The sequence below is a fragment of the Acinetobacter sp. AG1 genome (assembly GCF_001005525.1).
Classification (GTDB): domain Bacteria; phylum Pseudomonadota; class Gammaproteobacteria; order Pseudomonadales; family Moraxellaceae; genus Acinetobacter; species Acinetobacter modestus.
Map to the genome: position 1 here is coordinate 57,672 of NZ_LBMZ01000116.1, position 46,043 is coordinate 103,714.

The 46,043-nt window shown below is 38.7% G+C and carries 50 protein-coding genes and 2 tRNA genes (1 of these 52 only partly in view); 25 read left to right on the forward strand and 27 right to left on the reverse strand.

Annotated elements, in window-relative coordinates; all coding sequences use genetic code 11:
• On the reverse strand, window positions 1-380 hold the 5' portion of the coding sequence (gene ruvA / locus AAV96_RS11900) for a Holliday junction branch migration protein RuvA (protein ID WP_046739448.1). Its footprint begins 223 nt before the window's first position; only the first 380 of its 603 coding nucleotides appear in the window; its start codon is at window positions 378-380; its stop codon lies off the left edge, out of view.
• A gap of 56 nt (window positions 381-436) precedes the next feature.
• Window positions 437-1,777 carry a deoxyguanosinetriphosphate triphosphohydrolase gene (locus AAV96_RS11905; RefSeq protein ID WP_046739449.1) on the reverse strand — a complete coding sequence of 447 codons (1,341 nt, stop codon included), beginning with the start codon at window positions 1,775-1,777 and terminating at the stop codon, window positions 437-439.
• 377 nt (window positions 1,778-2,154) lie between these two features.
• On the opposite strand from AAV96_RS11905, the gene purL reads away from it, so the two are divergent.
• The 3 genes from purL to AAV96_RS11920 all read left to right on the forward strand — a co-directional run bounded on the left by purL (window position 2,155) and on the right by AAV96_RS11920 (window position 8,052).
• Entirely contained in the window at window positions 2,155-5,985 is a 3,831-nt protein-coding gene (purL, locus tag AAV96_RS11910; RefSeq protein WP_046739450.1) for a phosphoribosylformylglycinamidine synthase, read from the forward strand.
• A gap of 192 nt (window positions 5,986-6,177) precedes the next feature.
• Complete coding sequence (locus tag AAV96_RS11915) at window positions 6,178-6,651, forward strand: CC0125/CC1285 family lipoprotein (RefSeq protein WP_046739451.1); 474 nt, start codon at window positions 6,178-6,180, stop codon at window positions 6,649-6,651.
• Between the two features lie 186 nt (window positions 6,652-6,837).
• Complete coding sequence (locus tag AAV96_RS11920) at window positions 6,838-8,052, forward strand: multidrug effflux MFS transporter (RefSeq protein ID WP_046739452.1); 1,215 nt, start codon at window positions 6,838-6,840, stop codon at window positions 8,050-8,052.
• A gap of 103 nt (window positions 8,053-8,155) precedes the next feature.
• On the opposite strand, the gene AAV96_RS11925 is transcribed toward AAV96_RS11920, so the two are convergent.
• On the reverse strand, window positions 8,156-8,824 hold the full coding sequence (locus AAV96_RS11925) for a 2OG-Fe(II) oxygenase (protein ID WP_046739453.1): 669 nt from the start codon (window positions 8,822-8,824) through the stop codon (window positions 8,156-8,158).
• Window positions 8,825-8,938: 114 nt separating this feature from the next.
• On the opposite strand from AAV96_RS11925, the gene AAV96_RS18515 reads away from it, so the two are divergent.
• Together AAV96_RS18515 and AAV96_RS11930 are read left to right on the forward strand one after the other, a co-directional pair.
• On the forward strand, window positions 8,939-9,070 hold the full coding sequence (locus tag AAV96_RS18515; RefSeq protein WP_264673820.1) for a KGW motif small protein: 132 nt from the start codon (window positions 8,939-8,941) through the stop codon (window positions 9,068-9,070).
• 64 nt (window positions 9,071-9,134) lie between these two features.
• Entirely contained in the window at window positions 9,135-9,449 is a 315-nt protein-coding gene (locus AAV96_RS11930; protein ID WP_046739454.1) for an NGG1p interacting factor 3 protein, NIF3, read from the forward strand.
• Here the strand turns inward: AAV96_RS11930 and AAV96_RS11935 are convergent, their stop codons facing one another.
• Together AAV96_RS11935 and AAV96_RS11940 are read right to left on the reverse strand one after the other, a co-directional pair.
• Window positions 9,450-10,211: a nitroreductase family protein gene (locus AAV96_RS11935; protein ID WP_046739455.1), complete on the reverse strand. Its 762-nt coding sequence runs from the start codon at window positions 10,209-10,211 to the stop codon at window positions 9,450-9,452. It lies immediately after the preceding gene.
• Between the two features lie 103 nt (window positions 10,212-10,314).
• Window positions 10,315-11,115: an enoyl-CoA hydratase-related protein gene (locus AAV96_RS11940; RefSeq protein WP_005215245.1), complete on the reverse strand. Its 801-nt coding sequence runs from the start codon at window positions 11,113-11,115 to the stop codon at window positions 10,315-10,317.
• A gap of 109 nt (window positions 11,116-11,224) precedes the next feature.
• Between AAV96_RS11940 and AAV96_RS11945 the strand changes: the two genes are divergently transcribed.
• On the forward strand, window positions 11,225-11,800 hold the full coding sequence (locus AAV96_RS11945) for a nicotinate-nicotinamide nucleotide adenylyltransferase (RefSeq protein ID WP_171249147.1): 576 nt from the start codon (window positions 11,225-11,227) through the stop codon (window positions 11,798-11,800).
• On the opposite strand, the gene AAV96_RS11950 is transcribed toward AAV96_RS11945, so the two are convergent.
• Window positions 11,797-12,708, reverse strand: coding sequence for a LysR family transcriptional regulator (locus AAV96_RS11950; protein ID WP_046739457.1), 912 nt, complete (start codon window positions 12,706-12,708; stop codon window positions 11,797-11,799). The two genes, AAV96_RS11945 and AAV96_RS11950, sit on opposite strands and share 4 nt — an antisense overlap.
• A gap of 98 nt (window positions 12,709-12,806) precedes the next feature.
• On the opposite strand from AAV96_RS11950, the gene gstA reads away from it, so the two are divergent.
• The 3 genes from gstA to AAV96_RS11965 are packed head-to-tail and all read left to right on the forward strand — an operon-like array spanning window position 12,807 to window position 14,042.
• The gene (gene gstA / locus AAV96_RS11955; RefSeq protein WP_046739458.1) at window positions 12,807-13,409 is read left to right on the forward strand and encodes a glutathione transferase GstA; all 603 of its coding nucleotides are present in this window, start codon (window positions 12,807-12,809) and stop codon (window positions 13,407-13,409) included.
• Between the two features lie 38 nt (window positions 13,410-13,447).
• The gene (locus AAV96_RS11960; RefSeq protein WP_046739459.1) at window positions 13,448-13,660 is read left to right on the forward strand and encodes a tautomerase family protein; all 213 of its coding nucleotides are present in this window, start codon (window positions 13,448-13,450) and stop codon (window positions 13,658-13,660) included.
• 1 nt (window position 13,661) lies between these two features.
• Window positions 13,662-14,042, forward strand: coding sequence for a nuclear transport factor 2 family protein (locus tag AAV96_RS11965; protein WP_046739460.1), 381 nt, complete (start codon window positions 13,662-13,664; stop codon window positions 14,040-14,042).
• Here AAV96_RS11965 and AAV96_RS11970 read toward each other — a convergent pair whose 3' ends face one another.
• From AAV96_RS11970 to dapD, 8 genes are all read right to left on the reverse strand, one after another.
• Window positions 14,043-14,405, reverse strand: a complete 363-nt coding sequence (locus AAV96_RS11970) for a glyoxalase superfamily protein (RefSeq protein ID WP_046739461.1) — start codon at window positions 14,403-14,405, stop codon at window positions 14,043-14,045.
• A 12-nt stretch (window positions 14,406-14,417) separates the two neighbouring features.
• Window positions 14,418-14,993 (reverse strand): CAP domain-containing protein, encoded by a 576-nt coding sequence (locus AAV96_RS11975; RefSeq protein ID WP_046739462.1) that lies wholly within the window; start codon window positions 14,991-14,993, stop codon window positions 14,418-14,420.
• 113 nt (window positions 14,994-15,106) lie between these two features.
• Complete coding sequence (locus AAV96_RS11980; protein WP_046739463.1) at window positions 15,107-15,571, reverse strand: peroxiredoxin; 465 nt, start codon at window positions 15,569-15,571, stop codon at window positions 15,107-15,109.
• A 19-nt stretch (window positions 15,572-15,590) separates the two neighbouring features.
• On the reverse strand, window positions 15,591-16,277 hold the full coding sequence (locus tag AAV96_RS11985) for a diphthine--ammonia ligase (RefSeq protein WP_046739487.1): 687 nt from the start codon (window positions 16,275-16,277) through the stop codon (window positions 15,591-15,593).
• A 91-nt stretch (window positions 16,278-16,368) separates the two neighbouring features.
• Window positions 16,369-16,785: a hypothetical protein gene (locus tag AAV96_RS11990; protein WP_046739464.1), complete on the reverse strand. Its 417-nt coding sequence runs from the start codon at window positions 16,783-16,785 to the stop codon at window positions 16,369-16,371.
• A gap of 30 nt (window positions 16,786-16,815) precedes the next feature.
• Entirely contained in the window at window positions 16,816-17,484 is a 669-nt protein-coding gene (gene queC, locus AAV96_RS11995) for a 7-cyano-7-deazaguanine synthase QueC (RefSeq protein WP_201775130.1), read from the reverse strand.
• 77 nt (window positions 17,485-17,561) lie between these two features.
• Window positions 17,562-18,272, reverse strand: coding sequence for a 7-carboxy-7-deazaguanine synthase QueE (queE, locus tag AAV96_RS12000; protein WP_046739465.1), 711 nt, complete (start codon window positions 18,270-18,272; stop codon window positions 17,562-17,564).
• Window positions 18,273-18,388: 116 nt separating this feature from the next.
• Window positions 18,389-19,210 (reverse strand): 2,3,4,5-tetrahydropyridine-2,6-dicarboxylate N-succinyltransferase, encoded by an 822-nt coding sequence (gene dapD / locus AAV96_RS12005; protein WP_004661218.1) that lies wholly within the window; start codon window positions 19,208-19,210, stop codon window positions 18,389-18,391.
• A gap of 288 nt (window positions 19,211-19,498) precedes the next feature.
• Here dapD and carO point away from each other — a divergent pair, with 288 nt between their 5' ends.
• Window positions 19,499-20,251: an ornithine uptake porin CarO gene (gene carO / locus AAV96_RS12010; protein WP_046739466.1), complete on the forward strand. Its 753-nt coding sequence runs from the start codon at window positions 19,499-19,501 to the stop codon at window positions 20,249-20,251.
• Between the two features lie 105 nt (window positions 20,252-20,356).
• Here carO and AAV96_RS12015 read toward each other — a convergent pair whose 3' ends face one another.
• From AAV96_RS12015 to AAV96_RS12040, 6 genes are all read right to left on the reverse strand, one after another.
• Window positions 20,357-21,280 (reverse strand): CysB family HTH-type transcriptional regulator, encoded by a 924-nt coding sequence (locus tag AAV96_RS12015; RefSeq protein ID WP_004661220.1) that lies wholly within the window; start codon window positions 21,278-21,280, stop codon window positions 20,357-20,359.
• Window positions 21,281-21,345: 65 nt separating this feature from the next.
• The gene (locus tag AAV96_RS12020; protein ID WP_005215270.1) at window positions 21,346-22,416 is read right to left on the reverse strand and encodes a sulfate/molybdate ABC transporter ATP-binding protein; all 1,071 of its coding nucleotides are present in this window, start codon (window positions 22,414-22,416) and stop codon (window positions 21,346-21,348) included.
• A gap of 11 nt (window positions 22,417-22,427) precedes the next feature.
• Window positions 22,428-23,312 carry a sulfate ABC transporter permease subunit CysW gene (gene cysW, locus AAV96_RS12025; protein WP_046739467.1) on the reverse strand — a complete coding sequence of 295 codons (885 nt, stop codon included), beginning with the start codon at window positions 23,310-23,312 and terminating at the stop codon, window positions 22,428-22,430.
• Window positions 23,309-24,142: a sulfate ABC transporter permease subunit CysT gene (gene cysT / locus AAV96_RS12030; RefSeq protein WP_005215272.1), complete on the reverse strand. Its 834-nt coding sequence runs from the start codon at window positions 24,140-24,142 to the stop codon at window positions 23,309-23,311. The genes cysW and cysT overlap by 4 nt, the downstream gene beginning before the upstream one ends.
• 78 nt (window positions 24,143-24,220) lie before the next feature.
• Entirely contained in the window at window positions 24,221-24,823 is a 603-nt protein-coding gene (locus AAV96_RS12035; protein WP_046739468.1) for an RBBP9/YdeN family alpha/beta hydrolase, read from the reverse strand.
• A 31-nt stretch (window positions 24,824-24,854) separates the two neighbouring features.
• Window positions 24,855-25,862 (reverse strand): sulfate ABC transporter substrate-binding protein, encoded by a 1,008-nt coding sequence (locus tag AAV96_RS12040; protein ID WP_005215275.1) that lies wholly within the window; start codon window positions 25,860-25,862, stop codon window positions 24,855-24,857.
• A gap of 404 nt (window positions 25,863-26,266) precedes the next feature.
• On the opposite strand from AAV96_RS12040, the gene pabC reads away from it, so the two are divergent.
• The 3 genes from pabC to tmk are packed head-to-tail and all read left to right on the forward strand — an operon-like array spanning window position 26,267 to window position 28,756.
• The gene (gene pabC, locus AAV96_RS12045) at window positions 26,267-27,079 is read left to right on the forward strand and encodes an aminodeoxychorismate lyase (RefSeq protein WP_046739469.1); all 813 of its coding nucleotides are present in this window, start codon (window positions 26,267-26,269) and stop codon (window positions 27,077-27,079) included.
• A gap of 1 nt (window position 27,080) precedes the next feature.
• Window positions 27,081-28,151: an endolytic transglycosylase MltG gene (mltG, locus tag AAV96_RS12050; protein ID WP_046739470.1), complete on the forward strand. Its 1,071-nt coding sequence runs from the start codon at window positions 27,081-27,083 to the stop codon at window positions 28,149-28,151.
• Between the two features lie 8 nt (window positions 28,152-28,159).
• The gene (gene tmk, locus AAV96_RS12055; RefSeq protein ID WP_046739471.1) at window positions 28,160-28,756 is read left to right on the forward strand and encodes a dTMP kinase; all 597 of its coding nucleotides are present in this window, start codon (window positions 28,160-28,162) and stop codon (window positions 28,754-28,756) included.
• A gap of 485 nt (window positions 28,757-29,241) precedes the next feature.
• On the opposite strand, the gene nadB is transcribed toward tmk, so the two are convergent.
• Window positions 29,242-30,882, reverse strand: coding sequence for an L-aspartate oxidase (nadB, locus tag AAV96_RS12065; protein WP_171249148.1), 1,641 nt, complete (start codon window positions 30,880-30,882; stop codon window positions 29,242-29,244).
• A 372-nt stretch (window positions 30,883-31,254) separates the two neighbouring features.
• Here nadB and AAV96_RS12070 point away from each other — a divergent pair, with 372 nt between their 5' ends.
• The 11 genes from AAV96_RS12070 to AAV96_RS12120 all read left to right on the forward strand — a co-directional run bounded on the left by AAV96_RS12070 (window position 31,255) and on the right by AAV96_RS12120 (window position 40,591).
• Window positions 31,255-32,631: a Do family serine endopeptidase gene (locus tag AAV96_RS12070; protein ID WP_046739473.1), complete on the forward strand. Its 1,377-nt coding sequence runs from the start codon at window positions 31,255-31,257 to the stop codon at window positions 32,629-32,631.
• 116 nt (window positions 32,632-32,747) lie between these two features.
• Window positions 32,748-33,197 carry an acyl-CoA thioesterase gene (locus AAV96_RS12075; protein ID WP_046739474.1) on the forward strand — a complete coding sequence of 150 codons (450 nt, stop codon included), beginning with the start codon at window positions 32,748-32,750 and terminating at the stop codon, window positions 33,195-33,197.
• Window positions 33,198-33,354: 157 nt separating this feature from the next.
• On the forward strand, window positions 33,355-35,172 hold the full coding sequence (lepA, locus tag AAV96_RS12080; RefSeq protein ID WP_005215284.1) for a translation elongation factor 4: 1,818 nt from the start codon (window positions 33,355-33,357) through the stop codon (window positions 35,170-35,172).
• 73 nt (window positions 35,173-35,245) lie between these two features.
• A complete protein-coding gene (lepB, locus tag AAV96_RS12085; protein WP_004661246.1) occupies window positions 35,246-36,109 on the forward strand; it encodes a signal peptidase I in 864 nt (287 codons plus the stop codon).
• Between the two features lie 24 nt (window positions 36,110-36,133).
• A complete protein-coding gene (locus AAV96_RS12090; protein ID WP_046739475.1) occupies window positions 36,134-36,511 on the forward strand; it encodes a DUF4845 domain-containing protein in 378 nt (125 codons plus the stop codon).
• Window positions 36,480-37,175, forward strand: a complete 696-nt coding sequence (rnc, locus tag AAV96_RS12095) for a ribonuclease III (protein ID WP_046739476.1) — start codon at window positions 36,480-36,482, stop codon at window positions 37,173-37,175. The genes AAV96_RS12090 and rnc overlap by 32 nt, the downstream gene beginning before the upstream one ends.
• A 4-nt stretch (window positions 37,176-37,179) precedes the next feature.
• Window positions 37,180-38,205 (forward strand): GTPase Era, encoded by a 1,026-nt coding sequence (gene era / locus AAV96_RS12100; protein ID WP_046739477.1) that lies wholly within the window; start codon window positions 37,180-37,182, stop codon window positions 38,203-38,205.
• Window positions 38,206-38,231: 26 nt separating this feature from the next.
• The gene (locus AAV96_RS12105) at window positions 38,232-38,429 is read left to right on the forward strand and encodes an NF038104 family lipoprotein (protein WP_005292893.1); all 198 of its coding nucleotides are present in this window, start codon (window positions 38,232-38,234) and stop codon (window positions 38,427-38,429) included.
• A 9-nt stretch (window positions 38,430-38,438) separates the two neighbouring features.
• Window positions 38,439-39,146: a DNA repair protein RecO gene (gene recO, locus AAV96_RS12110; RefSeq protein ID WP_046739478.1), complete on the forward strand. Its 708-nt coding sequence runs from the start codon at window positions 38,439-38,441 to the stop codon at window positions 39,144-39,146.
• A 55-nt stretch (window positions 39,147-39,201) separates the two neighbouring features.
• Complete coding sequence (pdxJ, locus tag AAV96_RS12115) at window positions 39,202-39,930, forward strand: pyridoxine 5'-phosphate synthase (protein ID WP_046739479.1); 729 nt, start codon at window positions 39,202-39,204, stop codon at window positions 39,928-39,930.
• 4 nt (window positions 39,931-39,934) lie between these two features.
• Window positions 39,935-40,591, forward strand: a complete 657-nt coding sequence (locus AAV96_RS12120) for a tRNA-(ms[2]io[6]A)-hydroxylase (RefSeq protein ID WP_046739480.1) — start codon at window positions 39,935-39,937, stop codon at window positions 40,589-40,591.
• A 110-nt stretch (window positions 40,592-40,701) separates the two neighbouring features.
• On the opposite strand, the gene AAV96_RS12125 is transcribed toward AAV96_RS12120, so the two are convergent.
• From AAV96_RS12125 to AAV96_RS12140, 4 genes are all read right to left on the reverse strand, one after another.
• Window positions 40,702-40,777: transfer RNA gene (locus AAV96_RS12125), tRNA-Asn, on the reverse strand.
• Window positions 40,778-40,786: 9 nt separating this feature from the next.
• Window positions 40,787-40,862: transfer RNA gene (locus tag AAV96_RS12130), tRNA-Asn, on the reverse strand.
• A gap of 146 nt (window positions 40,863-41,008) precedes the next feature.
• Window positions 41,009-41,635, reverse strand: coding sequence for a superoxide dismutase (locus AAV96_RS12135; RefSeq protein WP_004670542.1), 627 nt, complete (start codon window positions 41,633-41,635; stop codon window positions 41,009-41,011).
• Window positions 41,636-41,779: 144 nt separating this feature from the next.
• Window positions 41,780-42,538: a Nif3-like dinuclear metal center hexameric protein gene (locus AAV96_RS12140; RefSeq protein WP_046739481.1), complete on the reverse strand. Its 759-nt coding sequence runs from the start codon at window positions 42,536-42,538 to the stop codon at window positions 41,780-41,782.
• Window positions 42,539-42,733: 195 nt separating this feature from the next.
• Between AAV96_RS12140 and AAV96_RS12145 the strand changes: the two genes are divergently transcribed.
• On the forward strand, window positions 42,734-43,918 hold the full coding sequence (locus tag AAV96_RS12145) for a trypsin-like peptidase domain-containing protein (RefSeq protein ID WP_046739482.1): 1,185 nt from the start codon (window positions 42,734-42,736) through the stop codon (window positions 43,916-43,918).
• A 196-nt stretch (window positions 43,919-44,114) separates the two neighbouring features.
• Here AAV96_RS12145 and AAV96_RS12150 read toward each other — a convergent pair whose 3' ends face one another.
• The gene (locus AAV96_RS12150; RefSeq protein ID WP_046739483.1) at window positions 44,115-45,329 is read right to left on the reverse strand and encodes an alginate export family protein; all 1,215 of its coding nucleotides are present in this window, start codon (window positions 45,327-45,329) and stop codon (window positions 44,115-44,117) included.
• 90 nt (window positions 45,330-45,419) lie between these two features.
• On the reverse strand, window positions 45,420-46,043 hold a 624-nt coding region (locus tag AAV96_RS12155; protein WP_046739484.1), incomplete at its 5' end, for an MFS transporter.

Consider the following 46,043-nt stretch of genomic DNA (forward strand, 5'->3'; position numbering starts at 1 on the left):
AGTTCAATCATTAAGCGTTCAGCTGTTTTCGTACCAACTCCCGGGACTTTGACCAGTGTTTTTACATCACCATGTTCAACAGTATGGATGAGCATGTCTACGCTCAAGGTTGAAAGAATACCGAGCGCCATTTTAGGGCCGACACCATTGACCTTGAGTAAAGTACGAAAAATAATTTTCTCTTGAGCATCACTAAAACCATACAGTTGCTGTGCATCTTCACGAACCACCAAATGAGTCCATAAAGTGACTTTCTGTCCTTTTTGTAATTGGCAAAATGTTGAAAGCGGCGTATCTATTTCATAGCCGACACCATTTACATTAAGCAATACGGTTGGGGCTTCTAAGGCAAACACCTCGCCAATTAAACATCCGATCATAAAACTCGTTTCACTGTTGTTTTGAAAATTCAAATTAAAAGATAAAGTTCTCTGTTTTAAAAGAACCCAACTTTATTTCCTTGTAACTCTTGCGCCAAGCTATAGGCTTGGTGATCTGAGAACTTACTAATAATATCTAGAACTTGCATAATATTATTATAGTGGTTGTTTTGCAGATTTACGCCTGAATGTTGCAAAATTGACATCAAACGTTGCTCTTTAAAGCTTAAGGTCTTATGTGGCATGGTTAATGGGATAAATGCATCCAAAATCGTTTGTAGGCTCTGATGCGCAATAATTTCTAAACCAGATTTTTGAGGATGTTCAAAAATTCGATCTCTGGCAAGATTCTTCGCTGTTTGAATGCCTATTTCAATATCGGGTGAGCAATATTGTAAAAGACTGCCTTTAAGCTGACCCGTTAAAATTTCATAATGATATTTAGCAAAAGCAGTAGTGACTTCATCGACAAGACGTTTCATTACACGCCCACGCAAAGCTGCGATTTTTTGTTGCCATGTGGTATGGGGTAGGTGTAATTCTTCTGGTAGACCAAAATCGGCAATTAAATTGAGAAAGATTGGCTCAACTTCTTCATAACTTAGCATATTGAGTATGATGCCATCTTCCAAATCAATGAGTGCATAACACATATCATCTGCAGCTTCTAATAAATAGGTCAGTGGATGACGACAATAATGATAGTCACCGAGCTGAATAAGACCGAGTTGCTCTGCTAACTGTTTTAAAATTTCTTTTTCAGATTGATAGCAACCAAACTTCGCTCTTTGGTGTGAGGGTGTATCACTTTGTTCTTCAATGGTTTTAGATAACCATGGATATTTTAAATAAGCTCCGAGTGTGGCGCAGGTCAAACGCATACCACCATCATCAGGGTGATAGTCAATCCGACTAAGCAAGCGAAGTCCTTGTGCATTGCCTTCGAATTGACGTACATCGGCGGCTTCTTCTGGCGTTAATTGGCTGAGAAAGTCACGATGTGACGCATCATCAAACCATTCTCGAATCGCATATTCACCTGCATGTCCAAAGGGAGGATTACCAATATCGTGAGCTAAACATGCCGCTTGAATAATCGCACCGACATCAGCAGGTGAAATCCACATGGGTAATTCATCTTTGATCTTTTCTGCGGCGAGCATACCAAGCGAGCGACCAATACAAGATACTTCGAGTGAATGAGTCAATCGAGTATGAATACCATCGTGCTGAGTCAATGGGTGAACTTGAGTTTTTCTATTCAGTTGTCGAAAACTTTGGGAAAATATAATTCTATCGTAATCTTTATGAAACGGACTTCTAGCCAATTCTGTGCTACTTTTTTTACTACCTAAGCGAATTGCAGAGAGCAATTCCAACCAACGCATTTGTTCCATTTATCATTATTCAAACTGACTTTAATTCATCATGCCAAAAAAAAGATTAAAGCACTAGAGTAGTGCGACATAAGTTGTCTTGTAAGTGTAAAGCACTCTGATTTTTCTATTGATAGCATTGGTTTTTATACTATAGTAATAAAGAGGGAGTGAAAATGATGGATTGGAAATGTGTACATCTGAACAAACTAAATGAATTGTTACGAATAAAGTAAAATCGATAAAGCTACAAGAAATTAAGTGATTTGAGATAGAAAACTCTGATTTTTAAGATGGATATGGCTAGCTGAAAGAAGGCTTTCACAGTAGAATATGCGCTCTCTCATAAGTCACATTGCGGTAGGTTTGTTAGACCCACCCGTGGAGCCAAAGTCAACATGTTTATCGTGGCCGGTGCATCAGCACATTCTTCTTTTAAGAAAGCTCAACTCTTAAACCGTTTAGCGTCAATGAGTTCTGTTCAATCTTTTGACAGCCAGTGGGTTTATTTGTTTGATCAAGCGCTCAACGAGCAGCAACATCAATCGGCATTACAACTTTTAAACGATGGTCAATCTTTCGAACTTCGCCAAGCTGCAAGTGATGAAATCCAGATTTTAGTGACACCGCGTGTGGGGACAATTTCTCCGTGGTCATCTAAAGCAACGGATATTTTCCAAAACTGTAATACACCCATTCACCGTTTAGAACGTGGTCTGCTATTTACACTGAAAGGTGTGAAAGAGATTTCGAATGAAGTGAAATTGGCCTTACATGACCGTATGACAGAGAGTGTTTTTGCTCAGATTGATGATGCAAAAGCTTTATTCTCAGAAACAGCGCCGAAGCCATTGAACTCAATTGATATCTTGGGTCAAGGAAAACAAGCATTAGTCAAAGCCAACAATGAGTTTGGTTTTGCTTTATCTGAGCAAGAAATTGATTACTTAACCGAAGCATTTACTAAGCTTGGCCGTAATCCAAACGACATCGAATTGATGATGTTTGCACAAGCAAACTCTGAACACTGTCGTCATAAAATCTTTGGTTCTGAATGGACAATTGATGGTGAAAAACAACCATTGTCTTTGTTCCAAATGATTAAAAATACCTATAAAGAATCTCCAACAGATGTGTTATCAGCATATAAAGATAACGCGTCTGTGATCGTGGGTTATGACACGATGCGTTTTTATCCGAAAGCGGATGAAAATGGTCATTTCGTTTATAAATATAAGAGCCAAGCCGCTCATATTTTAATGAAGGTGGAAACGCATAATCATCCAACTGCAATTGCTCCCTTTGCAGGTGCTGCAACAGGTTCGGGCGGTGAAATCCGTGATGAAGGTGCAACAGGCCGTGGCGGTAAACCAAAAGCAGGTTTAACTGGTTTTACTGTTTCAAACTTAAATATCCCTGGTTTTGAACAACCTTGGGAAGATAACTACGGTAAACCTTCACGTATGGCATCGCCATTACAAATCATGATCGAAGGTCCATTGGGTGGTGCTGCGTTTAACAACGAATTTGGTCGCCCAGCTTTAAATGGTTATTTCCGTACTTTTGAACAGAATGTAAATGGTGACGTGAAAGGCTTCCATAAGCCAATCATGATTGCTGGTGGTTACGGTAACATTCGTCCTGACCATGTTGAAAAAGATGCGATCCAACCGGGTGACTTGCTCATTGTATTGGGTGGCCCTGCAATGTTGATTGGTCTTGGCGGTGGTGCTGCGTCTTCTGTAGACAGCGGTACTATGGGCGAGAGCTTGGACTTTGCTTCGGTACAACGTGAAAACCCAGAAATGGAACGCCGTTGCCAAGAAGTTATCGATACCTGCTGGCGCTTAGAAGACTTTAACCCAATCGTGTCTGTACATGATGTGGGTGCGGGTGGTGTGTCAAATGCGATGCCAGAACTTGTGAATGATCACGAGTTAGGTGCAGTGCTTAACCTGCGTAAAATTCCATCATTAGAGCCAGGTATGAGCCCGATGGAAATCTGGTCAAATGAAGCGCAAGAACGTTATGTACTTGCCATTCGTCCAGAGTCTTTAGAACAATTTGAAGAAATTTGTGCACGTGAACGTTGTCCGTTTGCAGTACTTGGTGAAGCGACTGAAGCGCGCCACTTAACTGTTGAAGATACTTTGTTTGAGAACAAGCCTGTTGATATCCCAATGCAGGTGATCTTAGGCGGTACACCGCGTATGCAACGTTCATATGAAACGATTGAGCGTACAGGTAACGACTTTGATGCTGCAAAAGTTGATTTAAAAGATGCGATTTTCCGTGTATTGAAAAATCCGACAGTGGCATCTAAATCATTCTTGATCACCATTGGTGACCGTTCGATTACGGGTATGGTTGCACGTGACCAGATGGTGGGTCGCTGGCAGGTTCCTGTTGCAGATGCAGCAGTAACCACCACAAGTTTGCAAGGTTTCACTGGCGAAGCAATGGCAATGGGCGAACGTCCACCTGTTGCATTGTTAAATCCAGCTGCATCTGCGCGTTTAGCGGTTGCTGAAGCAATTACCAATATTGCTTGTGCGAACATCGAACAAATTAGCGATATCAAGCTTTCTGCAAACTGGATGGCTGCTGCTGGTCAAAAAGGTGAAGACCAAGCCTTGTTTGAAGGTGTGAAAGCGATTGGTATGGAAATGTGTCCTGCTTTGGGTATCGCTATTCCTGTTGGTAAAGATTCACTTTCAATGCGCACCACTTGGAATGATGGTGAAGACAAAGCTGTTACTTCGCCAATGACAGGCGTGATCACTGCATTTGCACCTGTTTTAGATGTACGTAAGACATTAACACCTGAACTTAAGAACTTAGCAGACTCAGTACTGGTACGTATTGATTTGTCTAAAGGTCAATTCCGTTTAGGCGGTTCGATCCTTGCGCAAGTGTATAAAGCTATTGGTTCAGTGACACCTGATGTGGATAGTTTTGATGACTTCAAAGCATTCTTTGCCTTGATTCAAGACTGGAACAATCGTGGTGTGATTAAGGCTTACCATGACATCGGTGACGGCGGTTTATTGGCGACTGTTGCTGAAATGATGTTTGCTTCACGATTAGGTGTGGCATTAGAAAATCAAACCACTGAAAGTTTATTCGCTGAAGAAATTGGTGCTGTGCTGCAAATCACAGCGGCTGATTGGGCACAATTAGAAGTTGAAGTTGCAGCATCAAGTCTGAAAGATACAATTACAGTTGTGGGCCGTGTCAATACAACTGATCAATTAGCTGTGAATGGTTTAACTTTAGAACGTGCTGAATTACAACAAGCATGGGCAGAAGTTTCACATCAAATCCAGCGTTTACGTGACAACGTCGAAACGGCTGATCAAGAATTTGCTTTAATTGCCGATAAAAACCATAAAGGTTTAATTGCTCAAGCAACTTATGATTTAAATGAGCCAGTTGAAGCTCCGTTTATCAATACACGTCGTCCAAACATGGCAATCTTGCGTGAGCAAGGTGTGAACGGTCATGTTGAAATGGCAGCTGCTTTTGACAAAGTGGGCTTTAATACCATCGACGTACACATGAGTGACTTACTTGCAGGTCGTGTTAGCTTGAGCGACTTCGAAGGCTTAGTGGCGTGTGGTGGTTTCTCATACGGCGACGTGATGGGTGCTGGCGGTGGCTGGGCGAAATCAGTATTGTTCAATGCAAAATTACGTGATCAGTTTGAGCAGTTCTTCCATCGTCAAAATACATTCAGCTTAGGCGTATGTAATGGCTGTCAAATGATGTCGCAACTTGCACCACTGATTCCAGGTGCAGAGCATTGGGGCCGTTTCCACCGCAATACATCAGAAGTATTTGAAGCGCGTGCTGTTAACGTTCGCGTAGAAAAATCAGTTTCTGTATTGCTTGAAGATATGCAAGGCTCGATTTTACCAATCGCGGTTGCACATGGTGAAGGTCGCTTGGTTGCAACTACGCAGCAAATTGCTGCTTTAAATGCTGAAAACCAAGTGATATTGCGTTATGTGGATAGCTTGGGTAATCCAACTCAGCACTATCCATTAAACCCGAACGGTTCACCTGAAGCGATTACAGGTCAAACTTCTAAAGATGGCCGTGCAACAGTGATGATGCCGCACCCAGAGCGTAACTTCCGTGCTTTACAGCACTCTTGGAAGCCAGAAGACTGGGCTGAAGATGGTGCTTGGTTACGTATGTTCCGTAATGCACGTAAATTTATTGGTTAATTAAGCATCAATTGTTGAAAATGCCACTTTTTTAGTGGCATTTTTTTTGACAAGTTATAGATTTTATAGAGAAATAAATTATACAAATCAATTAAATTTAAGTTATTGATAATAAATATTTTTTATTAATAAGTTGTTTTAATGGGGTTTGGATGTGATATTCTTACTCTATTCGTGAGGGGGAATAAAACAATGAAAAAAATACTGATTTTATCTATTCTATTAACAGGGTGTTCAACAGCTTATCAGCCTCATGCTTTGTTAGGGCAACAGGGTTTTGCCGAAACTCAATTATCCCAAAATCATTTCAGAGTGACATTTAAAGGAAACGAAAAAACATCGCAAGAACGTGCAAGTGATTTTGCATTGTTGAGAGCTTCTGAGCTAATGATTGCGGGAGGATGCACAAATTTTAAAGTGTTAAATTCTGCGAATGAAAATATAGGGAGTCTCGCATTTCCTCAGTCACATAAAGTGAATGCGTTTTCAAGTTCAATAGAAAATCGTATCCTTGGAAATAGTGATGGTTCATCTAAGCTATATTCTCCAAAATCTACAATCGAAGTTGGATGTGCTACAGAAGGTACTAGTGCAGAAAGTAAAATATATGCTTCAGCTTCTGTTAATCAATCAATTAAGCATAAGTATCAAATTGGAATAAAATAAATAGATCTAAATTATTCATAATTACTTTTAGAAAGTGCTTTTTTAAAGATTAAATAAAGTGTATTTGAAGATCGTAGGATAGATCTTTGTGTCATTTGATATGAATGAATTGAATAAGCCACCGAAAGGTGGTTTATTTGCTTGGATGATCCAAAAATCACTTTATGAAGTTGAACGAGAATAACAATGAAATCAAAAATCCATTTTCACGAGTTCGCCTTATTAATGGCATTGTTGATGTCAATTGTTTCTTTTTCGATTGATGCGGTGTTACCTGCTTTGGGTGAAATTGGAAGAATTTTTACACTGCAAAATAGCAATCAGGCACAGTGGGTCATTATTAGTATTTTTTCAGGTATGACGATTGGGCAATTGATTGCAGGCCCATTGTCGGATGCGATTGGACGCAAACGGATTTTATTTACAGGGATTGTCATTTACTTTCTAGGAAGCTTGTTGTGTTATTCCACACAAAGTTTTGAATGGTTTTTAGTTGGGCGATTTATTCAAGGAATAGGGGTGTCTGGCCCTTATGTAGCTTCTATTTCCATTGTGCGAGATAAATATAGCGGTACGCAAATGGCACGCATCATGTCTTTGATCATGATGGTATTTATGGTTGCTCCAGCTGTTGCACCAAGTTTAGGGCAATTGATTATTCATTTCTTTGGATGGAGAGATATTTTTATCCTATATATGGTTTACGCAACCATCGTTGGATTATGGGTTGCTTTACGTTTAGAAGAAACCTTAGTTCCAGAAAATCGATTACCTATGCGTATACAAGCATTTAAAGATGGCTTTAAGGAAGTGGTGAGTAATAAAACCACGATGAGTTATCTGTTGTGTGCTGGCTTTTGTTTTGGTGGGTTTATTGGTTATTTAGGAACTTCACAACAAATTTTTATGCAGCAGTTTGGTAAAACAGGTGCAGAGTTTAGTGCTTATTTTGCTGTGTTAGCAGGTGTGATGGGGATTGCATCTTTTACCAATTCTAAAATTGTGATGAAGTTTGGTATGCGTCCAATCTGTATTTATGGTTTTTTGGGTTTGTGCTTAATTTCCTTGCTATTTCTTATCATTCAGCTTACTGGCATATCCGTTTCATTTTGGATGTTTATGTTGTATGCCTGCATTTTGTTTCTATTGTTTGGAACCTTGTTTGGTAATTTAAATGCGATTGCAATGGAACCCATGGGTCATGTGGCAGGAATGGCTTCGGCGATCATTGGGGCATCATCATCTGTACTGTCTTTGATTCTCGCTTCAATCATTGGACAACTTTATGATGGTACATTGATTCCAATGACCTGCGGTTTTGTCATTTTATGTGGTTTGGCTTTTGCAATGACGATATATGAGAAGCAATATTTAAAAACTAAAAAAGGTATTGGCACGTAATAAAAAATAAGCTGGTTTGTAGGAAACAATAAATATAGATATTTTGATTATGTGAAATAAAAGCCATTATGAAATGACTTTTATCTATATCAGCTTATTGGATTTAATAATCCTGATGTTTTAAGAGCATCGGATGTTTATACATCACATCGGTACGCAGTACATATTTCTGACCTAAAAGCACAGGTGCTCCCTCATGTAATTGCTGATGCTCAAATACCAATATCTGCCCAAGTTTGGGTTGAACACTTACGATTTGAGTTTCCTTACAAGGTTTCAGCATGCCACTATCACGGTAAAACACTGTTTCTCCACCTGTAAAATCTTCGTTGAGGTAGATCAATAAAGTCAGTTGGCTACTGTGCCAATCGTTCACTTCATAAATCCCATCCCAATGTGGTCTAAATGTTTCGCCATTTTCATAACGATAAAAACGAAAACGTTCATTTAAGCCACTTAATGTCCAACCATTCAATTGCTCAGGCAAGAGATATTTGAGTTTGGAAAATAGTGTTTCGGCAAGCTGAATATCATTATAAATGACTCGTTTATTATTTCTTAGATTGGTAAGAACTTGACGAGCTGAGTTTACGAATATATCTGCTGTTTCATAATGATATTGATTGCTAAGTTCGATGAATGAGAGACATTCTTGATTTGAAAAGACATCATCTACAGTAAAAATTAAAGGTGAGTTTTGATGTGTTTGTCGTTTTTCTTGTTGTAGAAAAAGAGTTTGAGTGGAAGTTATCCCATTTTGATGACCTATCATATTGAGTTGGAAAGTGGTTATTTTAGCACCACGATGATTTTTATTTCTATACTTTTAAGTGGTGTATTTTTTGCTTTATTAAATCTGTAGAAAACTAAAAATTTGGAGCACTCCATGATGAAAAGTGAAAACTATCTAAGAACACTACATACAAAAGAGAAAGGTTGGTTTTGGTTTGGTTTAACTGTAGCAATCCAAATAATATTGATTGCTGTGGGGTATATAGTGATGAATATTTTACTTTGATTTTTATGCTTTTTTAGCGCTATGATTTCTGATCTGATCATCTAGTGTTTGAGTCATTTCAATAATGCTAAAACTTATTTATTACGTTCCAGACTCTCATCTAGAGTCAACTAAACTTGCTGTTTTTGAAGCAGGAGCAGGTGGTATTGGTAATTATGAACATTGTGCTTGGCAAGTGAAAGGAATAGGGCAATTTAAGCCAGTTAAAGGTGCAAATCCATTTTTAGGACAATTAGACGAACTAGAGCAACTTGAAGAGTGGCGTGTAGAAACCATTGTGCCTGAAGATAAAGCTAGTGTTGTGGCAAAGGTATTAAAGGCAAGCCATCCTTATGAAGAGCCTGCCTTTGAGTTTATTCAAATATTAGATATTGAATAATTATACTTTTTGAATAAATAAATCACGATCAAAACGATACTGCGGGAAGAACACACCATCTGTAGCACGTTCACCTGCACCAATCACCATGACAGGATACTGTTGATCATTTAATTTTAAAATTTTACGAACCAAAGGCTCATCAAAGCCTTCCATCATACAACTGTCAAAACCATAGGCACGTAAAGCCAATACCAAATTTTCACATGCTAAAGCAGTGGTTTTAGTTGCCCAAAGTTGAGTATCAGCAGGGTTAAAAGCGGTTACAGGTAATTGTTTATCTAAGGTACGCACCACTTTAAATGCAACTTTTTTAAAGTTACCTAATGCATTAAAGTAACCAGTTTTATAGTTATATGGAATAAAACGATAATATTTTTGTACCATTGCTGGAGCTTCGGGAAATGGAAATTCGCTAATATTTCGTTTTGCCATTTCATCAATACGATCTGTACGTGCTACACATACAATTAATTCAGCAGCGGTTTTAGCCGCAAGTTGCCCTAGGCAAGCTTTAACCAGTTGCTTTTTCTTGCTTGGATTTTGCACCACATAAAAAGTCCAAGGTTGTAAGTTTGATGAGTTGGGCGCAAGTAATGCCAGATCTAAACAATCATCTAGAACTTCAGCTGGAATCTTTTTATCAGTAAATTTGCGAACAGAACGGCGACTTTCAACGACTTTTTTGAAGTTTGCCACATCAATATCTTGAGGGGCTGGTTCGTAGTAGCGTTTCTTTTCAGTTGTTGTTTGATTTGACATGAGATCAATCTTTCCCTAAGTGTTTATATGCATATTGGGACGACAAATAAAAAAACCACTGAGTTTTTTAAACTAAGTGGCTTTTCATCATTTCTCAGTTTAATTAGTTAAATTGAGAAAAATCTGGTTTACGCTTTTGCATGAATGCTTGTACCGCTTCCATCATTTCAGGCGAGCGTACACGTTGCATAAAGATCTCAGCTTCATGATCTACACACTCGATGATTTCGGCTAAATCTTGTTTCATCAATGCTTTACTTTGTTTTAATGATGCCAATGGTAACGCCGCTAGATGTTGAGCTGTTTGTTGAGCTGTTGCATAAACATCTTCAACTACATCATTTACGAGATTTGCTTTCACAGCTGTTGCAGCATCAAATTTCTTCGCTGTGAATAATAATTCAGCCGCTTTTTGATAACCTGCTTGCTTCACCAATAAACGACTCGCAGCACCTTCTGGAGAAAGGCCTAGGCTTACGAATGGAATTTGGAATAGGGCAGTATTGTCTGCAAATACGATATCAGCATGTAATAAGATCGTTACACCGATCCCGATTGCTACGCCTTTCACTCCAATAATCAGTGGTTTAGAAAAACGAGCCGCAGCTTTTAATAACACAAATGGAGGTTGATCACCCGCTTTGCCTTCATATGGCTTTTGCATAAAGCCCATGAAGTCTTTCATGTCATTACCCGCAGTAAAATCTTGTTCTGCACCACGGAAAATAACAACACGAACATCTTTATTTGTATCAGCTTCATCTAATGCTTTTGCAATCCATAGATAAAGTTCGCCGTAAAGTGCATTCTTTGCTTCTGAACGGTTAATGGCTAAGGTGAGTACGCCATCTTCTAAATTTGCTTGCAAATGTTGATGAGGTTGTTGAATACAGCTAAGTGTCATCGTACTATCCTTGCTTTAATCCAGATTGATTTTTTAAGTGCTCTCATTATGTCGCATATTTGCGTTACATGGTGCAACTGATGAGTTCACAAAAAGTGAAATTACGCCTATGTACACATTTGACTATCTTATTTTTATTGGACGCTTTCAGCCTTTTCATTTAGCGCATCTACAAACGATTGAAATTGCGTTACAACAAAGTCAGAACGTGATATTGGCATTGGGTTCAGCACAATCAGAACGGAATATCAAAAATCCATTTTTAGCCCATGAACGTGAGCAAATGATTCTGTCTAATTTTTCAGAAGATGATCAGAAACGGATTTATTTCGTGCATGTGGTTGATGTATATAATGATGAAAAATGGGTCAAACAAGTCAAAACATTGGTCAATCAAGTGGTTCAGCCAAATGCAAAAGTAGGTTTGATTGGTCACTTCAAAGATGAATCTTCGTATTATTTAGCTTTATTTCCAGAATGGGAAATGGTTGAGTTGGATAGTTTAAAGGATTCTATTTCAGCTACGCCTATGCGAGAAGCATATTATCGAGGTGAGATTCAAACTGAATTTTTCCCTAAAGGCACGATTGAATTTCTGACTGAATTTAAAAATACAGAACTTTATGCAGAGTTGCAGCGTAAATATCTTGCAGGTGATAAAAGTAATTTGGATGAATGTTTTTAAGATTTTAGTTCTTTAAGCAGAAAATCGATGAAAACACGGATATGGAAAGATTCGTGTTTTTTTGATGGATAAAGTAAAGAAAATGGGCGTGAAGTGCCTGAAAATTCACTAAGCACCTCAATCAAATCTCCATTTTTAAGCTCTTTTTCTACAATGAAACGATAGGTTTGTAATAAACCAGCGCTATGTTTTGCCAGTGTTGCCGTACCTAAAATATCATCTAAGCAACGAATATTTCCTGCACTTTGATATTCAATTATTTGTTGATTCGAGTTAAATAGCCAAGGAACATTTTTCCCCGTGCTAGGGAGAACAAATTGAATGCATTGATGATGCTGTAAATCTTCAAGGCTTTGCGGTGTTCCGAATTGTTTTAAATACTCTTGGGATGCCACTACAATCAGTTCAGCTTGTTCAAGTTGTCGTGCAATTAAATTTGAATCAGCAAATTGTCGTCCACGAATCGCCAAATCGTAGCCTTCTGCTATAAAGTCCACATTTTTATTGGTCAATTGCACATCAATATTAATGGCTGGATATTGCTGTGAAAATTTTGCCAATAAAGGCAGGATGCGATAGTGTCCATAAGGTGTTGGAACACTGATACGAATTAAACCAGAGGGTTGCTGTGTTTGATTTTTGAGTAATTGCTCCGCTTCTAAAATTTGATTCAGTGCTTGCTTACATTCATCAAAATAGATTTTCCCTTGGGTAGTTAAACGGACTTGTCGTGTCGTTCTTACAAACAGCGGTGTCGCTAAATGCTTCTCTAATCGAGCAATGGAGCGACTGACTGCTGCTGGACTCACACCCGCATGCAATGCTGCTTTGGAAAAGCTTTCATATTCTGCAACTAAGCAAAACAATTCGACGCTACTAAACATCATCCGTTTTAGGGGGTGATTCATTCATTACACCATGTAAAAAATGATTTGAGTTATAAGCTATTTAAGCACATAAAAGTAAACAATAAGATGATTCCCATATCTTGTGTGGAGTTATTTTTATGAAATTGTTCTATTCACCAAATGCTTGTTCTTTAGCCCCTCATATTGTTTTAAGAGAGCTTGGACTTCCATTTGATTTAATCAAAGTCGATTTGCAGCAGCATTTAACTGAACTGGGTGAGGACTTTTATCGGCTTAATAAGAAGGGACAAGTACCTGTATTGCAGCTTGATGATGATTCTTTTTTAACGGAAGGTGCTGTGATTAGTCAGTTTCTTGTTGATCAATTCGAACGTAAGGATTTGTTAGCTGAAATAAACAACGTAGAGCGTTATCAGACTCTTTCATGGATGAATTTTATTGCTTCAGAAATTCATAAAGCATATTCACCATTTTTCCATGAGTCTTATGGCGAAGAATCTAAAACTGTCTTTAGTACAATTTTAAATAAACACTATGCATGGGTTGATCAACAATTAGAGGGGCAAAACTATTTAACTGGAAATAACTTCACCATTGCTGATATTTATCTGTTCGTGGTGACACGCTGGGCTGACTTTATTGGTCTTGATCTTGGGCATTTTATTCATTTAACAGCTTTTATGCAGCGAATTGCTCATCGTCAAACGGTTCAAGACGCAATAGCTGCCGAAGCATCTTAGTATTCTTGCCATCTATAAAATTATAAAAGGAGATCCACATGCCTTATATTTTAATTCAAATCACTAAGGAAAATGTCTCTACAGAACAGAAACAACAGTTGATTCAGGAAGCTACGGATTTAGTGGTTCGGGTGCTTGATAAAGACCCAGCAACCACATTTGTGGTGATTGATGAAATTGAAACTGATAATTGGGGCGTTGCCGGCGAATCTGTTTCGACTATATGCAATAGACAAAGAATAGGTACATAAGATGCAAAATAATTCGATAACTGAGATTCAACAGCAACTCGAAAAGTACTTTGATGGCCTGTACTTTTGTGATGTAGATAAGTTGAAGAATGTATTTCATTCCGATGCAACTTATATCAACGCAACGGATGAGCCTATGCTTAAGTTAGATATGGATACTTATTTCTCTATTGTGGAAAAGCGTATTTCACCCGCATCTCAAAACCAATTAAGACAAGATAAGGTTATTGCGATCAATTTGATTCATGATCAGTTAGCGATAGTACATGTTGAATGTGTGATTGAACCTAAATATTTTTATGATGCACTGACATTGGTACAAAAGCAGGGTGAGTGGAAAATTATTTCTAAAGTCTTTCATTATCAACTTTTAGCGGACTAATTAAGCATCTTCCCAAAAGATAATTCGATTGGAAAAGGGATCAGTTACACTTAATTCTAAAGTTTCCCAATCTGTTTTTTCAACTTGAGGTTTAGCGAACTTATAATCCTTAACCTCAAGTTCATTCTTTAACAAACTCAGATTTTCCCAGTAAATACGAATTGCGCTATGCGGACTCGCATCACCAAAATGTTCAGATAAATGAAGAATACAATTATCTTTGGAAATTTGTATATAAACAGGGAAGTTATCCCCAAATGTGTGTTGCCAGTCGATTTGAAAGCCTAAGTAGTCAAGATAAAATGATTGTGCGAGTTCAATATCAAAGATACGAAAAATAGGGATGATTGAACCATTTTGCATGTTTATTCCTTATTAACGAACACCAAACTGTTGAGTCCAGTAACTCTTTTGTTTGGCGGTATGATCTAATGTACAAGCCACTGCGTAATCTGTAAATTTTGGGTGCATTAAATTACTACAATGCACAGGGCTGGCAAGCCATACTGCCATGACTTCATTTAAGCTTTTTTGCCCTCGTGCGACATTCTCACCACCACCACGACCTTTAAAGCCATATTGTTTTAAACGTGCTTTTAAATCTAATCCTGTTGTGCTGATATGCCCGAGAAAGGCATGATTTGCCATATCTTCAGCGTGAGCAAAAGCACTGTGATATAGGTGTTGATTCCATTTTAATGGCGCAGCAGCGGGGTAATGTTGTTGACCACATTGGCGCGAATGTTGTCGAATCTCATTAATCGCATTCATGATCATTTGTTGATAAGCAGGATTTTGTATATCTTTGCAATGGATTTCTGTTGTTGCAATTTGAATCTGTGGTACAGAGACTAAGTTTTCTTCAGTCGTTGCGGTTTGTGGCGCATTAGCATTACAAGCAGAGAGTATAAAAAATAAAGGAAACAAATAAAGTGGGCTGCGATAATTCATTGTAAATATCTTTAATTATTTTAATCTTTTTATCATACGCTAAGGTGTAAGCAGCGGGCAATTTACCCAGAACAAAAAAGCGAGTACACGACTCGCTTTTTTGTTACTCAACATTATGAAGTGCCTTGCAATGCTTTTAGATCTTCCAATACTTGTTCAGCATGACCAGCAGCTTTAACTTTGCGATAGCTTTTCACTAATTGTTTGTTGTGAAAAATAAAAGTTGAACGCTCAATGCCCATGACTTGTTTGCCATACATATTTTTTTCTTTGATGACATCAAAATGTTTGCATAACACTTCTTCTTTATCACTAATTAAATCAATTGTGAGCGCTTGTTTTTCAGTAAAGTTTTGATGTGCTTTAACTGAATCTCTTGATACTCCAATAATTTGACAATTTAAGGCATCAAACTGATCTTTTAAGCAAGAAAATCCAACAGCTTGAGTCGTACAACCAGGGGTTGAATCTTTAGGATAGAAATAAATGACAAGCCATTCGCTGCCTAACTCAGCAAGATTGACTTCACCTTGTGTAGTTGGAAAAGTATGATTCGGTAATTCAATATTCTCGGACATTTTTATTCCTTCCATAAAGCTAAGCGTGATCTAGTTCAAGTGGTAAAAAAGCATATTCTTCATGATAAACAATATCTCTTTGTCTTACAGGAATTGCTTTGTTAAAAATTGGCCCATCTATAACAGTAGTATGAAATTCACCACCTTCTCCACATGGGTCTATCCCGCGATTTTCTAATTCTTGAATATAGTCGAGAGTGAGAATTTTACCTAGATCTTCTGTTTTCATGCCTAGTTTAAGATTAACTGTCACGACGATACTGCGAAATCCTAAACGAATAAACTCCTCAACTACTTCACGGTGAGGACGTAACCAAAGGGGCATACCCAATTTAAGCCCAACATGTTGAGTTACACGATCATGCCAACATCCATGTTGTGGCATATCTAAATCACCTGTGACTAGCACTTCAGCACCTTGCTGTTTTGCTTGTTGTAAAAGCTCAATAAATTTACTTTCGTAATCAGCCCAACTTGAAGAAGTCATAAATACAGGTAAACCAATCGCATCTGCTTGTGCTTGAATAATATCGAGTGGCATTGCGTGTGAACGAGAGCGTTGACCTTGTTCTTCTAGCATTACAATTAGTCCAATCACGCTGCCAGATTGCATAGCATGGTATAAAGCGAGGGAGCTGTCTTTGCCACCGCTAAAAGAGACAATCGAGTGCCTTTGATTGGCATTAATTTTCCATTGGTCTTGCATAATATAATTCAATCGATTCAAAATAAAAGAAATTTTAGCAGAACTCATAAAAAAGCCTGCATCAATGCAGGCTTTTGGGCTTGGCTCAAAGTTAAGACTTTGGTGCTTGTTGTTGAGCTGCTTTCATTGCTTCTTCAGTTAACTTTTCAAGCTTAGACACCAGTGGTGCACCTAAGCAAGCTTGTAATTCTTTATTTTGTTGCTGTACAAATGCTAAAGAACTTGGGCTTTTCTTCGCATTGATCGCGCTTTGAATTTCCCATTTTTGAGCTTCAGTTACTTTCCCTTGAGCATCAATTTGGCAACCACAAAATTTACTCACTTCCGCAGCTGATAACTTGCCACCTTTAGTGGTTTGTTCCTTACAGACGTTAATCAATGCAGATTTTACATTGGTACTTTTATATGCTGCTTGTAATGGATTATCAGCTGCGTGAGTTGCCATTGAAAATAAAGCAGTCGCTGACATCATTGTAGAAAGAATAAGATTTGATTTTAAAAACTTCATATATTGTACCTAATGATTGCCCTATATCATCTATTCGGTATAGCGTGTAGGGTCCGCAATACCTGCTTCAATAAAACCTTGTTGGCGTAAACGGCAACTGTCGCATTTGCCACACGCACGTCCTTGAGCATCTGCCTGATAGCAGGATACTGTTTGGCTATAGTCTACGCCATGTTCGATGCCTAAGCGTATAATATTCGCTTTGGATAAATGTAACAAAGGTGTTTCAATTTTAAGGGGTTTTCCTTCCACGCCTGCCTTTGTTGCCAAACGCGCAAGATTGGCAAAAGCGTCAATAAATTCTGGGCGGCAATCTGGATATCCTGAATAATCAACAGCATTGACACCAATGACAATGGCTTGAGCGTCAAAAACTTCTGCTGCTGCTAGGGCATATGAAAGGAAAATGGTGTTACGCGCTGGAACATAAGTTACAGGAATCCCTTCTTGTAATTGTTCAGGTACATCAATGTTATGATCTGTAAGCGCAGAGCCGCCTAAATTGCCTAAATCAATATTAATCACACGATGTTCTACACCTGCACGTTGTGCAAGTGCTTTGGCTGCATCAAGCTCGGTCGTTGAGCGTTGCCCATACATAAAGCTTAATGCAATACAATCATAATTTGCTTGTGCCCAAGCAAGACACGTTGTTGAGTCTAAGCCGCCAGACAATAATACGATGGCACGAGAACGCATATTATTTTCCATGATTCAACCTAAAAATAAATTTGATAAAAGTCGATCTATTTTGCAGAACGGATATGTTTAGTATTTTAACGACCAGATTCATCATTCCATAACAGTTTATGCAACTGTAATTGAAAGCGAACAGGGAGATGGTCATCTAAAATCCACTGTGCTAAATCGCGAGCCAAAGCAGGCAATCCGACAGCACCTTTTTCGATAGCAAAGGCTGGTGAGAACCATACCGTACTTACTTTATCTTGCAACTGAAATTGTTCAAGTTGCTGTTTTGACCACTCATAGTCAGCACGATTACAAATCACAAATTTAATCTGGTCATGTGGGGTGAGATGGTCAAGATTACTATATAAATTACGATGGTCTTCTTTTGACGTTGGTGTTTTTAAATCCAACACTTTGGAAACACGAGAGTCAACTTTCGATACATCTAAAGCACCACTGGTTTCAAGGGAAACTTCAAATCCAAGATCACAAAGACGTTGTAATAAAATCAGACAGTTTGGTTGTGCAAGCGGTTCACCACCTGTCACACAGATATAAGGTGTTTTATGTTGGCTTGCTGTTTCGATAATCTGTTCAAGGGATAAACGTTCACCACCTTCAAAGGAATAAGTCGTATCACAATAACTACAACGTAAAGGACAACCCGTTAAACGAATAAAAACGGTCGGTAAACCAAAAGTATTCGCTTCGCCTTGCAAAGAATAGAAGATCTCGGTAATACGTAAACCAGCCGCAGGATCAGACACAGGAATTGCAGAAGAGCGTAAGGAAGCCATAAATTGTTACCACAAACAGTTGCTACATAAGCAGCAAGTACATAAAAAACAAAATCTCTACGACCATAGCTGATCGTAGAGACGAGGAGCGATGAAACTCCGAGAAACGTTATAAATTAGTCTGCACGTAATAAATCGTTCAAGCTAGTTTTTGCACGTGTTTTCGCATCTACTTTTTTCACAATAATTGCAGCATAAAGGCTGTAAGTACCACATTTCGATGGAAGGCTACCTGCAACAACGACTGAACCTGCTGGTACGCGACCGTAGTGAATCTCACCTGTTTCACGATCAAAGATTTTAGTTGATTGGCCAATGAATACACCCATTGAAATCACTGAACCTTCTTCAACAATCACGCCTTCAACGATTTCTGAACGAGCACCGATGAAGCAGTTGTCTTCAATAATCGTTGGATTTGCTTGTAATGGTTCGAGTACACCACCGATACCAACACCACCAGATAAATGAACGTTTTTACCGATTTGAGCACACGAACCCACAGTTGCCCATGTATCCACCATGGTGCCTTCATCTACATAAGCACCAATATTGACATACGATGGCATCAATACGACATTTTTCGCTTGGAAGCTACCACGACGAGCAACAGCAGGTGGTACAACACGGACACCAGCAGCTTTAAATTGTTCTTCAGTCCAACCTGAATATTTTGTTGCAACCTTGTCATAAAACTGTAGATCACATGCTTCGATTGGTTGGTTGTCATTCAGTTTGAATGAAAGTAAAACAGCTTTTTTTAGCCATTGGTGAACAACCCACTCACCATCGATTTTTTCAGCGACACGAAGTGTACCATTGTCTAAACCTGTTAGTGCTTCTTCAACAGCTTGACGAATTTCAGTAGGGCAATCTGCTGCACTGTAGTTTGCACGGTCTTCAAAGGCTTGTTCAATGATTGTAGAAAGCTGAGACATGATCTTCATTCTTCCAAAAATAAATTTCCGAGATTTTACACTAATTTGACACAAGAATCTTTGAAAAAAGTCGTTACAATAAATTGTTTTAAATATAGCAATAAGATTGTAATAAACTCGGAGTGTATTGTTTTTTATCCATAATTTATGAATACACAATTACTCTGAATTTGTATCAAAAAATAACAAAAAGTAATCAGTTTCTGTATAAAAAAATAGCGTTCACTCTATTAAGATGTGATTACACAAACAATTATATGTAAAAGAGTATTTTTTGAGGAGACATCAATGAAAGCTTTGCGTGTTGTGTTAGCAGCGAGTGTTTTAACAGCAATTGCAGGTTCTACATTTGCAGCTGATGAGCAAGTTGTGAAGGAATCAGTTTATGCATTCCCTTCTTATTTAAATCCAGTTTCAGTTCGTGCTGAGGTAGGTACAACAGGTTACGGTGGTGCAATTTCTTACCGTGTCAATCCTTATGTAGCTTTAAGTCTTGGTTATAATGGTGGCGATATTTCATGGTCTGATGATGTCAAAATTGATGGCACCAAATATGATCTTGATATGGAGAATAACAACACATATTTAAATGCTGAACTTTATCCATGGGGTGCGAGTCAAAATGCGTTCGCTCGTTCGCTTTATGTAGCAGCAGGTGTTGGGTATCTTGATAATGATTATGATCTTCAGAAACGTACATCAGCAGGTCGTACTTTAACAATTGACAACAATGATTATGAAGTTGTTAATCCTGGGCAAGAGGGTGGTGTACGTGGCAAAATGTCATATAAAAATAACATCGCGCCTTATGTCGGTTTAGGTTTGAATGCACCAGTGTATAAAAATATTGGTTTGTTTGGTGAAGTTGGTGCTTACTACACAGGTAACCCTGACGTAAAACTTGATGCTTACAACTTAAAAGGTGTTACTGGAGCTAAGCCGATTGATCAGGCAGTTGCTGATGAGCAAGACAAAATTGCTAACAAAAGTAAGTATGAGTGGATGCCAGTGGCTAAAGTGGGTGTGAGCTTTAAGTTCTAATCCACCAACTCTACATAAAAAAACGAGCTTTAGGCTCGTTTTTTTATGCTCAAATTTTAGGTCAAAATAAATAGCTAATAGTAGTAGCCATTCATTTTGGTTGATTTATTCTTCGGGATAAGCCACTTTTTTAAGTTCTTTGATGTTTGTTTTTGGAGAACACAAAGAAATAAACTCATAACCATAGCCACGTAAAAGATGCCCTTTACGCACAGCAATCCATGTTGTATTCACTCCAAAAACATCAGTTTTTAATTGTTCTAAGCGATAATCTTTGTCTGTGTCATAAGCGACATCATTGACAATACCAACCCCCATATTGAGTTCTACATAGGTTTTAATGACGTCGGCATCTAAGGCGGACATCACGATATCGGCATGTAGATGAGCATCTTCAAATGCCTTATCGATTTTAGAACGCCCAGTAAAGCCACCGTGATATGTAATCAATGGATATTCGGCTAAAACATCTAAACTAATTTTATCTAACTTAGTCAAAGGGTGGTCTTTAGGTGTAATGATACTATGATGCCATTCATAATAAGGTACGCTTGCTAAGTTCTCTTCTGTTGTCAAAGATTCAGTTGCGATACCAATATCTGCTTCGCCTTGGAGTAGCATTTCTGCGATTTCAACAGGACTCGCTTGTTGTAAAACCAAATGTACTTTTGGGAATAATTTTTTAAATTGATTCACAATCGGTGGAAGAACATACCGTGCTTGGGTATGCGTTGTTGCAATTGTTAAAGTGCCTTCATCAACTTTATTAAAGTCATCAGCAAGACGTTTAATATTATCAGCATCGACTAACATCCGTTCCACGATGCTTAATAACGATTGACCTGGTTCAGTCAAACCGAGCAAGCGTTTACCTTTACGTACAAAGAGTTGTACACCTAACTCATCTTCTAAATCTTTAATGTGCTTACTGACACCAGATTGGGAGGTATAAAGTGCCGCAGAAGCTTCAGTTAAATTAAAGTTTTGGCGAACAGTTTCTCGAATAATTCTGAGTTGTTGAAAGTTCATAATAATTTTTCCACATAAAAGATGAGGAACGATCAAATTTATTTAACCGCCCTCAAGATATTATTCTAAGCAACTTGAGTCGTTTGGTCTGCAAATAAATGAAGTTGAGCAGCACTAATCCAGACTGTTTGATTTGGTCTAAATTGATGTAAATTTGCTTCTTCTACACTAAGTAAAATCTCAATGGTGCGTCCACTGCGATCTTGTAATTCCGCAATCACTTTGCCCGCAATCCAGACCTCACGTATAAACGTTGCCTCAATCGTATTCGCTTGGGGACGGGTATGAATATGTAATTCATTTGGTCGTGCAAATGCAATCACTTTTCCTTGCGGTGCTTCTAATGAGGTTGGCAGTTGGATTCGATCATCACCAATGCGAATGATACCGCTAGTATGTTCGCCTTCAAAACGATTTGCTTGACCTAAGAAATCAAAAACAAAGGGTGTTGCTGGCTTTTCATAAACTTCACGAGGCGAACCAATTTGTTCAACATCGCCTTTATTCATGACAATAATTTGGTCTGCGACTTCCAAAGCCTCTTCTTGGTCATGTGTAACAAAAATAGATGTGATATGTAGTTCATCATGTAAGGTTCGTAACCAACGGCGTAATTCTTTACGAACTTTGGCATCAAGTGCACCGAAAGGCTCATCAAGTAATAAAACACGTGGTTCTACCGCAAGGGCGCGTGCCAATGCAATACGTTGACGTTGTCCACCTGAAAGTTGAGCAGGGTAACGATCAGCTAAGAATCCAAGTTGAACCAAATCTAATAAGCGCGTGACACGTTTTTTAATTTCGGCTTCTGATGGACGAGTTGCACGTGGGCGAACGCGTAAACCAAAAGCGATATTATCAAACACAGTCATATGGCGGAATAAAGCATAGTGCTGAAATACAAAACCAACCTGACGTTCACGAACATGGATATTTGTGGCATCTTCGCCTTCAAGTAAAACTTGACCATTATCAGCAGATTCTAAACCCGCAATGATGCGTAATAATGTTGTTTTTCCACAGCCTGAAGGACCAAGCAAAGCAACTAATTCACCTTCAGGAAAGTCTAAAGAGATATTTTTGAGTGCATGGAATGCACCGAAATGTTTTTCAATATTTTTAACTTGAATACTCATGTGTTCATTCCTTAGTGATTCGGTTGATGTTCATTTGCTTGGTCTTGGCGTATTTCTAACCAAGTTTTCAAGATCAATGTGATAATCGCTAAAAATGCCAGTAACGAAGACACAGCAAATGCAGCACTAAAGGTATATTCGTTATAAAGGATTTCAACGTGTAACGGCAGGGTATTGGTTTCACCACGGATGTGTCCTGAAACCACAGACACTGCACCAAACTCACCCATTGCACGGGCATTACACAGAATCACACCGTAAATCAAACCCCATTTAATATTTGGTAGGGTCACTTTCCAAAAGGTTTGCCAACCAGAGGCGCCCAGTACAATCGCAGCTTCTTCTTCTTCAGTTCCTTGTGCTTCCATGAGTGGAATTAATTCACGAGCAACAAAAGGAACAGTAATAAAAATTGTGGCTAAAACAATGGCAGGTACGGCATAAAGAATTTTAATATCGTGATCCATTAACCAACCGCCAACCCAACCTTGAGAACCAAAAATTAGAACCAACATTAAACCTGCAATTACAGGGGAGACTGAAAATGGCATGTCAATAATGGTGGTTAGGATCGCTTTGCCACGGAATTGGAATTTAGCCACAGCCCAAGCAGCCGCGACACCAAAAACTACATTAACCGGTACAGCAATCGCTGCTGTTAGTAAGGTTAGTTTGACTGCCGACAGGGTGTCTGAATCAGTTAAGGCATTGATGTAAACTGAAAGACCTTGTTTAAATGCTTCAACAAAAACCAAAATGAGCGGCAGTATCAAGCAACTTAGGAAGAAAATCAGTGCAATACTAATTAATGTATAGCGGACCCATGTTGGTTCACGGGTTGAATCACGAGACTGCAACTTTACGGCTAAAGCATTGCTATTGGTATTTAAACTCATTGAGCAGTTCTCCCTGTACGACGACTCGCCCATGCTTGTACTAAATTAATTAAAAATAAAATGGCAAAAGAGAGAACAAGCATGACGACAGCAATCGTAGTCGCTCCAGCATAATCATATTCTTCTAAACGAGAGATGATCATGAGGGGGGCAATTTCAGTCTTATAGGGTTGATTCCCTGCAATAAAAATAACTGAACCATATTCACCAACACCGCGGGCAAATGCCAAAGCAAAGCCTGTTAAAAGTGCAGGGAATAGGATGGGTAAAATGATTTTAGTAATGGTCTGCCAACGATTTGCACCGAGTGCAGAAGCTGCTTCTTCAAGTTCAGTTTCAATGTCACTCAAAACAGGTTGTACGGTACGTACTACAAACGGTAAACCAATAAAAATTAATGCAAGGGTAATACCAATCGGGGTGTAAGCCACTTGAATTCCCAGAGGTTCAAGATATTGACCAATCCAACCTGTAGGTGCATATAACGAGGTTAATGCAATTCCTGCAACTGCGGTAGGCAAAGCAAAAGGTAAATCGACCAAAGCATCTACGATTCTTTTACCTGGGAAATTATAACGAACCAAGCACCAAGCTAGCAGTATGCCAAAGATTACATTGACTAAAGAAGCGATCAATGCAGCACTAAAGCTGAGTTGTAACGATTTTAAAATTCTTTCTGAAGTAAGAATTTCCCATAATCCATCCCATCCAATCCCTAAAGATTTGATAAATACAGCTGATAAAGGAATAAGTACGATAAAAGATACATAAGCGAGGGTGAAGCCCAAAGACAGACCAAACCCAGGCAGCACTCGGGAACGCTGCGACATGATATTTCCTCAAAGAGAAATATTTGCTAAAACCAGCAAATAAATAACACTAAAACCAAAAAATACTGAGAGCGGAATCTAGGCAAATTTCAAATTAAAATTTGCCTGACTCATTCGAGCTACAGGTTGCAGTTTTTTTTCAGGCAACATGTAATTAAGGATGTCTGGAAAAGGGCCAAATCCAGATGCCACATTGATGTGACCTACTTGCCCCAAATTGATTGGTGTCAGTTTCCAAGCTTGAGCCAGTTGTAAAGCATCGAAATAACCTAACCAAGGATCATTTTCACTGATTAATAAAGTGGTTGGCACATCAATATTAAGCTGATGGAAATACTGTTTGTAATCAGTCAAGCTGTGACGAGCAAAGCCCGCTTCGCCAAACCGTGCAGGATTTGCAGGTGCAACCAAAATTAATTTTTTTACTTTTGTTTGTAACTCTGGATGTTCAGCTAAAGCAGCAACACTGGTTAAACAGCCAAAGCTATGAGCAACAATTTGTATTGGTGCTTCTATAGTTGCAACGGTTTTGACAAATTGAGTAACCCATTCGTTTAAAACGGGTCGGTCCCAATGTTTCTGTTGAACACGAGAGCTAGACACGAGTTGTTGTTGTAACCAAGATTGCCAATGTTGAGCTTCGCTACCACCAACACCAGGAACAATTACGGTATGAATCATGTCCGCTCTCCTTATTTACCTAATTAGTAAATTATTTTGTGGTGCTGTTGATCTTGACGATTTGATCGAAAATACCGCCATTATCAAAATGAGTTTTTTGTACTTTTGTCCAACCACCAAATTCCTTATCAATCGTGACAAGTTTGAGTGGTTTAAATGTGGTGCTGTATTTCTTTAAAACAGCTGCATTACGAGGACGGTAGAAATTACGTGCTGCAATTTCTTGACCTGCTGGAGAATATAAGTAGTTCAAATAGCCACGAGCGATTTGTAAATTACCTTTTTTCTCAGCATTTTTTTCTACAACCGCTACTGGAGGTTCAGCCAAAATTGAAAGTGACGGTGTAACAATCTCAAATTTACCCGGTTGTTCACGTACTGCTAGAAATGCTTCATTTTCCCAAGCCAGTAAAACATCACCGATGCCGCGTTCAGCAAATGTAGTGGTTGCGCCACGTGCACCTGAATCAAGTACTTTGGTTTGTTTGTAAATTTGGCGAACAAATTCTTGTGCCTTAGCATCGTTACCACCTTTTTGGTGTTTTGCCCATGCCCAAGCACCTAAGTAGTTCCAACGTGCACCACCCGATGTTTTTGGATTTGGTGTAATAATTTCTACACCTGGTTTAACCAGATCACCCCAATCTTTAATTTGTTTTGGGTTACCTTTACGCACAAGGAAAACAATTGTTGAGGTGTAAGGAGTGGAATTATTTGGTAATTTCTTCTGCCAATCAGCTGGAAGTAATTTTGCATTTTCTGCGATTTCATCAATATCCGCAGCAAGTGCTAGTGTTACGACATCAGCATTTAGACCATCAATAACGGCACGCGCTTGTTTACCTGAACCGCCATGAGATTGCTTAAACTCAATATCCTGTCCTGTACGCTGTTTCCAGAATGTACCGAATTGCTTATTAAAATCTGTATATAGCTCACGAGTTGGGTCATAAGACACATTTAAAAATTCTTGTGCCGCAAATGAAGAAACTGAAAGTAATGCGGCAATAACACCGACTTTAACTTGAGAAAAACGCATGAAAAACCCCTTAAATCGATCTGTTATCAGCAGACCTTCAATCATTGTTTGGAATATGGATGCAGCATAGCGCCAGTTTTTTTGCAAAAAAAATAATTAAAATCGAATTTGATATGAGTAAAAAAGAAATATAAAAAAGAGATAACCTATGCTGAATTTCTGATAATTGTTTTGTATATAGCTATAAAACAAGATGTTGACTTTGATTCATGTTGAATGTTTATCTAAAAATGAGTTTCGGCAGATTAAGCATGAATATCTTCAGAAAGTCCTTGCTAATTCGAGTTGTTCATAAACGATAGGATTCTAGATCATAATTAATGAGGTATGGATTGTGTACATGCTTTTGCCACACTTAAGTTTCAGGGTATGATGACGATGTATTTGAGACTGAATTTTTGATCATGCAGTGTTATAAAAATGGACAATTGATTGATTCGATTCCATTGTTAGATCGAGCCTTTCATTATGGAGATGGCTGCTTTACCACTGCGCGAATTTTTCAAGATACGTTTGAACTAAAACAATTACACTTTGCTCGTTTGGCATTGGCTTGCCAAAGATTAAGTCTTGATGTGGATTTATCGCTCATAGATAGATCCTTAGCACAACTACAACAACGGCATTTTACCTTGAATGGCACTTTAAAAATCGTGATTAGTCGGGGCGAGGGAGATCGAGGATACAGTCTGCCGCTACATGCTGCTGATGTTTATGTTTGGTATTACCCCAAAGTCATGCAAGTTTTTCAACCAGAGTGGATTGAGAGTGGAGTACTTAATCATGCTCTAGGTTTGAATATGCCGCATTTAGTGGGTTTAAAAACATTAAACCGTTTAGAACAAGTGTTATTAAAGCAGGAAGCTGACCATCTGGGGTGGCTTGAAGCATTGGTAACCGATGTACAAGGTTATATTGTAGAAGGGGTGAGCAGTAATTGTTTTATTCGTATAAATGACCGATGGATTACACCAGAACTTCGTTATAATGGCGTCCATGGCGTCATGCGAGCTAAGATTCTATCTCGTATGAAGCAACAGAATATTGAATGTGAACAAGGTTGTGTAGAGATTAATGATATTGAACGTATTCAAAGTCTATTTTTCTGCAATGCTTTACATCCAATGAAAGCAGTTATTCGATTTAATGGTCGGGCTTTTGAGCAGCAACCCTACCTTGATTTATTTGAAACATTGAAACTTAGCCAGATTGATTAATATGCCAAAGCCACCAACAACCCCAGCCAAAACAAAGAAAAAGCCAAAAGCTCAACCGAAGTCTAAGTTTTCTATCAAAGCCTTATTGATTGTAATCGTCGTCTTTCTTTTGCTCGTATTCGGTGTGCTTTGGGCAAGCTTATTTAAGAACTATCCAGTCGAAGGGAAAAAGCAGGTTCTGGTCATTTCTTCGGGAGATACTTACTCAAAATTTATTGATCATCTAGCCAAAGAAAACAAAGTTAATTTCCCTATTATTTTAAAGATTTATCAAAAATTTATGATTCATGACAGTTTGAAAGCTGGTGTGTATGAAATCAATAAAGGGATGAGTGTTCGTCAAGTACTTGATATGCTATCTGATGCTGAAAATGCACAAATGAATCGTATTTTGGTGATTGAAGGGACAACTTTTAAACAATTGCTACAGAATTTAAAGAAAGATCCTAATGTTAGCAAGACTATTTTAGATCTACCACAAGACCAATTATTAAAAGCTTTAGATATTTCTTATTCACACCCTGAAGGTTTATTTGCACCAGATACTTATTTCTTTGCCAAAGGCGAAACAGATAAGAAAATCTTAACGGATTTATATCGTCGCCAAATGAAATCATTAGATGAAGCTTGGGCAAAAAAAGCACCGAACTTACCCTATAACGATAAATATCAAGCTTTAATCATGGCTTCGATTATTGAAAAAGAAACCAGTTTAGATAGTGAACTAGAACAAGTTTCAGGTGTGTTTGTACGTCGTTTAAAAATTGGTATGCGCTTACAAACTGATCCAACTGTAATCTATGGTATGGGGGATAATTATAAGGGGAATATCACTCGTAATGATTTACGGACAGCAACGCCTTATAATACATACACGATCAATGGTTTGCCGCCAACTCCGATTGCATTACCAAGTAAAAAAGCGATTGAAGCAGCAATGCATCCAGATGACGCTAAAAATATTTACTTTGTTGCTACAGGTAATGGTGGGCATAAATTTACAGCTTCTTTAGAAGATCATAATCGTGCAGTTCAAGAATATTTAACTGCGTTACGTGCAAAGCAAAAGTAGGATGAATGATGTTTATTAGTTTTGAAGGTACGGAAGGTGTAGGTAAGACGACACTCATCCGTAAAATTCATCAGTACTTTGAACAGCAAGGTAAAGAAGTCGTTTTGACGCGTGAACCGGGTGGAACGCCGTTAGCTGAAGAGATTCGCTCTTTATTATTAGCGGTGAATCATGAAGAGCAAATGAGTCATGATACTGAGTTGTTATTGATTTATGCAGCACGTGCGCAACATTTACAACAAGTCATTATCCCTGCTTTAAATGTAGGTAAGATCGTTTTAAGTGATCGTTTTACTGATGCAAGTTTTGCATATCAATGTTCTGGACGTGGTTTAAGTCAGGAAAAGTTGCAATTATTAAATCAAACTTTTGTGGCGAAAATGCCGAATATTACCTTTTGGTTGGATGCGCCGATTGAGTTGGGCATGACGCGTGCGAGAGAGCGCGGGGCATTGGATCGTTTTGAGCAAGAGAAGTTGAGTTTCTTTGCTAAAGTGCGTGCGGGTTATGAGATATTGTGGCAAGCAGAGCCTGAACGGATGAAGCGTTTGGATGCGACTCAGAATGCGGATTTGGTGTTTGAAGAGGCTTTGCGCTATCTTTAACATAGGCATTCTTGAATTGATAAAAAATGAAGCGATATCTACAACAAGATTTGAATCAGGGTCTTAATTTATTTATTGCTGTAATAACAAATATACTGATCCTGTATATTTGTTATCCATATTTTACAAGGCATATTGTCCATACAGCACCAAATACCTTTTTTATCATATTAAATTCTATCTCTATTTATTTAGCATTTAAAACTTCAACGTATAAACTTTTTATTCCAGTCAAAATAATATTTATTATGATGTTTGCTTTTTCTATTGCCGCTTTAAGCGTTTGGGCGTTAAGAATAAATGAATACCCATATTTTTTTGAAGTTAGGGAATTATTTTTTATATTACTTTTACCATTAGGTGGTTTTATCTGGATGAAGTTATATGTTGTAATTCCTATTATTACAGTGATCTATATTGCGATCATCTTTTATTTAAAAGGAAAAATAGTCTGAATCTATCATTGATTCAGACTATATAAACAATTATGGTTTATTCACCAACGGCTGTTCCACTTTAAAATTTGGTGGTGTTAAAACCGTCTTACGAATCTCATTCGAGAGCTCTGGATAATCCAGTGTGTAATGCAAACCACGTGATTCCTTGCGTTCCATTGCGCAACGTACAATCATTTCCGAAACCAGAACTAGGTTACGTAATTCAATCAAGTTTTTACTGACACGGTAGCCTTGATAATATTCGTTGATTTCACGTTTCAACATTTCGATGCGGTGTAAAGCACGTTGCAAACGTTTAGTGGTGCGAACAATACCCACATAGTTCCACATGGTTGAACGTAATTCATCCCAGTTTTGCAAGATGACAACATCTTCATCTGCATCAGTCACTTGAGATTCATCCCAAGAGGGTACATCTGGAAATTCAAAGCTAACATTATGTTTGCTTTGAATATCTTCTGCTGCACTCATGCCATAAACGAAACATTCAAGCAGTGAGTTACTTGCCATACGGTTAGCGCCGTGTAAGCCAGTATATGAAGTTTCGCCAATCGCATATAAACCATCTAAGTCAGTTTGGCTATGCTCATCTACAACGACACCACCACAGGTATAGTGCGCTGCTGGAACAACGGGAATCATATCTTTGGTAATATCAATCCCAAGTTCGAGCAAGCGTGCATAAAGCGTAGGGAAGTGCTCAGTGATAAATTCAGGTGATTTATGTGTGATGTCTAACCAAACATGACGAATACCTAGACGTTTGATTTCATAGTCAATTGCACGTGCAACAATATCACGTGGCGCAAGTTCAGCACGCTCATCAAGGCGTAACATAAAACGTTCACCATCAGGCAAACGTAGATACGCACCCTCACCACGCATGGCTTCGGTAATGAGAAAAGAACGCGCTTTCGGATGATACAAACATGTTGGATGGAATTGGTTAAATTCCATATTGGCAACACGACAACCAGCTCGATAAGCCATCGCGATACCATCACCGGTCGCAATGTCAGGGTTAGAAGTATAGAGATAAGCTTTCATTGCACCACCACAGGCCAAAGCTGTGAAAGGGGCTAAGAATGTATGAACTTGTTCTGTTTTTTCATTTAATGCATATAAACCAATCGCACGATTATTTTTGTCGAGATGACCAAGCTTGTGTAGTGTGATGAGATCAATCGCAATATAATTTTCAAAAATTGTAATATTTTTTCGTTCTTTAGCACGTTCAACGAGAGTAGTTGAAATTGCCTTACCTGTTGCATCAGCAGAATGAATGATGCGGCGTTGTGAATGACCACCTTCACGGGTGAGGTGTAATTGCTCATCATCATCTAAAGTGAATTGAACACCTTGCTTTAATAAGAAATCAACAGAAGGCTTGCCGCCTTCGACTGTATGTTTAACGGCATCTAATTCACAAAGATGTCCGCCTGCAATCATAGTGTCATTAATATGTTGTTGAATTGAATCAGTCTCGTCTAAGACCGCTGCAACACCACCTTGAGCATAAAAAGTACTGGCTTCTGTGAGCTCAGCTTTTGCTAAAATGGCAATGTTGTAATGACTCGGTAAAGAGAGTGCAAGACTTAAACCTGCACCGCCACTGCCCACAATTATCACGTCAAAATGGTGAATTGTTTTTAAATCAGGCATGTCGATCTGCTTCAGTTTTAAACGTTCGCTAATGACAACGCTTTTTAACAAAAAAGGCAAGTGCCAATCTGCCTAGAATTGAACGATTTTTTAGCGAATGTAAACAATTTTTACTGATATGAATTGTCAATCACCTTAAAGTCTAACAAGGATAAGTATTCAATATATCGTTTTAATCTAATATTAAGCTGCCCACGATAAAACGTTAATAAGCTTATAAATCATGGAGACTTTCTCCATAATTTATTCACATTTCAATATGCTACATCGTTGTATGCATTGAAAATATCAACATATTTTTACGAAGATTACAGTTGGGTTATGATACAAACATAATCTTAATATTCTATAGATCATTAGTACGTAGGTTCTCACTTCATGAAAAGTCGCTATTTACAACAAGGAATGTATGCTGCGGTATTTACGGTTGCTGCAGTACAGGTTAATGCTGCTTCACCAGTAGATTTTTCAAATCTCGTTGAGCAGGTGAGTCCTGCGGTTGTCAGTGTCAATGTTGTAAAAAAAATGACTCAGGAAGAGTTGTTACAGCAGCAAGTGCCTGAAATTTTAAGACGTTTTTTTGGTAATCAAGTCATTATCCCTCAACAACAAGGGCCACAAGAAAAAACTGCATACGGTAGTGCATTTTTTATTAGTAAAGATGGTTATCTCGTTACAAACCACCATGTGATTGAAAATGCGTCTCGTATCAGTATTACTTTAAACGATCGACGTGAACTTGATGCAACTTTGGTTGGTAGTGATGAGCGCACTGATGTTGCTGTGCTTAAAGTAAATGGTGCAAATTTCCCGGAATTAAAAATTGGTAATGTAAACCAGTTAAAAGTTGGTGAGCCTGTTTTAGCAATTGGTTCGCCCTTTGGCTTTGATTATTCAGCTTCAGCAGGGATTGTGAGCGCTAAATCTCGAAATATGAGTGGTGAAACGTCAGTACCGTTCATTCAAACAGATGCTGCATTAAACCCTGGTAACTCTGGTGGTCCTTTATTTAACCAACGAGGTGAAGTGGTTGGTGTTAACTCGCGTATCTTTAGTGGTACTGGCGGTTATATGGGCTTGTCATTCTCTATTCCTATTGATGTCGCTATGGATGTAGTCCAACAGCTTAAAACCAATGGTAAAGTGACTCGTTCATACCTTGGCGTGATGTTGCAAGATATTGATCGTAACCTTGCAGAAGCATACAAATTACCAAAACCAGAAGGCTCATTGATTAATCAAGTTACACCGAAGTCACCCGCTGAAAAAGCAGGTTTAAAGTCTGGGGATGTGATTTTAAAAATTAATGGTTCTTCTATTTCCCGTACTAGCGATTTGTTAAATGTATTAAATCGTGTAGCACCTAGTCAGACTGTTCAATTAGAAGTATTACGTGACGATAAAGTCCGTATTATTTCAGCAACTTTAGGTACTGCACCAGACGATACGCCAGCCGCTGAGGATAAAAACAATCCAACCAGTGGTCTAGGAATGAGCATCCGTAATTTGACGCCTGAAGAGCAAGCAAAATTGGATGTCCGTGGTGGGATATTGGTGCAGGATGTTAAACGCGGTAGCTTAGCATCATTGTCAAACATTGTTGCAGGTGATGTTATCCTTCAAGTGAATGGTACACCTATTTTAAATAGTCAAATGTTTGTAAAAACAATGGCGGCTCTACCAAAAAATAGTGTTGCTCGAGTAGCTATTATTCGCCAAGGCCAGCGTGCAATTTTAGGTTTACGTTTGCCTTAAGCTATTGTTAGTTTTTTTTAAACCACCCTGAAAATAGGGTGGTTTTTATTTTGTAATGTATAAGTGTTTAGATTAGTGTATGCGACTGAGCTTGGATTGACGAAATAAGTAGGTTTATGAGTACTATTTTTGATTTGAGAATAACTGTACAACCTGAACATATTGATGTTTTAGGTCATGTCAATAACGTCATGTATATTCAGTGGATGCAAGATGTCGCAGCAGCCCATATTGAAAGATTAGGTTTAGGTCTAGCTCAATATTTAGAACTCAAACATGCAATGGTGGCGGTAGAGCACCATGTTCAGTATCGGAAAGCAGCACTTGAAGGTGAAGAAGTCATCTTGCGGACATGGTTAGATGATATTAATGCGCTCTATTCCTTTCGTCAGTACGCATTTTACCGTCCAAAGGATCAAAGTATTTTATTCGTAGGGAATACCAAATGGGCGTGTATTGAAATTACAACAGGCCGTCCAAAGCGTATGTCACCGAGTTTTACTCATGCCTACCAACCGATTGGATCAGGTTTAAATCCGATGGATTTTTCAACTTTATATGAGTAAATCGAAGGACTGAAATCGCCATCTAGAGGCTTTGATGGGGTAATTATTTTGAATACTTTGAAATGCTGTTCTGCTATAATCCCCAACAATTTTGTTAAACCGCTTTGGCTCATGACTTGTTATAAGTTTAGAGCATTCTATTTTGTTAAGGTAACCCATGGCGCAAGCTAAAAAATCCGTAGATATCAAAAATATACGTAATTTCTCGATTATTGCTCACATTGACCATGGTAAATCAACCTTGGCGGATCGATTCATTCAAATGTGTGGTGGTTTACAAGATCGCGAGATGCAAGCTCAAGTATTAGACTCTATGGAGCTTGAACGTGAGCGTGGGATTACCATTAAAGCTGCATCGGTAACGTTGTATTACACGCATCCAAATGGTCAAGAGTATCAATTGAACTTTATTGATACACCAGGACACGTCGACTTTTCTTATGAAGTATCACGTTCTTTGGCCGCATGTGAAGGTGCGCTTTTAGTCGTCGATGCTGCGCAAGGTGTTGAAGCACAATCTGTAGCAAACTGTTATACGGCGATCGAGCAGGGGTTAGAAGTTCTACCAATCTTGAATAAGATTGATTTGCCACAAGCAGAACCTGAGCGTGTGATCCACGAAATTGAAGAAATTATCGGAATTGAAGCGACAGATGCACCAACCTGTTCAGCAAAAACGGGTTTAGGGGTTGAAGGTGTTTTAGAGCGTTTGGTCGATGTGATTCCTGCGCCAGAAGGTGATCGTGATGCACCTTTACAAGCGTTGATTATTGACTCATGGTTCGATAACTATTTAGGTGTTGTTTCTCTGGTTCGAATCAAACAAGGTCGTATCCGCAAGGGCGACAAAATGTTGGTGAAATCAACGGGGCAAACTCATCCAGTTACATCTGTTGGCGTATTCAATCCTAAACACACTGAAACAGATATTCTCGAAGCGGGTGAAGTTGGCTTCGTGATCGCTGGTATTAAAGATATTTTTGGTGCGCCTGTGGGCGATACAATTACTTTGTCTAACACACCAGATGTCGCTATTTTACCAGGTTTTAAGAAGGTTAAACCGCAGGTCTATGCGGGTCTTTTCCCAATTGACGCCAGTGACTTTGAACCATTCCGTGAAGCGCTACAAAAATTACAAATTAATGACTCAGCTCTGTTCTTCGAACCAGAAAGTTCAGATGCTTTAGGCTTTGGTTTCCGTTGTGGCTTCCTAGGCATGCTTCATATGGAAATTGTACAAGAGCGTTTAGAACGTGAATACGATCTTGATCTGATCAGTTCTGCACCAACAGTAATCTATGAAGCATTGACTAAAAAAGGCGATATTATTTATATCGACAGCCCATCAAAAATGCCTGATGGTTCAACAGTTGAAGATTTGCGTGAGCCGATTGCAGAATGTCATATTCTTGTGCCACAAGAATATTTAGGTAATGTCATGACTTTGTGTATCGAACGTCGTGGTGTTCAAAAAGATATGAAATTCTTGGGTAATCAAGTTTCAATCACTTTTGAAATTCCTATGGCAGAAGTGGTAATGGATTTCTTCGATAAGTTGAAATCTTGTTCACGTGGTTTTGCATCTTTAGATTATAACTTTGTGCGTTTTGAGAGTTCATCTTTAGTTAAGGTTGACGTGTTAATTAATAGTGAAAAGGTTGATGCCTTAGCTATGATTTGTCACCGTCAAGATGCGCGTCATCGTGGTATTGCATTGGTTGAGAAGATGAAAGATTTGATTCCACGCCAAATGTATGATGTTGCAATTCAAGCGGCAATTGGTGCACAAATCATTGCACGCTCTACCGTAAAAGCCATGCGCAAGAACGTATTGGCAAAATGTTATGGTGGTGATGTTTCACGTAAGAAGAAACTTCTTGCAAAACAAAAAGAAGGTAAGAAACGTATGAAGCAAGTAGGAAGTGTTGAAATTCCTCAAGAAGCGTTCTTAGCTGTATTGAAAGTGGATAGATAAAAAGAGAGAGGCTAGGTAGGTAAATAAATTTACCTAGCTGCAAAACGAGCAGCTAGACTGCGGGAGAGGACGTGTGGATTTTGATTTTAATTTGATTCTGGTACCAGTTACACTGATTTTTTTTCTGGTGTGGCTACTCGATAAATTTGTACTAAAACAACGTGCAAATAAAGGGCGTGATCAGGAAAATTTTGTTATAACGTGGGCATATGATTTTTGGCCCGTGTTAGCAGTAGTCTTAATCCTTCGTTCTTTCTTATATGAACCATTTAATATTCCATCTGATTCTATGGTGCCTACCTTAGAAACAGGTGATTTTATTTTAGTAAATAAATTTGATTATGGTGTGCGCTTACCGATTGTAAATGCAAAAGTAATTGATGTAGGTGAGCCAAAACGTGGTGAAGTCATCGTATTTCGTTATCCACCACAACCAACCATTAGCTATATTAAGCGTGTGGTGGGTTTACCAGGCGACCATATTCAGTTTAAAGCTGGACAATTAATTATTAACGGAAAGCAAATTGCTAAAGTCGCAACTGAATTTAAACGTGATAAAGATCAATTAGAAACTCCTACAGTTTATTACTTTAAAGAAACATTAGGTGAACACCAGCATTTAATTCGTTATTTAGATGGTCGTAATCCTTTAGCAGAACAATTTCAATTTGCAAAGTTACGTGGAGCTGATGCTCTAGTTCCATTTGTTGCCAAAGAGAATAATGTTTTTATTCAAAGTAATGGGCAGGATTGGGAAGTAACTGTGCCAAAAGGACAGTATTTTGCAATGGGTGATAATAGAGATCAAAGTGCAGACAGTCGTTTTTGGGGATTTGTCCCTGAAGCGAATTTAACAGGTCGTGCTTTTTATGTTTGGATGCATAAAGAACCTGGTTTTAACCTACCAAGTTTCAATCGCAATGGTAAGATTAACTAATAAAAATACATAGGAAGTATGCAGATGCGTAAATCTCAACAAGGGGCATCTTATATCGCAATATTGTTTGGAGTGATTTTATTTGCGATGGCTGTGAAAGCAGCAGTCGCAATTTGGCCAGCTTATTGGGATGATAAAATTATTGATACGCAGATTCAGGAATTATTAAAAGAGAGCCCTGATAATGTGACTCCAGCAAAATTTACCGCTCAAATGGAGCAAAGAATGGAAATGAACAATGTGAGAGACTTACGCTTTCCAAATATTGCTCAAGTGACTTATAAGGAAGATTTAGTTGTAAAGAAAAAGTATGAAGTGCGTAAACCCTTCGTATTGAATATTAGTTTAGTTATGAATTTTGAGAAGACTTTTGACCAAAAATCTGCAAAACAAGCTCAATGATACACGGCTACAGGGTCGAATAGGTTACCAGTTTAAACAGTTTGAATTGTTAAAACTGGCTTTGACCCATCGTTCTGTCAGCCATAAACATAATTATGAACGCCTAGAATTTCTAGGCGATGCATTATTAGGAATGATCGTTGCAAATTATTTGTACAATACCTATCCGCTTGAAAATGAAGGTCGTTTAACGCGAATGCGTGCGACTTTGGTTCGACAAGAAGCATTAGGAAAAATCGCAAATGATTTACAACTCAGTCGGTCGTTAATTTTAAGCACAGGCGAGTTAAAATCAGGTGGACACCATCGAGAGTCAATTCTGGCTGATACTGTTGAAGCAATCATTGGTGCTATTTATTTAGACAGCAATGATCTCAACTTGCTAGAACGCATTGTGCTAAAATGGTATGAACCATATCTTGATCATATCGAACCTACAGATCAGCTGAAAGACCCTAAATCACGTTTGCAAGAGTATTTACAAGCACGTAAAAAACCTCTCCCAGTTTACGAGGTTGTAGATATTCAGGGCGACGCCCCTAATCAACATTTCAAAGTGGAATGTGATGTAGCGGGATTGCCAAAAATTATAGGCGAGGGCTCAAGTCGTCGTTTTGCCGAACAAACGGCAGCGGCAGAGATTTTAAAATTATTGGAGCAATAACCTGATGTCTCATTCAGAAGAAAATAAGCCAGAAGCAACTGAACAGCAAGATGGCAATAATCTAGTTGATCAATTTTTTAGTTCTCAAGGAGCGACCATTCCTTCAGATTTTAAAAGCGGTTTTGTTGCCATCGTTGGTCGCCCAAACGTGGGCAAGTCAACTTTGATGAACCATATCTTGGGTCAAAAACTATCGATTACCTCACGTAAGCCGCAAACCACACGTCATAAGATTGTGGGGATTGATTCACGTGAGAAATCACAGGCTGTATTCGTAGATACGCCTGGGATGCATAAGAAAGAAGTGCGTGCCATCAATAAGATGATGAACCGCGCTGCACATTCAGCATTGCGTGATGTGAACTTGGTTTTATTTGTCGTTGATGCACAAAAGTGGACTCAAAACGATGAATTGGTTTTGGAAAAACTTAAAAATGCCGATATGCCAGTGATTCTGGTGATCAACAAGCTCGATACATTTGAAAATAAAAATGAAGCTTTACCGCTGATTCGAGAGCGTGCCAAGTTAATGAATTTTGCTGAAATTGTGCCAGTTTCAGCATTGCGTGGTGCAAATCTAGATCATTTGCGTGACACGATTGAAAAATATTTGCCATATCAGCCACCTTTGTATTCATTGGATCAGATTACCGATCGTTCTGAGCGTTTCCTTGCGAGTGAAATCATTCGTGAGAAAATTATGCGTCAGTTAGGTGAAGAGCTTCCATATGATTTAACGGTTCAAATTGAATCATTTAAAACTGAAGAAGCAGCCGTAAATGAAAAAACAGGTCGTTTAAAGCCGCCATGTACGTATATTGATGCGACCATTTTTGTAGAACGCCAAGGGCAAAAAGCCATTGTGATTGGCGATAAAGGTGCGAAGTTGAAAAGCATCGGCATGGATGCACGTACAGACATGGAAAAAATGTTTGAGCAAAAAATTATGCTAACGCTTTGGGTGAAAGTCAAAGGTGGTTGGTCTGATGATGAGCGTGCACTCAAAAGCTTGGGTTATAGCGATATTTAATCGCATTTAAGATAACGGAAACAGGTATGAAAACAACAATTCGTATACTCGCGATTGTGACATGTGTATTCATGTTGCAAGGCTGTATTCACAAGCTTGTGACTGTACCTGTTAAAGTTGCTTATAAGACCACCAAAGGTGTTGTTAAAGGAACTGCTGCGGTTGTTGGCGCAGTGATTCCCGATGGCGATGATGAAGAAAAGGATGAGAAAAAGAAGGACTAGTCTTGTACTATGATGCGCAATGAAGTCCTACATGGTTATTTGATTCATCATCGTAAATATCGTGAAAAAAGCCATATTGTGCATTTATTTACACAAGAATATGGTCGGGTGGATGGGATTCTAAGACAGACTCCACCGCCGCAATATCAGCCAATTCGTCTGCAAGCCACAGGCAAATCTGAACTAAAGAACTTCACAAAACTGGAAATTCTGAATCAACCTGTATTCTTTCACGGTGATGCATTTTTTGCTGGTTTTTATTTAAATGAAATTCTATTGCGACTATGTCCCTTAGAAGAGATGATGCCACAAACATTTGAACAATATCAGTTAATTTTAGTGCTGTTACAGCAATTGGCCACACACGAACAAGCTGCTGTATTTCTTCGGCAGATTTTGCGTCAATTTGAGCATGTATTATTGGTGGAACTTGGCTACGCCATTGATTTCTCAACAGATGCGAGTCAACAAGACATTCAGGTCAACCAGCATTATCAATTTCAGCTCAATGATGGCTTTCTGCCAGTTTCACAAGCCTCGCGTTCAACACTTGATGGTGTGTTGATTGCTTCAATGCAAAGTTATGAAGATGGGCAGGATTTTTCTCACGAACAATTGCAATTATTGGGTAAACTATACCGTCAAATGATTAGCTCCTTGTTGGGTGATCGACCGCTGAAAAGCCGTCAACTTTGGATTCAAAGTACACAAACTTGATATTCCTGATGTATTGAAAATAATGATTCAGGGCTAAACCGATAGGATATTTTTTATGGCTGCAATCTTAGGTGTAAACATTGATCATGTTGCGACATTAAGACAAGCACGTGGTACAACTTACCCTGATCCAGTTCAGGCTGCTTTAGTCTGTGAACAGGCAGGTGCTGAGGGGATTACTTTGCATTTGCGTGAAGATCGCCGCCATATACAAGATGATGATGTACGTCGTATGCGTCCATTGTTAAAAACACGCATGAATCTTGAATTGGCGGTAACTGATGAAATGGTTGCGTTTGCCAAAGAGATTCAACCTCAGCATGTTTGCTTTGTACCTGAGCGTCGTCAAGAAGTGACCACCGAAGGTGGATTGGATGTGATTGGGCATTTTGAAAAAGTGAAGGCGGCAACTGAAGCACTGAAAGCGATTGGCAGTGATGTGTCTTTGTTTATCGATGCAGATTTTGCACAGATTGATGCAGCTGTGGCATGTGGTGCACCAACGATTGAAATCCATACGGGCGCTTATGCTGATGCCGAAACAGATGAGCAGCAACAAGCTGAATTAGCTCGTATTATCAAAGGTGCTGAGTATGCAGCGGCAAAAGGCTTGGTTGTGAATGCTGGACATGGTTTAAATTTGGATAATGTGGCAGCGATTGCAGCAATTCCACAAATTCATGAACTCAACATTGGTCATTCGATTATTGCCGATAGTGTATTTGTTGGTCTGGCTCAAGCAGTAACAGATATGAAAGCAGCGATTCGGACTGCTGCGAGATAAGTTGATGAGTAGTGTAAATTATGATGAGTTGATGCAACCTGTCATCGCATTTTTAGGTTGTGCGACTCCTCAAGCGTGGTTAGATGAGGCCATTAATAATCTGGACATCTTAATGCAAGACCATGCCAACTGTGAGAAAAAAGCAGCAAGTACGGCTATGAATTTGATGTTCCGCTATAGTTTCTTTACGGACCTACAAGTGAAATTGGCGCAATTAGTACGTGAAGAAATGCTGCATTATGAGCAGGTTTTGGAATTCATGAACAAACGCGGTCAAGAATGGAAGGGTTTGAGTGCAGGGCGCTATGCGGGTGGATTACGTAAAGAAATCCGTACCTATGAGCCTGAAGCTTTAATTGATGTCATGATTATCGGTGCATTTGTCGAAGCACGTTCGTGTGAACGTTTTTATGCTCTGGCACCTGTTGTGGACGATGAGCTGGGGCGTTACTACCGCTACTTACTTAAGTCTGAATCTCGTCATTTTGAAGACTATTTGGCTTTAGCTTTAGATGTTGCAAAAACAGCGAAACTTAAAGATCCAGAAGAGACGATCCAGCAACGGATTGAGCATATTCGTGAAGTGGAAAAGAATCTAATTTTAACTCCAGATGATACGTTCCGTTTCCATAGCGGTGTGCCAACGCGGGCCGCCGCCTAAGCTGATTTAAAAGACAAAAAGCTTCTGTTGATCAGGAGTTTTTTTATTGGTCATTTTTGTTATTAAGTAATAAAAAAACCCGATTATTGATCGGGGCTTTTTTAGAATCTTGGCTCTTCCACCTGGGCTCGAACCAGGGACCTGCGGATTAACAGTCCGTCGCTCTACCGACTGAGCTATGGAAGAATAGTAGATTGGCTCTCCAACCTGGGCTCGAACCAGGGACCTGCGGATTAACAGTCCGTCGCTCTACCGACTGAGCTATTGGAGAATCTGATGCGCATTTTAGGGATGAATTTCAGACGCGTCAATAAGAATAATAAATAAAATGAATCGTTTGCTTGATAAATATGCTTTTTAATTTTTAATTATAAAAAAACTGCCCGAAGTGGGCAGTTTTTATTCAAGAAATAAAAATTATTTCTCAACACCTGCTGGTTGACCAGCAAGTTTTGCATTTGCATAGTCCCAGTTCACTAGGCTTTCTAAGAAAGTTGCGATGTATTTTGGACGTAAGTTACGGAAGTCGATGTAGTAAGCATGTTCCCAAACGTCGATTGTTAATACAGCGATTTGACCGTGAGCAAGTGGAGTATCTGCATTTGCAGTTTTAGTAATTGATAATTTACCATTTACTTCGTCAGCAACTAACCAAGCCCAACCTGAACCAAATTGAGTCGTTGCAGCAGCAGTAAATTCTTCTGCAAATTTTTCATAGCTACCAAAAGCTTCTTCGATTTTAGCTGCGATTGCGCCAGTTGGTTTACCACCGCCGTTTGGCTTCATGCTGTTCCAGTAGAATGTGTGGTTCCATACTTGTGCAGCATTATTAAAGATACCTGCTTTAGAAGCATCACCAGCAGATGCTTTGATGATTTCTTCTAAAGTTTTACCTTCAAGGTCAGTGCCTTTGATTAGGTTGTTTAAGTTAACAACATAAGTATTGTGATGTTTATCGTGATGGTATTCTAAAGTTTCGCGAGTAATGTGCGGAGCTAAGTCATCATAGCCGTATGGAAGTGCAGGTAAAGTAATGGTTGTCATGTTCCAATCCTTGCAATTGCTGGGTTTTACGTTAAGTGGCTCTATTGTAAATGATTCCAAAGATAATAGGGCAGTCTTTTAAAGAACGATATACAATAAAGGTTCAATTAAAAACGATAAATAAAATCGGATTCGTCAATTCTATTAAATCGGATTATTTAGTTCGAAATAGATAGTTTCAATGGCAAACTGATTTGTAATTGCTTGAGCAAGACGTTGTACGCCATATCGTTCAGTTGCATGATGACCACAGGCAAAATAATGAATCCCTAATTCTTTGGCTTCATAAAAAGTACGCTCACTGACTTCCCCAGAAATATAAGCATCACAATCTTTTTCTGCTGCTTTATTGATAAAATCTTGAGCGCCGCCTGTGCAAAATCCTACTTTTTGGATTTGAGTTTTCTCACTCGGCAAATGAATCACATTAAAATCAAAAATAGCCTGTAAATTTGTTTTAAATTGCTCTGGGCTTGATGGACTTTTCAAATAGCCTATATTCCCAATCGGATGCTTTTCAAATGGATCTAAAGCTTCTAGCTTTTGTAAACCGATTAAATCTGCAATTGCGGCATTATTGCCAAGTGTGGGATGTGAGTCTAAAGGCAAATGGTAAGCGATCAAAGAGATGTTGTTCTGAATTAATTTTTTGATTCGATTACCACGCATACCTGTAATAGGGTAGGCTTCACCTTTCCAAAAGTAACCATGATGGACAAGTAAGGCATCTGCTTGCTGCGCAATAGCTGCATTAATTGCATCTTCTGAGGCTGTAACAGCACAGACTATTTTATTTACCTCAGGCGTGCCTTCAATTTGTAAGCCATTGGGTGCGTAATCTTTAAACTCACTAACTTTTAGAGTTTGATTACACCATTGCACAATATCATGCAAATTTGCCATGCGATTCCTCAACTGAATGATATTTATAGATTCAGCTTAATAAAAGCATATTTTTAAATGTAACTAAAGCTAGACAAAACTTTTTTAACTTTTACATTGCTTTAAACCAATTTACTTTACAATAACTGAAAGTTGTTGTTCTTCTTCAATAAATAAACTTGTCCATAACATAATTTTGCTTAGAGGATAATAATCGTGCGCCGTGCATTTACATGGTTACCTTGGGTTTTACTTGTCATTGTTATATTCAGTTTTCTAGCATGGCAGAAATCACATCAGCCTAAACCAACAGTTGCTGCTGATGGGGTCAAAATGCCTGCTGAAAAAGTGGAACCCCTTATTGATACAACTCGAACGGGTGGGGTGGTTTCCTATAGTGCTGCCGTAAAAGTTGCTGCACCAGCGGTCGTAAATATTTTTACCACACAGAAAGTAAAACAGATGAATCATCCTTTATTGAATGATCCTGTATTTCGTGAGTTTTTTGGTAATCAAATTCCTCAACAGCCTCAAAATGAAAATAGTTTAGGTTCAGGTGTTATTGTTCGTGCAGATGGTTATATTCTGACGAATAATCATGTGATTGCTCAGGCAGAGCATATTGTGGTGGCATTGCATGACGGTCGTCGTGCTGAGGCGAAAGTCATTGGTACAGATCCTGATACTGATCTAGCTGTGATTAAAATTGAGTTAGACAAACTTCCTGTTCTACCGTTTAAACTCAGTGGCAATGAAGTTGGCGATGTTGTACTTGCAATCGGTAATCCGTTCGGTGTGGGACAAACAGTTACCCAAGGGATTATTTCGGCGACAGGTCGTTCAGATTTAGGTATCAATACCTATGAAGACTTTATTCAAACTGATGCGGCGATTAATCCCGGTAATTCAGGTGGTGCATTAATTGATGTTGCGGGGAATTTAATCGGCGTAAACACTGCAATTTTCTCTCAATCAGGCGGTTCCTTAGGGATTGGTTTTGCAATTCCAGCGAAAATTTGTCAGCAAGTATTAAATTCAATTTTGAAAGATGGTCGTGTTGTTCGTGGTTGGTTAGGTATTAGCTTAATTCCTAATACGATGGATGAGGACGTATTGGCTGCGAAACCTGTTGGAGTCGTTGTTGCTGATGTTTTGCGTGATGGTCCAGCAGATGCAGCAGGTGTAAAACGCGGCGATAAAATTATTCAAGTCAATAATGAGCAAATCACTTCAGCTTCACATTTAATTAACTATGTTGCACTGCAAGCACCACAAAGTGTGATTGATGTAGTGATTGAGCGAGATGGTAAGCAACAGAGCATGCAAGTAAAAGTTGGAGAGAGAAAAACCCAACAAAATGCGCAGTCGCAATATATCCCATTGCCTAAGCGTCAAGACTAATATGATCTTATGCTTTAATTTGAATATGAAAGGCTACTTAAGTAGCCTTTTTAATTTATGAAAAGAAAAAAGCTTGCTGATAAAGGTCGATCAGCAAGCTTTTTGCAAATTTTGGAGTTTTTTATTTTTTATTACATCATCGAAATTTGATGATTTGATGACAGTTTTTTTATAATTAGATTACAACGACTCAATATCAGTATTTATAATCCATTTGCAACCATAACTTTTGAGTATCTACAGAAAACTCTTCCGCTTGATAATCTGAGAATTTTGCTAGGGCAGACAGACCTTTAATAGGCAAAGCATGAGAATAAGAAACAGAAAATTCTTGACCATAATCCATATTTTTTTCATCACTACGATATTGATGTAGTTCAGTGCCTAATTTACCTTTACCAAATACATTAAAATTTGATGAAATGTACAGGTCAGTTAAACCATTCACAGGCGTTGTCAAGAATAAGTCAGCCCATCCGTTAAACTTATGTTTAGTCGCCAATGGTGTTTGAAATGCAATTTTTCCATCATCACTACCAAGCACTTCATAGCCAAGTGCGATTTCACCCAGTGCCGAGCCTTTATCCGTGATGCTGTAACCTAATTCTAATGCATAATAATCTGCATCATAATTTATAGGTTGGTCAGCATATTCACTTTGTTTGGCATATTCAGCAACGTATCTAAAATTGTTTTTCTTACCTGTTAAGCGTAAGCCATAGGTTTGATTTGACCAAGCACTTAAATCCTCGAAATCCATCAAATACCCATATAATGTTGCGTTCAACAATGGGTTGTAATTCATTTTAGCTTGAATTAAATGAATTTGACTGGTTTGTTTACCATCTTGAGCTGCTACAAATTTAGGTTTTGCATCTTCACTGCCAAAAATAGTATTGACTTGATCAATATAGGCATAATACAAACCAAACTCTTTGCAAGGTTTAATATTTAAACTAATCGCATCAAAGGTTTGATCATTTTGACGCCAAGCTACGGAGCCTACAAAGCGCTGATTATCTAAATTAATAGCTTGGCGACCAATACTTAAATCAAACTTTGGACTATAAGTATATTTTAAATAAGCTTGATTCAATTCTAGGTTTTGAGGATCAGGGACTGTACTGTAGTTTGTTTCAGCATTACGTGTACTATTGAAATGATCATTAATTTCGACAGTGCCTTCTCCTTGTACAAATGCACTTAAGCCATGCCAAGAGCCAGTTTCCAGTGAAGGGCGTAGTCTCAAAGTCCAAGCATCAGCATTTTTTAGTTGGTTATCTTGGTCAACCAATTCGTAACGTAGGCGACTATCGAGAGAAAATTTAGTTTGGCTTAAAAAGTTATCTGCGGCAAATGTCGTAGTTGTTAAAACACTGAGCATAGCAAAGCTAAGAAGATTCAATTTCATATTGAGACCCCTGAGAGATTATAATTTCTGGATTTAATTTAGATATTGTGCAGGGGAAAGGTAAGTTTCCCCGCACTAAGTGAAGGATGATTAAGAGGTGACAGAGTTGCGTTCAAGCACAGCTTGGTCAAACAGTTGCTGTTCTTTTGTTTTATGTTCTACAGAGAAGCGGATGAGGATGACACCGAAGGCGGCCACAGTTACAAGACCACCTAAAATCATGAGGCAAGTTTGAACATCTAGTAAGCCTTTGAGTAGGAAGCCTGCTGCAACCGCACCAACATTACCACCAGCACCAATAATGCCCGCCACACCACCAAGTGCATTACGGTCAATGAAAGGAACTAAAGCATAAGTTGCTCCGCAAGACATATGTGTGAAGAGCGCGAACACAGTCATACTGATAATAGCAAGAGCTACAGTATTCATTTGTGAGAAGAGAATGAGGAACAAGCCTTCACATAAGATAAGAATAAATAATACTTTTGTACGACCATCTAAACCTTTTGAAATCGCAACTTTATCTGAAACAATTCCACCTAAAGCACGAGCGAATAAGGCAAGTAGGCCAAAGATACCTGCTGTTAAGCCTGCTTCTTTTAAGCCCATATTAAAGTGATCGACATAATACATCGCAGCAATATTATGAATGAAAATCTCAATACCAAAACATGCTGCGTAAGAAACAAATAGAATCCAAACACGATAGTTACG

Coding starts and splice junctions, on each gene's coding strand:
- dapD (WP_004661218.1), bottom strand. CDS start 19,210: ATGTCTCAGCTTTCTACAATCATTGAACAAGCCTTTGAAGACCGTGCA.
- AAV96_RS11990 (WP_046739464.1), bottom strand. CDS start 16,785: ATGAAGTTTTTAAAATCAAATCTTATTCTTTCTACAATGATGTCAGCG.
- AAV96_RS12140 (WP_046739481.1), bottom strand. CDS start 42,538: ATGGCAAATTTGCATGATATTGTGCAATGGTGTAATCAAACTCTAAAA.
- AAV96_RS12120 (WP_046739480.1), top strand. CDS start 39,935: ATGAGTAGTGTAAATTATGATGAGTTGATGCAACCTGTCATCGCATTT.
- cysT (WP_005215272.1), bottom strand. CDS start 24,142: ATGTCGCAGCGTTCCCGAGTGCTGCCTGGGTTTGGTCTGTCTTTGGGC.
- recO (WP_046739478.1), top strand. CDS start 38,439: ATGATGCGCAATGAAGTCCTACATGGTTATTTGATTCATCATCGTAAA.
- gstA (WP_046739458.1), top strand. CDS start 12,807: ATGAAATTGTTCTATTCACCAAATGCTTGTTCTTTAGCCCCTCATATT.
- AAV96_RS12150 (WP_046739483.1), bottom strand. CDS start 45,329: ATGAAATTGAATCTTCTTAGCTTTGCTATGCTCAGTGTTTTAACAACT.
- AAV96_RS11945 (WP_171249147.1), top strand. CDS start 11,225: ATGTACACATTTGACTATCTTATTTTTATTGGACGCTTTCAGCCTTTT.
- AAV96_RS11970 (WP_046739461.1), bottom strand. CDS start 14,405: ATGCAAAATGGTTCAATCATCCCTATTTTTCGTATCTTTGATATTGAA.
- AAV96_RS11965 (WP_046739460.1), top strand. CDS start 13,662: ATGCAAAATAATTCGATAACTGAGATTCAACAGCAACTCGAAAAGTAC.
- purL (WP_046739450.1), top strand. CDS start 2,155: ATGTTTATCGTGGCCGGTGCATCAGCACATTCTTCTTTTAAGAAAGCT.
- AAV96_RS12070 (WP_046739473.1), top strand. CDS start 31,255: ATGAAAAGTCGCTATTTACAACAAGGAATGTATGCTGCGGTATTTACG.
- AAV96_RS12035 (WP_046739468.1), bottom strand. CDS start 24,823: ATGATTCATACCGTAATTGTTCCTGGTGTTGGTGGTAGCGAAGCTCAA.
- AAV96_RS11935 (WP_046739455.1), bottom strand. CDS start 10,211: ATGTCAAATCAAACAACAACTGAAAAGAAACGCTACTACGAACCAGCC.
- AAV96_RS11980 (WP_046739463.1), bottom strand. CDS start 15,571: ATGTCCGAGAATATTGAATTACCGAATCATACTTTTCCAACTACACAA.
- AAV96_RS12020 (WP_005215270.1), bottom strand. CDS start 22,416: ATGAGTATTCAAGTTAAAAATATTGAAAAACATTTCGGTGCATTCCAT.
- carO (WP_046739466.1), top strand. CDS start 19,499: ATGAAAGCTTTGCGTGTTGTGTTAGCAGCGAGTGTTTTAACAGCAATT.
- AAV96_RS12135 (WP_004670542.1), bottom strand. CDS start 41,635: ATGACAACCATTACTTTACCTGCACTTCCATACGGCTATGATGACTTA.
- AAV96_RS11950 (WP_046739457.1), bottom strand. CDS start 12,708: ATGAATCACCCCCTAAAACGGATGATGTTTAGTAGCGTCGAATTGTTT.
- AAV96_RS12040 (WP_005215275.1), bottom strand. CDS start 25,862: ATGCGTTTTTCTCAAGTTAAAGTCGGTGTTATTGCCGCATTACTTTCA.
- AAV96_RS12105 (WP_005292893.1), top strand. CDS start 38,232: ATGAAAACAACAATTCGTATACTCGCGATTGTGACATGTGTATTCATG.
- AAV96_RS11985 (WP_046739487.1), bottom strand. CDS start 16,277: ATGCAAGACCAATGGAAAATTAATGCCAATCAAAGGCACTCGATTGTC.
- AAV96_RS11905 (WP_046739449.1), bottom strand. CDS start 1,777: ATGGAACAAATGCGTTGGTTGGAATTGCTCTCTGCAATTCGCTTAGGT.
- queE (WP_046739465.1), bottom strand. CDS start 18,272: ATGGCTTCCTTACGCTCTTCTGCAATTCCTGTGTCTGATCCTGCGGCT.
- tmk (WP_046739471.1), top strand. CDS start 28,160: ATGTTTATTAGTTTTGAAGGTACGGAAGGTGTAGGTAAGACGACACTC.
- AAV96_RS12075 (WP_046739474.1), top strand. CDS start 32,748: ATGAGTACTATTTTTGATTTGAGAATAACTGTACAACCTGAACATATT.
- AAV96_RS11920 (WP_046739452.1), top strand. CDS start 6,838: ATGAAATCAAAAATCCATTTTCACGAGTTCGCCTTATTAATGGCATTG.
- era (WP_046739477.1), top strand. CDS start 37,180: ATGTCTCATTCAGAAGAAAATAAGCCAGAAGCAACTGAACAGCAAGAT.
- pdxJ (WP_046739479.1), top strand. CDS start 39,202: ATGGCTGCAATCTTAGGTGTAAACATTGATCATGTTGCGACATTAAGA.
- AAV96_RS11940 (WP_005215245.1), bottom strand. CDS start 11,115: ATGACACTTAGCTGTATTCAACAACCTCATCAACATTTGCAAGCAAAT.
- AAV96_RS11925 (WP_046739453.1), bottom strand. CDS start 8,824: ATGATAGGTCATCAAAATGGGATAACTTCCACTCAAACTCTTTTTCTA.
- AAV96_RS18515 (WP_264673820.1), top strand. CDS start 8,939: ATGATGAAAAGTGAAAACTATCTAAGAACACTACATACAAAAGAGAAA.
- AAV96_RS12015 (WP_004661220.1), bottom strand. CDS start 21,280: ATGAACTTTCAACAACTCAGAATTATTCGAGAAACTGTTCGCCAAAAC.
- cysW (WP_046739467.1), bottom strand. CDS start 23,312: ATGAGTTTAAATACCAATAGCAATGCTTTAGCCGTAAAGTTGCAGTCT.
- AAV96_RS11960 (WP_046739459.1), top strand. CDS start 13,448: ATGCCTTATATTTTAATTCAAATCACTAAGGAAAATGTCTCTACAGAA.
- mltG (WP_046739470.1), top strand. CDS start 27,081: ATGCCAAAGCCACCAACAACCCCAGCCAAAACAAAGAAAAAGCCAAAA.
- queC (WP_201775130.1), bottom strand. CDS start 17,484: ATGCGTTCTCGTGCCATCGTATTATTGTCTGGCGGCTTAGACTCAACA.
- AAV96_RS11975 (WP_046739462.1), bottom strand. CDS start 14,993: ATGAATTATCGCAGCCCACTTTATTTGTTTCCTTTATTTTTTATACTC.
- AAV96_RS12090 (WP_046739475.1), top strand. CDS start 36,134: ATGCGTAAATCTCAACAAGGGGCATCTTATATCGCAATATTGTTTGGA.
- lepA (WP_005215284.1), top strand. CDS start 33,355: ATGGCGCAAGCTAAAAAATCCGTAGATATCAAAAATATACGTAATTTC.
- pabC (WP_046739469.1), top strand. CDS start 26,267: ATGCAGTGTTATAAAAATGGACAATTGATTGATTCGATTCCATTGTTA.
- AAV96_RS11930 (WP_046739454.1), top strand. CDS start 9,135: ATGCTAAAACTTATTTATTACGTTCCAGACTCTCATCTAGAGTCAACT.
- AAV96_RS11915 (WP_046739451.1), top strand. CDS start 6,178: ATGAAAAAAATACTGATTTTATCTATTCTATTAACAGGGTGTTCAACA.